The 54,861-nt window shown below is 70.9% G+C and carries 55 protein-coding genes and 4 pseudogenes (2 of these 59 cut by a window edge); 24 read left to right on the top strand and 35 right to left on the bottom strand.

Annotated elements, in window-relative coordinates; all coding sequences use genetic code 11:
* Positions 1-375 carry the 5' portion of an ANTAR domain-containing protein gene (locus AB0I51_RS31785; protein ID WP_362981081.1) on the bottom strand. Its footprint begins 99 nt before the window's first position, so only the first 375 of its 474 coding nucleotides appear in the window; the start codon lies at positions 373-375; the stop codon falls past the left edge of the window.
* A gap of 577 nt (positions 376-952) precedes the next feature.
* Here AB0I51_RS31785 and AB0I51_RS31780 point away from each other — a divergent pair.
* The 3 genes from AB0I51_RS31780 (at position 953) to AB0I51_RS31770 (ending at position 1,731) form a co-directional block, all read left to right on the top strand.
* Positions 953-1,162 carry a hypothetical protein gene (locus AB0I51_RS31780; RefSeq protein WP_362981079.1) on the top strand — a complete coding sequence of 70 codons (210 nt, stop codon included), beginning with the start codon at positions 953-955 and terminating at the stop codon, positions 1,160-1,162.
* Between the two features lie 114 nt (positions 1,163-1,276).
* A complete protein-coding gene (locus AB0I51_RS31775) occupies positions 1,277-1,465 on the top strand; it encodes a hydrophobic protein (RefSeq protein ID WP_362981077.1) in 189 nt (62 codons plus the stop codon).
* A gap of 92 nt (positions 1,466-1,557) precedes the next feature.
* Positions 1,558-1,731: a CsbD family protein gene (locus AB0I51_RS31770; RefSeq protein ID WP_362981075.1), complete on the top strand. Its 174-nt coding sequence runs from the start codon at positions 1,558-1,560 to the stop codon at positions 1,729-1,731.
* Between the two features lie 60 nt (positions 1,732-1,791).
* Here AB0I51_RS31770 and AB0I51_RS31765 read toward each other — a convergent pair whose 3' ends face one another.
* The 7 genes and pseudogenes from AB0I51_RS31765 to AB0I51_RS31735 form a co-directional block, all read right to left on the bottom strand.
* Complete coding sequence (locus AB0I51_RS31765; protein WP_362981073.1) at positions 1,792-2,931, bottom strand: HTTM domain-containing protein; 1,140 nt, start codon at positions 2,929-2,931, stop codon at positions 1,792-1,794.
* Positions 2,921-3,652, bottom strand: coding sequence for a DUF5819 family protein (locus AB0I51_RS31760; protein WP_362981071.1), 732 nt, complete (start codon positions 3,650-3,652; stop codon positions 2,921-2,923). Before AB0I51_RS31760 ends, AB0I51_RS31765 begins: the two co-directional genes overlap by 11 nt.
* Positions 3,653-3,753: 101 nt before the next feature.
* On the bottom strand, positions 3,754-4,977 hold the full coding sequence (locus AB0I51_RS31755) for an ice-binding family protein (RefSeq protein ID WP_362981069.1): 1,224 nt from the start codon (positions 4,975-4,977) through the stop codon (positions 3,754-3,756).
* Positions 4,978-5,631: 654 nt separating this feature from the next.
* The gene (locus AB0I51_RS31750) at positions 5,632-5,835 is read right to left on the bottom strand and encodes a hypothetical protein (protein ID WP_362981067.1); all 204 of its coding nucleotides are present in this window, start codon (positions 5,833-5,835) and stop codon (positions 5,632-5,634) included.
* Between the two features lie 197 nt (positions 5,836-6,032).
* Positions 6,033-6,485, bottom strand: a pseudogene (locus AB0I51_RS31745) (aldo/keto reductase); the annotation flags it as partial.
* 36 nt (positions 6,486-6,521) lie between these two features.
* On the bottom strand, positions 6,522-7,550 hold the full coding sequence (locus tag AB0I51_RS31740; RefSeq protein ID WP_362981065.1) for an alcohol dehydrogenase catalytic domain-containing protein: 1,029 nt from the start codon (positions 7,548-7,550) through the stop codon (positions 6,522-6,524).
* 26 nt (positions 7,551-7,576) lie between these two features.
* The gene (locus AB0I51_RS31735; protein ID WP_362981063.1) at positions 7,577-8,554 is read right to left on the bottom strand and encodes an aldo/keto reductase; all 978 of its coding nucleotides are present in this window, start codon (positions 8,552-8,554) and stop codon (positions 7,577-7,579) included.
* Positions 8,555-8,754: 200 nt separating this feature from the next.
* Here AB0I51_RS31735 and AB0I51_RS31730 point away from each other — a divergent pair, with 200 nt between their 5' ends.
* Positions 8,755-9,663, top strand: coding sequence for a helix-turn-helix transcriptional regulator (locus tag AB0I51_RS31730; protein ID WP_362981061.1), 909 nt, complete (start codon positions 8,755-8,757; stop codon positions 9,661-9,663).
* Between the two features lie 69 nt (positions 9,664-9,732).
* Here the strand turns inward: AB0I51_RS31730 and AB0I51_RS31725 are convergent, their stop codons facing one another.
* The gene (locus AB0I51_RS31725; protein ID WP_362981059.1) at positions 9,733-10,392 is read right to left on the bottom strand and encodes an MSMEG_1061 family FMN-dependent PPOX-type flavoprotein; all 660 of its coding nucleotides are present in this window, start codon (positions 10,390-10,392) and stop codon (positions 9,733-9,735) included.
* A gap of 168 nt (positions 10,393-10,560) precedes the next feature.
* On the opposite strand from AB0I51_RS31725, the pseudogene AB0I51_RS31720 reads away from it, so the two are divergent.
* Positions 10,561-10,845: pseudogene (locus AB0I51_RS31720) on the top strand (Rieske 2Fe-2S domain-containing protein); the annotation flags it as partial.
* A gap of 137 nt (positions 10,846-10,982) precedes the next feature.
* Positions 10,983-11,297, top strand: a complete 315-nt coding sequence (locus AB0I51_RS31715; protein ID WP_362981135.1) for a hypothetical protein — start codon at positions 10,983-10,985, stop codon at positions 11,295-11,297.
* On the opposite strand, the gene AB0I51_RS31710 is transcribed toward AB0I51_RS31715, so the two are convergent.
* Entirely contained in the window at positions 11,240-12,496 is a 1,257-nt protein-coding gene (locus AB0I51_RS31710) for a serine hydrolase domain-containing protein (RefSeq protein ID WP_362981057.1), read from the bottom strand. The two genes, AB0I51_RS31715 and AB0I51_RS31710, sit on opposite strands and share 58 nt — an antisense overlap.
* Positions 12,497-12,881: 385 nt before the next feature.
* Between AB0I51_RS31710 and AB0I51_RS31705 the strand changes: the two genes are divergently transcribed.
* Positions 12,882-13,859 carry a hypothetical protein gene (locus tag AB0I51_RS31705; protein ID WP_362981055.1) on the top strand — a complete coding sequence of 326 codons (978 nt, stop codon included), beginning with the start codon at positions 12,882-12,884 and terminating at the stop codon, positions 13,857-13,859.
* Here the strand turns inward: AB0I51_RS31705 and AB0I51_RS31700 are convergent.
* Together AB0I51_RS31700 and AB0I51_RS31695 are read right to left on the bottom strand one after the other, a co-directional pair.
* Positions 13,847-14,431: a hypothetical protein gene (locus AB0I51_RS31700; protein ID WP_362981053.1), complete on the bottom strand. Its 585-nt coding sequence runs from the start codon at positions 14,429-14,431 to the stop codon at positions 13,847-13,849. The two genes, AB0I51_RS31705 and AB0I51_RS31700, sit on opposite strands and share 13 nt — an antisense overlap.
* A 70-nt stretch (positions 14,432-14,501) precedes the next feature.
* Positions 14,502-15,107, bottom strand: a pseudogene (locus AB0I51_RS31695) (acyltransferase family protein); the annotation flags it as partial.
* 106 nt (positions 15,108-15,213) lie between these two features.
* Between AB0I51_RS31695 and AB0I51_RS31690 the strand changes: the two are divergent.
* Positions 15,214-15,927 carry an alpha/beta hydrolase gene (locus AB0I51_RS31690; RefSeq protein ID WP_362981051.1) on the top strand — a complete coding sequence of 238 codons (714 nt, stop codon included), beginning with the start codon at positions 15,214-15,216 and terminating at the stop codon, positions 15,925-15,927.
* 134 nt (positions 15,928-16,061) lie between these two features.
* Here AB0I51_RS31690 and AB0I51_RS31685 read toward each other — a convergent pair whose 3' ends face one another.
* Positions 16,062-16,796 (bottom strand): hypothetical protein, encoded by a 735-nt coding sequence (locus AB0I51_RS31685; RefSeq protein ID WP_362981049.1) that lies wholly within the window; start codon positions 16,794-16,796, stop codon positions 16,062-16,064.
* Entirely contained in the window at positions 16,786-17,316 is a 531-nt protein-coding gene (locus tag AB0I51_RS31680) for a SigE family RNA polymerase sigma factor (protein WP_362981047.1), read from the bottom strand. The genes AB0I51_RS31685 and AB0I51_RS31680 overlap by 11 nt, the downstream gene beginning before the upstream one ends.
* Before the next feature lie 121 nt (positions 17,317-17,437).
* Here AB0I51_RS31680 and AB0I51_RS31675 point away from each other — a divergent pair, with 121 nt between their 5' ends.
* Together AB0I51_RS31675 and AB0I51_RS31670 are read left to right on the top strand one after the other, a co-directional pair.
* Entirely contained in the window at positions 17,438-18,550 is a 1,113-nt protein-coding gene (locus tag AB0I51_RS31675; RefSeq protein ID WP_362981045.1) for a sigma factor-like helix-turn-helix DNA-binding protein, read from the top strand.
* A complete protein-coding gene (locus AB0I51_RS31670; RefSeq protein WP_362981043.1) occupies positions 18,544-20,196 on the top strand; it encodes a transglycosylase domain-containing protein in 1,653 nt (550 codons plus the stop codon). The genes AB0I51_RS31675 and AB0I51_RS31670 overlap by 7 nt, the downstream gene beginning before the upstream one ends.
* Positions 20,197-20,210: 14 nt before the next feature.
* Here the strand turns inward: AB0I51_RS31670 and AB0I51_RS31665 are convergent, their stop codons facing one another.
* The 4 genes from AB0I51_RS31665 to AB0I51_RS31650 form a co-directional block, all read right to left on the bottom strand.
* A complete protein-coding gene (locus tag AB0I51_RS31665) occupies positions 20,211-21,764 on the bottom strand; it encodes a carboxylesterase family protein (RefSeq protein ID WP_362981041.1) in 1,554 nt (517 codons plus the stop codon).
* 41 nt (positions 21,765-21,805) lie between these two features.
* Complete coding sequence (locus AB0I51_RS31660; RefSeq protein WP_362981039.1) at positions 21,806-22,369, bottom strand: GPP34 family phosphoprotein; 564 nt, start codon at positions 22,367-22,369, stop codon at positions 21,806-21,808.
* A gap of 113 nt (positions 22,370-22,482) precedes the next feature.
* The gene (locus AB0I51_RS31655; protein WP_362981037.1) at positions 22,483-23,142 is read right to left on the bottom strand and encodes a response regulator transcription factor; all 660 of its coding nucleotides are present in this window, start codon (positions 23,140-23,142) and stop codon (positions 22,483-22,485) included.
* Positions 23,139-24,248, bottom strand: coding sequence for a sensor histidine kinase (locus AB0I51_RS31650; RefSeq protein ID WP_362981035.1), 1,110 nt, complete (start codon positions 24,246-24,248; stop codon positions 23,139-23,141). Before AB0I51_RS31650 ends, AB0I51_RS31655 begins: the two co-directional genes overlap by 4 nt.
* Before the next feature lie 116 nt (positions 24,249-24,364).
* Here AB0I51_RS31650 and AB0I51_RS31645 point away from each other — a divergent pair, with 116 nt between their 5' ends.
* Both AB0I51_RS31645 and AB0I51_RS31640 read left to right on the top strand, forming a co-directional pair.
* Positions 24,365-25,573, top strand: coding sequence for an MFS transporter (locus tag AB0I51_RS31645; protein ID WP_362981033.1), 1,209 nt, complete (start codon positions 24,365-24,367; stop codon positions 25,571-25,573).
* Positions 25,574-25,717: 144 nt separating this feature from the next.
* Positions 25,718-28,366 carry a glycosyl hydrolase gene (locus tag AB0I51_RS31640; protein WP_362981031.1) on the top strand — a complete coding sequence of 883 codons (2,649 nt, stop codon included), beginning with the start codon at positions 25,718-25,720 and terminating at the stop codon, positions 28,364-28,366.
* Positions 28,367-28,406: 40 nt separating this feature from the next.
* On the opposite strand, the gene AB0I51_RS31635 is transcribed toward AB0I51_RS31640, so the two are convergent.
* From AB0I51_RS31635 to AB0I51_RS31620, 4 genes are all read right to left on the bottom strand, one after another.
* Positions 28,407-28,637, bottom strand: a complete 231-nt coding sequence (locus tag AB0I51_RS31635) for an acetyl-CoA synthetase (protein ID WP_362981029.1) — start codon at positions 28,635-28,637, stop codon at positions 28,407-28,409.
* Positions 28,638-29,024: 387 nt separating this feature from the next.
* Positions 29,025-29,240, bottom strand: a complete 216-nt coding sequence (locus tag AB0I51_RS31630) for a hypothetical protein (RefSeq protein ID WP_362981027.1) — start codon at positions 29,238-29,240, stop codon at positions 29,025-29,027.
* 98 nt (positions 29,241-29,338) lie between these two features.
* Complete coding sequence (locus tag AB0I51_RS31625; RefSeq protein WP_362981025.1) at positions 29,339-30,466, bottom strand: HAMP domain-containing sensor histidine kinase; 1,128 nt, start codon at positions 30,464-30,466, stop codon at positions 29,339-29,341.
* Positions 30,459-31,142, bottom strand: coding sequence for a response regulator transcription factor (locus tag AB0I51_RS31620; protein WP_362981023.1), 684 nt, complete (start codon positions 31,140-31,142; stop codon positions 30,459-30,461). The genes AB0I51_RS31625 and AB0I51_RS31620 overlap by 8 nt, the downstream gene beginning before the upstream one ends.
* Before the next feature lie 87 nt (positions 31,143-31,229).
* On the opposite strand from AB0I51_RS31620, the gene AB0I51_RS31615 reads away from it, so the two are divergent.
* Positions 31,230-32,276 carry an endonuclease/exonuclease/phosphatase family protein gene (locus AB0I51_RS31615; protein WP_362981020.1) on the top strand — a complete coding sequence of 349 codons (1,047 nt, stop codon included), beginning with the start codon at positions 31,230-31,232 and terminating at the stop codon, positions 32,274-32,276.
* Here AB0I51_RS31615 and AB0I51_RS31610 read toward each other — a convergent pair.
* Positions 32,266-32,676, bottom strand: coding sequence for a hypothetical protein (locus AB0I51_RS31610; protein WP_362981018.1), 411 nt, complete (start codon positions 32,674-32,676; stop codon positions 32,266-32,268). The genes AB0I51_RS31615 and AB0I51_RS31610 overlap by 11 nt on opposite strands.
* 42 nt (positions 32,677-32,718) lie before the next feature.
* Between AB0I51_RS31610 and AB0I51_RS31605 the strand changes: the two genes are divergently transcribed.
* Positions 32,719-33,348 (top strand): cupin domain-containing protein, encoded by a 630-nt coding sequence (locus tag AB0I51_RS31605; protein ID WP_362981016.1) that lies wholly within the window; start codon positions 32,719-32,721, stop codon positions 33,346-33,348.
* On the opposite strand, the gene AB0I51_RS31600 is transcribed toward AB0I51_RS31605, so the two are convergent.
* The 3 genes from AB0I51_RS31600 to AB0I51_RS31590 form a co-directional block, all read right to left on the bottom strand.
* Positions 33,345-34,580, bottom strand: a complete 1,236-nt coding sequence (locus tag AB0I51_RS31600) for a serine hydrolase domain-containing protein (protein ID WP_362981014.1) — start codon at positions 34,578-34,580, stop codon at positions 33,345-33,347. The two genes, AB0I51_RS31605 and AB0I51_RS31600, sit on opposite strands and share 4 nt — an antisense overlap.
* 255 nt (positions 34,581-34,835) lie before the next feature.
* On the bottom strand, positions 34,836-35,453 hold the full coding sequence (locus AB0I51_RS31595; RefSeq protein ID WP_362981012.1) for a hypothetical protein: 618 nt from the start codon (positions 35,451-35,453) through the stop codon (positions 34,836-34,838).
* Positions 35,450-36,019, bottom strand: coding sequence for a sigma-70 family RNA polymerase sigma factor (locus AB0I51_RS31590; protein ID WP_362981010.1), 570 nt, complete (start codon positions 36,017-36,019; stop codon positions 35,450-35,452). Before AB0I51_RS31590 ends, AB0I51_RS31595 begins: the two co-directional genes overlap by 4 nt.
* Positions 36,020-36,109: 90 nt before the next feature.
* Here AB0I51_RS31590 and AB0I51_RS31585 point away from each other — a divergent pair.
* A pseudogene (locus tag AB0I51_RS31585) lies at positions 36,110-36,433 on the top strand (ATP-binding cassette domain-containing protein); the annotation flags it as partial.
* A 10-nt stretch (positions 36,434-36,443) separates the two neighbouring features.
* Here AB0I51_RS31585 and AB0I51_RS31580 read toward each other — a convergent pair.
* From AB0I51_RS31580 to AB0I51_RS31570, 3 genes are read right to left on the bottom strand one after another with little or no spacing between them, the layout of a single operon-like run.
* Positions 36,444-38,972, bottom strand: coding sequence for an ABC transporter permease (locus tag AB0I51_RS31580; protein ID WP_362981008.1), 2,529 nt, complete (start codon positions 38,970-38,972; stop codon positions 36,444-36,446).
* Between the two features lie 3 nt (positions 38,973-38,975).
* Entirely contained in the window at positions 38,976-39,719 is a 744-nt protein-coding gene (locus tag AB0I51_RS31575; RefSeq protein WP_362981006.1) for an ABC transporter ATP-binding protein, read from the bottom strand.
* Positions 39,716-39,928, bottom strand: coding sequence for a hypothetical protein (locus AB0I51_RS31570; protein ID WP_362981004.1), 213 nt, complete (start codon positions 39,926-39,928; stop codon positions 39,716-39,718). The genes AB0I51_RS31575 and AB0I51_RS31570 overlap by 4 nt, the downstream gene beginning before the upstream one ends.
* 166 nt (positions 39,929-40,094) lie before the next feature.
* Here AB0I51_RS31570 and AB0I51_RS31565 point away from each other — a divergent pair, with 166 nt between their 5' ends.
* The 6 genes from AB0I51_RS31565 (at position 40,095) to AB0I51_RS31540 (ending at position 45,596) form a co-directional block, all read left to right on the top strand.
* Positions 40,095-41,393, top strand: a complete 1,299-nt coding sequence (locus AB0I51_RS31565; RefSeq protein ID WP_362981002.1) for a sensor domain-containing protein — start codon at positions 40,095-40,097, stop codon at positions 41,391-41,393.
* Between the two features lie 22 nt (positions 41,394-41,415).
* Positions 41,416-42,075 (top strand): response regulator transcription factor, encoded by a 660-nt coding sequence (locus tag AB0I51_RS31560; RefSeq protein ID WP_362981000.1) that lies wholly within the window; start codon positions 41,416-41,418, stop codon positions 42,073-42,075.
* A gap of 148 nt (positions 42,076-42,223) precedes the next feature.
* Positions 42,224-43,444, top strand: coding sequence for a serine hydrolase domain-containing protein (locus AB0I51_RS31555; RefSeq protein ID WP_362980999.1), 1,221 nt, complete (start codon positions 42,224-42,226; stop codon positions 43,442-43,444).
* 108 nt (positions 43,445-43,552) lie between these two features.
* Positions 43,553-43,708, top strand: a complete 156-nt coding sequence (locus tag AB0I51_RS31550; protein ID WP_362980998.1) for a hypothetical protein — start codon at positions 43,553-43,555, stop codon at positions 43,706-43,708.
* A gap of 121 nt (positions 43,709-43,829) precedes the next feature.
* Positions 43,830-44,474 carry a TOPRIM nucleotidyl transferase/hydrolase domain-containing protein gene (locus tag AB0I51_RS31545; RefSeq protein WP_362980996.1) on the top strand — a complete coding sequence of 215 codons (645 nt, stop codon included), beginning with the start codon at positions 43,830-43,832 and terminating at the stop codon, positions 44,472-44,474.
* Positions 44,475-44,768: 294 nt separating this feature from the next.
* A complete protein-coding gene (locus tag AB0I51_RS31540; RefSeq protein ID WP_362980995.1) occupies positions 44,769-45,596 on the top strand; it encodes an alpha/beta hydrolase in 828 nt (275 codons plus the stop codon).
* A 111-nt stretch (positions 45,597-45,707) separates the two neighbouring features.
* Here the strand turns inward: AB0I51_RS31540 and AB0I51_RS31535 are convergent, their stop codons facing one another.
* The 3 genes from AB0I51_RS31535 to AB0I51_RS31525 all read right to left on the bottom strand — a co-directional run bounded on the left by AB0I51_RS31535 (position 45,708) and on the right by AB0I51_RS31525 (position 47,122).
* A complete protein-coding gene (locus AB0I51_RS31535; protein ID WP_362980994.1) occupies positions 45,708-45,989 on the bottom strand; it encodes a DUF3027 domain-containing protein in 282 nt (93 codons plus the stop codon).
* A 116-nt stretch (positions 45,990-46,105) separates the two neighbouring features.
* Positions 46,106-46,627: an SMI1/KNR4 family protein gene (locus AB0I51_RS31530; RefSeq protein WP_362980992.1), complete on the bottom strand. Its 522-nt coding sequence runs from the start codon at positions 46,625-46,627 to the stop codon at positions 46,106-46,108.
* A 129-nt stretch (positions 46,628-46,756) separates the two neighbouring features.
* Positions 46,757-47,122 (bottom strand): VOC family protein, encoded by a 366-nt coding sequence (locus AB0I51_RS31525; protein WP_362980990.1) that lies wholly within the window; start codon positions 47,120-47,122, stop codon positions 46,757-46,759.
* Positions 47,123-47,215: 93 nt separating this feature from the next.
* Between AB0I51_RS31525 and AB0I51_RS31520 the strand changes: the two genes are divergently transcribed.
* Positions 47,216-48,181, top strand: coding sequence for a WYL domain-containing protein (locus AB0I51_RS31520; RefSeq protein ID WP_362980988.1), 966 nt, complete (start codon positions 47,216-47,218; stop codon positions 48,179-48,181).
* Here AB0I51_RS31520 and AB0I51_RS31515 read toward each other — a convergent pair.
* Entirely contained in the window at positions 48,157-48,870 is a 714-nt protein-coding gene (locus AB0I51_RS31515; protein ID WP_362980986.1) for a glycosyltransferase family 2 protein, read from the bottom strand. The two genes, AB0I51_RS31520 and AB0I51_RS31515, sit on opposite strands and share 25 nt — an antisense overlap.
* A gap of 598 nt (positions 48,871-49,468) precedes the next feature.
* Here AB0I51_RS31515 and AB0I51_RS31510 point away from each other — a divergent pair.
* Together AB0I51_RS31510 and AB0I51_RS31505 are read left to right on the top strand one after the other, a co-directional pair.
* On the top strand, positions 49,469-50,275 hold the full coding sequence (locus AB0I51_RS31510) for a hypothetical protein (protein ID WP_362980984.1): 807 nt from the start codon (positions 49,469-49,471) through the stop codon (positions 50,273-50,275).
* Between the two features lie 286 nt (positions 50,276-50,561).
* Positions 50,562-51,026: a hypothetical protein gene (locus tag AB0I51_RS31505; RefSeq protein WP_362980982.1), complete on the top strand. Its 465-nt coding sequence runs from the start codon at positions 50,562-50,564 to the stop codon at positions 51,024-51,026.
* 303 nt (positions 51,027-51,329) lie between these two features.
* Here AB0I51_RS31505 and AB0I51_RS31500 read toward each other — a convergent pair whose 3' ends face one another.
* Positions 51,330-53,834, bottom strand: coding sequence for a carbohydrate-binding protein (locus AB0I51_RS31500; protein ID WP_362980980.1), 2,505 nt, complete (start codon positions 53,832-53,834; stop codon positions 51,330-51,332).
* A gap of 214 nt (positions 53,835-54,048) precedes the next feature.
* On the bottom strand, positions 54,049-54,861 hold the 3' portion of the coding sequence (gene dgoD / locus AB0I51_RS31495) for a galactonate dehydratase (RefSeq protein WP_362980978.1). It continues 333 nt past the right edge of the window; 813 of the gene's 1,146 nt are visible here — the last part of the coding sequence; its start codon lies off the right edge, out of view; its stop codon occupies positions 54,049-54,051.

Below are 54,861 nucleotides of genomic sequence, written 5' to 3'. Positions count from 1 at the left end.
GCCTGTCGGTCGCGAGTCGCACCCCCGGTTCTCCGCGTAGAGGCGCCGCAGTGCGTGCCGCAGCGCACGCCGCATCAGCCGTGGGAGCGGCTCGCCCTCCCAGGCGGCGACCAGAGCCGATGCCACGTCCGGAACCTCGGTGTTGCACTGCCGTGAGACATCCACCAGCAGGTTCCTGGCCGGCCCGTGGAGGCAGGGGACCAGAACCATCACCATGCCGCAAACCTGGTCAACGACCGCACGGGCGGCCAGCGCCCGCCGTAGCTGATCGACCTCGGCGCGCAGGGCCACGGCGTCCTGTTCGGCCGGATTCCCCACCGGGGTCTCGACCCGCAGATCCCACCAGCTCCTGGAGGCCGTGGTTGTACGACGCATGGCATCTGCCTCCACGATTTCGGCGTGTCCGGCGTGGCCGAAGCCGATCCGGAACCGCCGGATGTCAGGCAACTTCATCGGTCACCCGCGTTGTCGCGGTCTTGGTGATCCCGACGGTCCCGGTATTGCCGGTGCTCCGGAGGGGGTTGAGGAACCCGCAACCGAAAAGGATCGAAGCGACGACGAGAAGCAGGATGAACACTGCGAGCCTCCACGGCGCGGCACAAGACAGCACTGCCGGGGGCTGGGGCCTGTTCCAACAGCGTAGCTCTGCCCGGAGGTTGCGGGTAGCGCCCGTGCAACGGCCGGCCACCCGGAACAGATGGCCACTTGACATCTGTCCCGGAAGTGCCGCAAGGGCTAGCGTGCGAGGTACGGCCCGAGCCCCCGGCAGCGTCGATCACCTCTCGCGCTCCCTCGGGAGCGCATCTCGCGCATCAGTGCCGGAACCCTCCCGCCCCCAACGGGCCTCCTGCACCCGCCGTCGCCACCGGATCCCGGCACGGCATCGATGCGCCCCGGGCGGGCACCCTTTCGCGCCCGCCGTCTCGCACGCACACCATCGCAGGCGGCACACATGTACGCCCTGATCCTTCCGGCCTCGACCCCCTTCGTCCTGCTCGCCACCGTGATGGGCCTGTCCTGGTGGGAGGACCGCATACTGCCGACGCCGGCCGCACCGGTCGACATTCCCGCCGAGGCTCCGTTTGTCCCAGCGGCCCCGGCCCAGCTCACAGAGCCCGTCGGTGTCGACACTCCGTTGACACGGGAGGTCGCCAGGCGTTGACTGAGAGCACGGCGTAGGGCTATGCCACTCCGGATTGTTCGGCAGCATTCCACCTCCCCCGCTTCGCCCGGACCCCGCGGAATCAGGCACTTCTCGCGATCCGGAGGCCCGGCAATGATCATGTGGATTCTTCTCTTTCTGCTGATTCTGGTGGTGTTCGGGTTCGGCTTCACCATGCAGACCCTTTGGTGGGTCGCCGCCGTACTCCTGGTCCTGTGGATCTTCGGTTTCGCGAGGCGGGGGCGCGGCGGTGGCGGGCGGAGCCGGGGCCGCCGGTCAGGCCGCAGCCGCAGCCGCAGGTAGTCCTTGCCGGACCGTTCCCCCGCCCGCCGGACGAGCGGCCCCTGTGGCGATCACGCGCGGGAGCCCATCAAGCGAACAAGCAGAGGACAGCCATGAGCGTCAAACAGACGATCAAGCACAAGACCCAGGCGTTCAAGGGACGAATCACCGAACGCATCGGCCGGACAACCCGCAACAGGCGACTGCAGCGGCACGGCAGGACCGACCAGATCTCCGGAAACCTGAAGCAGTCCGGCGACAAGGCCAAAGACGCCTTCAAGCACTGACCGGCACCAGCCCGGGTGGCAGCCGGATCGCCTGGACGCCACCCCACCCGGGCCGGGGCCTCAGCGGCTCGACGGTGCGGACTGCGACGGCACGAGTGCTGGTTCTCCGCTCGGCGGAGCCACCGTCTTCGGGACGTCCGGCCGCCTGCCCGTGCGCGGCCACAGGCGTCTCAGCGACCGGTAGAAGCGGTCCGGCAGGAACACGGCGTCCGCGATGATCATCGCGCCGGAGAAGAGTGGCAGCCCCATGAGGACGGCGATGCCCAGGTGCATGCCCAGCAGCATGGTCAGGACCGGGTATTTGAGCCGTCCGAACAGGACGAACGGGAAGGCGACCTGCAGCAGCACGGTCAGGTAGCAGGCGACGGCGATCAGCACGTCGTGCCCGTCCACCATCAGGGAGAGCTCGGGCCAGGGGCGGAACAGGTCGAGGTTCAGGACGTAGTGGAGGGCGGTCCCGTTGCCCCAGGAGCCGCCCTGCACCTTGTAGAGGCCCGCGGACCCGTAGAGGAAACAGACCTGGGCCGCGATGACGAACATGCCGCAGTTGTGCAGCACGACCGTCAAAGTCCGGCGGGACAAGCCGAGTTGGTGCCGGAGTCCATCGGCATCCGGGCCCGCCGAACTGCTCGCCGTCTTCTCCATGGAGCCCTGGAGACGGGTTCTGCGCGCATCCAGGGACCAGCGTCGGCCGCATGCCGTGAAGACGAGGTACAGGGCCATGAGGAGGATGAGGTTGTCTCCGCCGTCGGTCATGAAGATCGCCCTGGCGTGGAACGACGCGACCACGACCGCGAACAGCACGGACACCGCCCGGGTCCGCCAGCCCAGCGTGAACAGCGCGGACGTGACGAGGGCCAGCGCATAGCAGGTCTCGAAGTACGGCCGGCTGTCGGACAGCGTGAGGATGCTGGCCCACCCGGTCTGGTCGAACAGTTGCCTGGCCAGTTCGGGCGTCCACGGTGACCCGGGCCCCCAGATCTCGTCGCGGTGCGGAAACTCGCGCAGGAGAAAGACGAGGTAGAGGAGTCCGTAGCCGATGCGCAGCACGGCCGCGGCGTACAGGGAGACCGGCTGCTCGGTCAGGGCGGTGAGAGACGCGCCGATCCGCTCCGGTACGCGGCGCGGTGGGCCCACGTCCGCCCCGTCGGGGGTACGTGGGACACCTCGGTGCGGAGCGAGTGCCTGCTCAGTTTCCATGGGAGGTCACCTTCCACCAGGGCAGATACCGCGTTTCGACAGACTTCGGCGCGGCAGCGGACGAGCCGGGGCCGGACCCCTCGGCCGGCGCGGCGACGGGCACGGTGATCACCCGCAGCTGGACGGACTCGAAAGTGCCGCCGCGCCGGTCGGTGATGCGGTCCGCCGCGATGTTGGTGAGGTACCGCTGCATCATCAGCGCCCGCTGCGAACGGGGCCGGTCGTCGCCGCCATGGGTTTCGAGGTACGAACTCCAGGCCCGCCGCAGCATGTTCTGGGCGGTGTGGCTCGGGAAGGCGTCGTGCTTCACCGCCGAGTTGTCGACGCCGCTCAGATCGAACCAACCACTCACCCGCACCCCGCCGTCCGGAGTGGTGTGCAAGGTCCGTGCCGAGATCTGCCGGTTGACCGACTCCGGATCCGGGGCGAAGAGCCGCCAGTTCTGTTCGAACAGAGGAAAGACCCAGGCGTTGACCTGCCGGCTGTACTGCCGGGAGAGGGGGTTGGGGGGTGCCACGTGCAGAAACACGAGGAGAACGTGGACCAGGGCCGTCGCCAGACACAGGGCCGCAGCCGCGCTGGTCCCCGTCTTCAGGATGACGGCCGCCTTCGAAGGCCCTTGGCGCTGAGGGGTTGTCCCGCCCCGGTCCCCGCCCCGGTCCGGTTCGTCGACGTCCGCTGTTTCGATGCCGCCGAGTGCGGCCCCACCCGGACTTTCCATCCTGGCTTCTCTCACTGTGTCTCCTGAGATTGCGCCAACGGCGCGCGACGGAATCGACCACGATCCGTCGCGCGCCGCTCGTCCTGCTCGCTCAAGGGGAGCTAGGCAGCTTTCTTGTGGTGGCCTTCGTGATCGTTGCCGTAGCCCTCGGGCTTGTCGGGCTTGCCGTGGTCCTGGCCGTAGCCGCCGTGCTCCTCGGGCTTCCCGCCGTGATCGTGGCCGTTGGGCTTCCCACCGTGGTCATGGCCGCCGGGCTTGTGGCCGTGATCGTGATGGCCGTTTCCACCGGTCGAGCCGGCTGTCGCACCACCGTTCGTACCGGCCGTAGTAGCGCCCGTGGTACCGCTCGTGGTGGCGCCCGCGATGACACCGCCCAGCGCACCGCCGGTGGTTCCGCCCGACGTCAGGACACCGCCCAGAAGACCGCCGGTCCCGCCACCCGTCGGCACACCGCCGATGACGCCGACGGTGGTGCTGCCCGTCGTGCTGCCCGTCGTGCCCGCTGTGGCGCCACCCGACGTGGCACCGGCGACAACGCCACCCGAGACCAGACCACCGGTGGTTCCGCCGGGGGCACACGTACCGCGGTTGATCGTGTTGTTGTCCAGCGTCACGGCGCCGGTACGGGCCAGCGCCCGGCCGGCGATGGTCGTTCCCGTGGTGACGGTGATCGACTCCTGGGCCATGATCGTGCCCACGAAAGTGGAGTTGGTGCCGAGCGTGGCCGAACTGCCGATCTGCCAGTACACGTTGCACGGTGAGGCGCCGTTGACGAGTGACACGTTGCTGCCGGACGCCGTCGTCAGCGTCGAACCGATCTGGAAGACCCATACGGCATTGGGGTCGCCGTGTGCGTCGAGCGTGAGCGTGCCGGTGATTCCCGCGGAGATGGGTGCCTTGTAGACGCCCGGATCCAGGGTCCTGCCGCCGAGTTCCACGGGGTCGGGAGCGGTGGGGTAGGTGACGTCCGGTGCCTGTCCGGCGGCGTTGTTGTAGCCCGTGACCAGGTCGCTCTTGGCCTGGAGCGCCACCGCGTCCGCGGAGTGCTGGGCCCCGATCACGGTGCCGGGCGGGAATCCGGTGATGGCCGTTCCCGGAGACACTCCGAGATCACCGGTGATCGACGAGGGCCCGGTGTTGGTGACCTGGGAACCGGCCAGTACGGCAAAGCTGGTCGCCGTACCGAGAGGTACGGGTGTGGCAACGGCACTTGCGCGTGTCGGCGTCATCGCGAGCACGACAGCGGCGATCACCACGGCCGTCAGGGCCGCGATCCACACCGACAGGGTGCGCCGTTGCGGCGCTTCAGGGATATTCAGCGTCATCGAGGGGCCAACTCCTTTGAGCGGATGGTCTTGGCGGTTCCCGGTCGCACAGAATCGCCTGTTTCTGGCGTTGGCATATTACCTAGGAGTGTGCCGACCAATATTTTCCAGAAGGGGTCCCGCGAAATACATAGAAATGACCAATAGGCCGGGTGGCTGTAAACCCATATTTCTCGCCAGGTGCGACCACCTGGCATGACCGGCGGAACGCAGTACATCGCGAGAAGATCACGCACGCCCCCACAGAAGGCAGGCCATTTCCGTGGGTCCGGTCGAGGCGGATCCACGTCATGATCCTTGGGTCCTCGATGAGGATCCGGCCACCACCTGCACTTATGCGATGCGCGAAGACCTGATCGCAACAGACCGGCCGCGTGCGATCCACCCGGCACGGCCAAGTCGCCGTATCACGGTATTCCACGCCTGTCAGGCCGAAGGAAAATAGACGGTCGGTGCACCGCTCGGAATATCCCCGAGCAGCGCTGTCCGCAGTATTATTGACTGCGGCCTGGTTCACTCTCATGCACAACCGCCCGGAATGGCGGGCCCCGGCGTGTTTGTGTAGGAGCCGTTGCCGTCACCGCCCGCACTACAGCCCAGGACACATCGGCGTTCGGCAATGGAACAACCGGAAGCACCACGACCGCAGCACAATTAAGCCGCGAGCCTGCGCCGCCGGGTGACAACAACGACGATGCCCATCCCCACCGTTCCGTACAGGGTGAACAACGTTCCCTGCCGGTAGAGGCTCCGTCGTTTCAGCTCATGACCGAACGCCACCTGCTCGTAGGTGCTCGTGCCGACCGAGCGGCCGGTGCCGGTGTCGTAGGAGAGCTCACACTTGTCGCCACGCCTCATCGGATCGGGATGAGACTCTCCGTCCGCGCCCAAAAGGAGCCCGGGACAGTAGGCCCCGTACGCCGATCCGGCTCTCAGCAGTGACACCATCCCCCATAGCAGCGGAATCAGGAACAGGACGAGTAACACCGCTCTGAATCGCACGGCGTCACCCTAATGGGGCGGCCACCCGCGAGGAGGTCCTTCTCGTCGGCCGTCAGGTCGTTCCTGCCTTCGGCGAAGCCGCCCCAGGACTGGGTCTGTACGCCGTGTTCGCTCATCAGGGCCTGGTAGTGGGCGCGTTGGAAGAACGGGTGCGTCTCGATCTGGTTGACGGCGGGCACGGTCTCGTTGTTGACGATCAGGTCGAGATGGTCCAGGCCCAGTTTGTCGAGCGAGGTCTCGAAGGCGCGGCGGGTGTTGTCCTCGGCCGGGGCGTCCTGGATCCACAGTTTGGTGGTGACGAAGAGTTCCTCGCGCGGGATGCCGCCTGCCTTGATCGCTCTGCCTACGGCCTCTTCGTTGCCGTAGGCGGCGGCGGTGTCGAGGAGGCGGTAGCCGGCGGCGAGGGCGTCGGAGACCGCCCTTTCGGTGTCCTCGGCGGGGATCTGGTAGACGCCGAAGCCGAGGAGTGGCATCTCGACGCCGTTGTTCAGGGTCGCGTATTGCATGAGGGGGTTCCTCGGGCGGAGACGGAGTGGGGGCGTTCAGGGGGTGACGAGGGCCTTGAGGACCTCGCGGTCCGCCATCGCCCGGTAGGCGTCCGGTGTCCGGTCGAGGGGGAAGGCGCGGTCGAAGACGCGGCCGGGGGCGATGGTGCCGTCCAGGACGTCGGGCAGCAGCTGCCCGATGTAGGCGCGGGCGGGGCTGGCGCCGCCGGTCAGGGTGATGTTGCGCATGAAGACGGCCGGGCCGATGGGGCCCTCCTCGTACTGCGGGGCGCCGAGCCGGCTGATGGTGCCGCCGTCCCGGACCGCGCCGAGCGCGGTGTCCAGGCTCTGGCGGGTGCCGACGGCCTCGATCACCTTGCCCACGCCGCCGGTCAGCTCGCGGATGCGCGCGATGCCCTCCTCGCCGCGCTCGGCCACGACGTCGGTGGCCCCGAACTCGCGGCCCAGGCCGGTGCGCGCCTCGTGGCGGCCCGCGAGCACGATCCGCTCCGCGCCCAGTCGCCGGGCGGCGACCACCGCGCACAGCCCGACCGCGCCGTCGCCGACGACGAGCACCGTGTCGCCGCGGCCGACGCCGGCGGTGACCGCGCCGTGGTGGCCTGTCGTCATTACGTCCGAGAGGGCAAGCAGGGACGGCAGGAGCGCGGAGTCGGCGGCCACCGGCAGCTTGACCAGGGTGCCGTCGGCGTACGGGACCCGGACGGCCTCGCCCTGTCCGCCGTCGACGCCGTCGAAGCCGTAGCGGCCGCCGTTGCGGCAGGAGATGTGCAGGCCCCTGGCGCAGTAGTCGCAGGTGTTGTCGCTGTAGGTGAAGGGCGCCACGACCAGGTCGCCTGACTTCAGGCCCGTCACATCCGCGCCCGTCTCCTCGACGACTCCGAGGAACTCGTGTCCCATGGGGCGGCCGGTGTCGGTGGTGGGCATGGACCGGTAGGGCCACAGGTCGCTGCCGCACACGCACGCGGCCAGCGTGCGCACCACCGCGTCGGTGGGCTTGACGATCTCGGGGTCGGGCCGGTTCTCGACGCGGACGTCTCCGGCTCCGTACATCACTGTTGCACGCATGGTTACTCCAAACAGTGGGCGGACGATCAGCGTTCGAGCATCCGCGCCTGGGCCTCGGTGTGGGTGTCTCCGGCGGCGGGCGGCAGGCTGCTGAGCTTGTCGAGCTGCTCGCGGGTGAGGGTGACCGCGTCGGCGGCGGTGTTCTCCTCGACGCGGGTGACCCGCTTGGTGCCGGGGATCGGGGCGATGTCGTCGCCCTGGGCGAGCAGCCAGGCCAGCGCGACCTGGGCGGGTGTGGCGCCGACCTCGGCGGCCAGGGCCTTGACCTCGTCGGCGAGCGCGAGGTTGCGGCGGAAGTTCTCGCCGGTGAAGCGGGGGTTGTCGCGCCGGAAGTCGGAGGCGTCGAACTGGTCGGTGGAGCGGATGGCGCCCGTCAGGAAGCCGCGGCCCAGCGGGGAGAACGGCACCAGGCCGATGTTCAGCTCCCGCAGCACGGGCAGGACGCGGTCCTCGATCCCGCGGGTCCACAGGGAGTACTCCGACTGCACCGCGGTGACCGGCTGGACGGCGTGCGCGCGCCGGATGGTGTCGGGGCCGGCCTCCGAGAGGCCGAAGGCGCGTACCTTGCCCTCGGCGATCAGCTCGCCCACCGCGTCGGCGGTCTCCTCGATCGGCGTGTTCGGGTCGACGCGGTGCTGGTAGTACAGGTCGATGTGATCGGTGCCCAGCCGCTTGAGGGAGCCCTCGACGGCGGCACGGATGTTGGCGCGGCCGGAGTCCTGGTTCCAGGCGCCCGCACCGGCGTGCGAGACCAGACCGAACTTCGTCGCCAGCACCACCTTGTCCCTGCGGCCCTGCAGCGCCCGGCCGATCAGCTCCTCGTTGGTGTAGGGGCCGTAGATCTCGGCCGTGTCGATGAGCGTGACCCCCAGTTCCAGTGCCCGGTGCACTGTCCTGATCGACCCGGCGTCGTCGGTGCCGGAGCCGGTGTAGCCGTGGGACATGCCCATCGCGCCGAGGCCGATCCGGGAAACCTCCAGGTCACGCAGTTTGGTGTAGCGCATGTCGCCCTCTCCGGTTCGTCGCGTCGCCTGGGCCCACTCTCGCCGGGCACAGCGGATCGTGCCCGGGGGCGAGGTGTCGGCGTGTTTCCCCTTCACCTTCGCCCGGATCGCGACGGTGTGGCAGGGCGGGCTCTTCAGGGGTAACGACAGGGCCCCCCTCCCGCCTGCGCGACGGGCGGGGAGCGGGCGAGACTGGACGCATGGCTACCGAGAGCGCGCACAGCGAGGGCGCCGAGCTGGGCCGCTTTCTGCGCGCCCGCCGCACCCAGACCCGCCCCGACCACGTCGGCCTCACCGTCGGCGCCGGCATCCGGCGCACCCCCGGGCTGCGTCGCGAGGAGCTGGCCACCCTCGCCGGCATCAGCATCGACTACTACGTGCGCCTGGAACGCGGCAAGGAGACCCGCCCCAGCCCCGCCGTCCTCGACTCGCTCGCCCGCGCCCTGCACATGGACGACCAGCAGCACCAGCACCTGCGCGAACTCGCCGCCCGGGCCGCCCGCTACGCCCCCGAACCGCCGCCCGCGCCCAGCCGCACGGTGCGCCCCCACCTCAAACTGCTGCTGGAATCCCTCCGCCCGAACCCGGCGTACGTCATCAGCCGCAGCCTGGACCTGCTGGCCTGGAACCCCGGCGGACTCGCCCTCTACGCGGGCCTGGACGACTGGCCGGTCAAGCAGCGCAACCTGGCCCGATACTTCTTCCTGCACCCCGCGGCGCGCGACCTCTTCCACGACTGGGAATGGCAGATCACCAACTGCGTCGCCCGCCTGCGCGCCATCGCCGGCACCGCCCCCGACGCACCCGACCTCACCAACCTCGTCGGCGAACTCCTCCTCAAGAGCCCCGACTTCGCCGGACTCTGGGAGCGCTACGAAGTCACCGGCCGCAGACCGGCCCAGAAGACCTTCCACCACCCCCAGGTCGGCACGCTCACCCTCACCTCCCAGTCCCTGCACATCGAAGGCACCCCCGGCCAACGCATCGGCGTCTACACCGCCGAACCCGGCAGCCCCGACCACGACGCCCTGCTCCTGCTGGACATGACGGCACCGCGACCGGTGCAACGGCCTTCGCCCGCGGGCGAAGCCACTCGTCAGAGGCCGTAGGTCAGGAACATCCACACCTGCGCCCGGGGGTTCGGCGGGCCGGTGGTTCGGTGACCGCGGGGCGCCCCGTCACTCGTACCGGTACTTCAGCGAGTCCGCCTCGCTCTGCCTGATGTCGGCGATCGTCAGCTCCGGCATCCGCAGTTGGGCCAACGTCACCTCGGCCGACGTCGGCTGGGCGTCCGCCGGCAGCCACTCCTCCGGCTTCCACGCCCCGCTGCGCAGCAGGGACTTGGGGCAGTGCGGGTAGACCTCCTCGATCCCCACGACCAGCGCACTGGCCGGCGGTTTGCCCACGGCGGTCAGCTGTGAGAGCAGTTCCGGGCGGGTGGAGACGCAGGCCCGGCCGTTCACCCGCAGGGTGGTGGTGCGTCCGGGGATGACGAACAGCAGCCCGGCCCGGCCGGTGGCGATGACGTTCTGCAGGGTGTCCAGCCGCTTGTTGCCCGTCGCGTCCGGTATCGCCACCGTCCGTGCGTCCAGGACCGCGACGAATCCCGCGGGGCCGCCGCGCGGGGAGACGTCGCAGTTGCCCTCGGCGTCCGCGCTGGCGACCAGGACCAGCGACGAGCAGCCGATCAACCGCCGTGTCTGCTCGGTGAGTTCGGTCATCTGCTTCCGTACGGCGGCTGCGCCGGGGAGGTCGTAGACCCCGCGCAGCGCGGCCTGGTCGGACAGGGCGTCGAGACGGAGCGAGTCGAAGGCGGTACCGGCAAGAGGCGTCGTCATGTCTCCGACCCTAAAGGGCCGACCTTCGATCGGTCTTTGGCCGCCCCGCCCCGGGGCGGGGTCAGCTGCGTTCCGTGCCCCAACTCCCGCGCAGCCCAGGAGAGTTGGACGCCTGTGAGTGTGCAGACCCCCGCCCCGAGTCCACCGAGCCCTCGCCGGCATCCGGTCATGCCTCTGCGTCGGCGCCACGACAGACTCGCTGCCCTGCCACGCGACCCGCGAGCCGACGACTACCCGATGCCGACCGTGCCGTACGGGTGGTACGCCGTGCTCCGCGGCGACGAGCTCCGTCCGGGCGAGGTCGTCAGCCTCCACTGCTTCGGGCGGGCGCTCATCGCCTTCCGGGGAGCGGACGGTCGAGCGGCCGTACGGGACGCGCACTGTCCGCACCACGGCGCGCACCTCGGCGCGGGCGGCAAGGTCGTGGACGGCAGTGTGGAATGGGCGTTCCACGGCTGGCGGTTCGGCCCGGACGGGCGGTGTGTGGCGGCTCCGTTCGCGCGCCGGACTCCGAAGGTGTCCCTCGGCGGCCTTCCGGTCGGTGAGCACAGTGGGCTCGTCTTCGTCCACGTCGGGCCGGGCTTGAGGAGCTGGCCGCGACCGGGAACGTACGGGTCGTACCGGTCGACCTGGGCGAGGCGTCGGGACCCGCGCGGCTCGTCGAGGCCGCGGATGACCGGATCGACATCCTCGCCAACAACGTGGGATCGGCTCCGGCCCGCACCGGAGGATTCCTCACGGTCACCGACGAGGAGTGGCTCACCACCCTGAACCTCAACCGGAGGGCGACGATTCCCCGCCGGGCGGCACCGTCCGACTCGCCCAAGGTGTCGGCTCGTTGGCCGAGTCAGCCCGTGGCCGGGGCCACCGTGCCGAAGGACGCTGCGGCGATCTGCTGGACGTAGCGTATTTCGGTGCCGTTGAGGTTGGTCGGGTTGAGGGAGTAGACGATCTTGCGGGAGAGGTCGCGGGTGGCGAAGACACCGCTGGTGCAGCCGGGGCGGGAGCCGGTCTTGCCCCAGACCGTGACGCCGTTGGATGCCGTCACCCTCATGATGCCCATGCTCATGCAGGCTCGGCCGGCATCGGCCGCGGTGCGGCACTGGCTGCTGTGGAAGCTGGGGACGTCGGGGACGGTGAAGAGCTCGGCCTGCTGGGCAGGCGGGAGGAAACGGCCGCGGAAGAGCGCGGTCATGAAACGGTCGAGATCGGCAGGGGTGGAGATCATGCCGCCCTCGGCCCAGGGCCAGGGGCTCTGCTCGGTGACATCCACCTGGTGCGCGGTGCCGTCCGGGGACGTGACCGTCAGGTAGCCGTGGGAGTGCGGGCCGGGCAGGCGCGGGTCGTCGGCGTCGGGAACCTGGGTGTCGCGCAGTCCGAGGGGCCGGGTGATCCGCGAGCTCACCTCGTGGGCGAAGGTGCGCCCGGTGATCTTCTCTATCAGGAGGCCGGCGACGTAGTAGTTCATCCCGTTGTACTGCTGCGCGGTGCCCGGCGCGAACTGCATCGGCTGGCCCGTCATCAGGTCGATCACCTGCTGGGGTGTGAAGCTCTTGAAGCGGTTGGCGGCGAACCATTCGGGGCTGCCGTCGCCGAAGTCGGGGTTGTGGACGCCGTTCGGCAGGCCGCTGGTGTGGTTGAGCAACTGGCCGATCTCGATGGGCGGGAGGCCGGCGGGCAGGATCCCCGGCAGGTACTGCTGGACCGGTTCGTCCAGGTCGATGCGGTGCTCGGCAGCGAGCTGGAGAACGATCGTGGCGGTGAAGACCTTGGAAATACTGCCGATCCGGATGTGCGCGTCGGACGGAACACCCTGACCCGTCTCCAGGTCGCCCACACCTGAAGTGCCCGACCAGTGACCCGCGCGACCGGTGATCCGAAGCAGCGCGCCGGTGACATCCGCGGCCGGTAAGCCAGCGATGGCCGCCCGGAGTTCGGCCGGATCGAGCGCCGGCAGCGGCGCGGCGGAAGCGGCGGCGGGTGCTGGAGCCGAGACGACGGCGGAGGCGGAGGCGGCAGGGGCCGTAACCACCGCCAGAGCGGCCAGCATGGCGCCCGACGCGGCCACGGTGGACCAACGGGGGCGAACGGCGGAGCAGTTCACAGTGAAGCTCTCCCAACTGGTGGCGGTGGGACCGGCGGTCGAACGGCCCTGCCACGAGTCTCTTCCGTCCCAGCAGCCCTGATCATCAGGGAACGCCCCTGAGCGAACCCTGACCGCACCCCGACACCTGATGGGGGGTCAGACCTGGTCCACAGGGACCGCTGCCGATGCCGACGTCTCAGCACGCCCATGCCCCGGCATCCCACCCACCGCGCTATTGCACACCTGTGACAGCGGACGCACAGCCTCGTCACCCGCTGCCGGAATACTCCGTCTTGTCGCGAAGGGCAGCAAGCCGAGCGGACCGGTTCAGGTCCAGGGGACGGCCGGCGGTTCCCGCGAATCTCTCGTCGCAGCGTCATTCACATCAGCAGGGGGAACCTCGATGTCCGCTCGTAACCGTCGGCGCGCCGGCGCAACCGTCATCACCGCGGGTGCCGCCGCCCTGCTCGCCCTGTGCGGCACGGCCTGTGCCGCGCCGGCCGCCCCGTCCTCCGGCGGAGCCAGGGGCAGCGCCGCGATGGTCGCCGCAGCCGCGTCCGCCCGCACGCTCACCGTGCCCAGGGGACTCACCATCAGCAACGGCACCCGCCACGTGATCGTCAACGGCAGGTCGATCGACTTCGGCACCACGGTCCGTGACCTGGCCTGGAACCCGGGCGGCAGCAGGGCCGCGTTCATCGACGGGCACGGCAACCTCGTCGTCTCCAACCCCGACGGCACCCACCGCGTCACCGTCGCCGCCAACCCGGGCGGCCAGACGTGGTCCCACCCCACCTGGCAGGTGACCGCCGCCGACCGGACGAACCAGATCCCCGCGAAGAACAACCTCATCTTCTCGGCGAAGATCCACGGCAGCACCGTCCTGGAGGGCGTCAAGGCCACCAGCAACCACGGCAGGCCGGCCAGGATCAGCCTGAATGGCGAACCGGGGGACGGTGCCCTCCCGCAGACCGACAACACCTGGCCGAACGTCGGCGGCAAGTACGGCTCGGCCGTCTACGAGAACACCCACACCGGCGAGGTCTACATCCGCGACGACTACCTGCGGCAGCAGGGCGGCGCGCTGGCCAAGGGTTCGGAGCCCGCACTCTCCCCCGACAACGAGGAGGTCGTCTTCGTCCGTTCCGTCCACGGCCACGACCACCTCTTCGTGGAGGACCTCGGCAGCTCCACGAACACCGTCAAGGACGTCACCCCCACCGCCACCACCGACTACACCGAGCCCACCTGGTCCCCCAACGGCAAGACCGTCGCCTTCCGCGCCCCGAACGGTACGTACACCATCACCAAGGGCGCCCACGGCTTCGGCAGGCCCGTGAAGGTCTCCACCCACACCGGCCTGCCCGCCTACCGAGGCTGACCGCCCAACCGCCCGCCGGAGCGGGCGAGTTCCGCCCGGAGCTCGGGCAGGTGCTGGTCGGCCGTGTCGTGCGGCAGGTACTCGACCACATCGAGAAATCGGAACAGAACCTGGCTCCTGGTGACGGCGAACTCGTAGTCGCCGAACCCCACCACGGCACCCATGTCCCCACGGACAGCGCCCCGGACGACATGCGCGGTCATGTCGTCTGGGCTCTGTGCCGTCAGCCCCCGCCGCGCGTTGGGACGCGCCAGATACGGGCAGACCATCGAGGCGTAGAGCATGCACGCACGGTGACCCGGCCCCTCCGGCGTCGCCGCCATGTTCCGGTACGGCCGCCCGGCGTCGAGCGCCTCCCGGATCGCCGAACTCTCCGCGGCGCCGACCACCCGCCACACCGCCCCCCTGGGCATCAGAGTGCCGCACACGGAACACAGCCGCTGCCGCGCACACTCCGCGCTGCGCCCGTAGTCGGTGAGCGCGAACTGAGGCTCGTCGCCCTCCCAGGGCGTGATGGCGGGCACGGGATAGCCCCGGCTGTCACGAGGCCTGCCCTCGACGGTCACCGGCATGGGAACTGAATCGAATCGCACACCTCATGGTCGTCCACATGGGAGCCTGCCGCGACGGCCGGCCGGACATTCACCGGACCGGTGCTCTGAACGACCGCCCCTGCTCCGGTCCGGCCGGCGCGAACGCGCGTCGCGGCGGCTCCACGCGGCGGGCCAGCCTTCGGCCCCACCGCCGGCTCGGTACTTCGACGTACCTGTACGTCAGGGCGCAGAACGGCAACAGCACGGCGACGAAGGCCAGTTCGGCCACGGGACTGTCCTGCCGCAACCGGCCGACCGTGCCGTCGGTCACCGCCAGCAGCACCGGATGCACCAGATAGACCGAGTAACTGACCGTTCCCAGCCAGCTCAGCCAACGCGGAACCCGTCGGCGGCGCAACGCCAGACCGGTGCCGAAGGTGAGGACAGCCAGGAGGAAGGCCACAACCCAGCCGCGCCGGGTGAACTGGGCCACGCCCGGCCCGCCCCCGTTCCACAACGCACTCCCCACGGCACAGGTGACCACCACAGCGACCGTGCCCGCGACGCACCGCCGGCTGCTCCGACCGTTCTCGGCCCGGTGGACGGCGCTCCCGAGGAACATGACGGCGAGGATCACCAGCCCCTCCCACATGGGGACCGTGCCGTCGAAAGCGACCAGGACGAGCGCCAGCACCCCGCCCAGCAGGCCCCCGAACGCCGCCGGAGCGGCTGTGGCCGGAGCGGCCGCGCTGGTCGGCGGTGTCGCAGGAACGGCCGACGCGGCGAGCGCCCCGGCCGGTACAGGTGAGGAGAAGGCCAAGGTGAAGCCCACGATCGTCCTCGTGCACGGCGGTTACGCCGATTCCTCCTGCTGGAACGCCACCATCAAGGAGCTGCAGCACAAGGGCTGCACCACGATCTCCGGGTCGAACCCGCTGCGGGGCATTCCGACCGACGCCCCGTACATCGCGAGCCTGCTGGACTCCATCAGCGGACCGGTCGTGCTGGTCGCGCACTCCATGGGCGGGACGGTCATCACGAACGCCGCCGCCAGGAAGAGCAACGTCAAGGCGCTGGTCTACGTCGCCGCGTTCGTGCCCGAGGTCGGCGAGACGCAGGGCGAGCTCATCACCAAGTTCCCGGGCAGCGAGGTCGAACCGGTGAGCGTCCCGGTCCCGTACACGAAGGCCGACGGTACGACCGGGATCGACCTGTACCTGGGCAAGGACGGGCAGGCCGCCTTCGCCGCCGACATCTCCACCTCCGACTTCAAGGTCCTCCAGGCCACGCAACGGCCGTTCGACGCCGATTCCTTCACCTTCCCGACGACGGCCGCGGCCTGGAAGACGATCCCGGTGTGGGGTCTGGTCGCCGGTCAGGACAAGGCGATCCCGCCGGCCTGCGAGCGCTGGATGTACAGCCGGGCGAACGCCCGCAAGGTCGTCGAGGTGCCCGGCTCCTCCCACGTCGTGATGCTCAGTCACCCCAGGATCGTCGCCGGTCTCATCGAGGACGCCGCCAAGGCGACCGGCTGACGTACACGGCGAACGCCCCGGTCCGTCTCCACGGACCGGGGCGTTCCGGCTGCCTGCCGGCAGCCCCTCGACCGTCGCCACCGGCGCCGACGATCTGCCCGAGTCGGCCCGCTTCATGGGCTACGACGGGGACTTCAAGCTGAACCGCCGGTGATCGAGAGGACGCCGCCGATCTTCACGTCCTTGTAGAACCACTTGGCGTCGGCGCCTTCCAGGCCGATCCAGGCGCCGGTGACGTCGGTGCCTTGCCTGCCGGGGCTCCTCCCCTTGTAGGAGCGGGTGACGCCGACGTAGACCGGCTTGTTGTCGGCGTCACGCAGTTCGACCGCGAGCGTGACCTCCGTGTACAAGCCGACTCCGGCGGTGGAGTCGGTGACGGTCAGGACCTTGGTGTCGTGCTTCCCGTACACGGTCAACGGCCCGACGAACGTAGGGCTGTTGGCGGAGTCCGAGGTCAGCGGCATGACCCGGCCCCCGACGAGCAGGGCACGCTTGGCGAGGTCGAGCGTGCCGGTGGCGGGCACCGCGGAGGCGGGCGTCGACACTGCGGCCGAAGGCGACGGGCGCGCCGACCGCGACTGCGCCGGGGCGGCGGGCGCGGCGGTACCCGGCAGCTGACGGCCGTTCTCCTTCCCCGTGAGGTCCTGGGTCAGCGCGAAGCCCACCAGGGCGAGGGCGACCGCACCCGCGGCCAGCATGCCGGCCGTCCGACGGCGCGCCCGGCGCACCGCACGGCCGCGGACCTGGGCGCCGGTGAGGACCGAACGGGCTTCCTGTTCCACCTCCGCGGCGAACTCGCGCAGCGCGACCGAGAGTTCGTCGGTGTCGTCCATGAACCCGTTGACTCCGTTGGAGAGTTCATCCGACACGGCCGCTCTCCTTCCGACTCCGAACCGGCACATCGGCCCCGTCCGCCTCGTCAAGGGTCAGCTGCTTCGCCAGTGCCGCCCTTCCCCGGTACAGCCTGGCCTTGACCGTCCCCACGGGCGCACCCGTCTCGGAGGCTATCTGCTCGACGCTCACGTCACACAGATGGTGCAGGACGATCACCATCCGCTGTGCCGTGGGCAGTTGGCGCAGTGCGGCGACAAGTGCCGGGTGATCGGGACTGGGTCCGGGCGTGGACACGGGCGGTGGGGTGCGGCGCACCAGCTCCAGCCAGCGTCTGGCCCGGCGCCAGCGGCTGACCGCCAGCCGCATGGCGACCGTGCGTATCCAGGCCTCGGGTGCCTCGTCCGCGAGGAAGTCCCCGCGCCGGTCCCAGGCCCGTACGAACGCCTCCTGGACCACGTCCTGCGCCTCCTCGCGATCCCCCGTGAACGCCGCGAGCTGGCCGGTCAGACGGGGGAACGCGGCGGCGTAGAAGGCGTCGAACTCGTCCTCGGTCATGACCTCACCGGAGTCTTGGAATTCCCGTGCAACCCGACCGCCGCACCGTGCGTACAGGAAAGACGACGAACACGCGTCTCAGGATCCACTCCCCCCACAGTTGTATCGGAGGACCACCGAAGTGCCCGACCTCCACGACGACTTCACCGCGTACGCGCACGCACATCTGCCCCGGCTGGTCACCACCGCGCACCTGCTCTCGGGCGACCCCCGCGCGGCGGCCGAGCTGGTGCGGAGAGCGCTGGTGAGAGTGTGCGCGCGGTGGCGCCGGATACCTCGGGACGACGTGGACTTCTATGTACGACGGTCCCTGGTGAAGGAGTTCCTGCGCGGGGCGCGCCGCCGACGGTCCCTGCCCGACGGTGTGTTGAAGGACACGTCCGCGCGGCAGCGGGCCGTGCTCGTGCTGCTGCACCGGGAGGGTCTGCGGGAGGCGGAGGTCGCCCAGCTGCTCGGCTGGTCGACCGGTGCGGTGGGCAGCCGGGCCCGGCGGGGGCTGGCGGTATGCGGGGGTGACGCGGGGCGGCTGCGGGGGCTCTTCGCGGAGGTCGCGGAGACCGCCGAGGCGGCCCGAGTCGGCACCGGGGCGGTCCCGTTCGGTGTTCCGCTCGATGCCGTGGAGCAGCGGGGCCGGGCGCTGCGCCGCCGCCGTAGGGCCGTGGTCGCCGTGCTCTGCGCGCTGCTGCTCGTCCCGGCGGGTGTCTTCGCCGCCGACCGGATCAGGGGCGGCGGCACCGCGGACGGATCGGCCGCCGGGGCGGCCGACGGGGCGCGGAGCCCGATACGGGTCGTGGCGCCCGGCGAGCGGGTGGATGCCCTGCCGGGGGTGCAGGTCTGGCTGACGAGCGACGGCAAGCACTGGTCGACGCCGCAACGGCCCAACCAGTTCCTCGGGTTGACCGGCGACAGCTACGCGAGCCGCTCGAAAGCCGGTGCCGAGAGCGAGAGGCCGACCGCCTCCGTGCAGCCCGACCGGCTGAACAACTCGTACTTCCTGTCCGGCCTGTACCGCGGCCTGTCCGCCGACCCCGCGCGCGTCGAGGTCACCGTCGACGGCAGCAGAATGACCGGCACGGTTCTCACGCTGGCGGGCAGCCCGGGCTGGGGCGTCTGGTACACGCGCGCACCGCTGTCCCTGGCGGAACTGAAGTCGAGTTACGGCGACGGCGGTCCGACCGTCACGGTGTACGACGCGGCCGGCAAGGTCGTCGCACGGGGCGGGGCCCAGTGGTGAAGCGCGCCGCCAGGTCCTCCGGGCCGCGCATCCCGCTCCGCCTCCGGCTCCGCCGTACCCGGGGCCGGCTGCTGCGGCGGCTGATCATCGCCCTTCTCCTGCTGATCGTGGCGCTGTGCACGGCCGCGGTCGTCGCGTACCGGCTGACGGGCATCCCCGACCCGCACCCGGAGACCGTCACCCAGAGCACGGTCTTCGTCGACGACAAGGGCTCCTATCTGGGCCGGCGTGGCCCCGTCGACCGCCAGGAGGTGCCGCTGTCGCAGGTCCCGAGGTATGTCCAGGACGCCGTGATCGCGGCCGAGAACCGCTCCTTCCGCACGGACGACGGGGTGTCGCCGCGCGCGATCGCCCGCGCGGTGCTGGCCTCGCTGACCGGCGGCGAACGGCAGGGCGGCTCCACCATCACCCAGCAGTACGTCAAGAACGCGCTGCTGAGCCCGGAGCAGTCGCTGTCCCGCAAGGCACGCGAGGCACTGATCGCGATCAAACTCGACCGCACCCGCTCCAAGGACGAGATCCTGGCGGGCTATCTCAACACCGTTTACTTCGGCCGGGGTTCGGCCGGCATCGAGGCCGCCGCGCGCAACTACTTCGGCGTGGACACCCGGAACCTGACCGTCTCCCAGGGCGCCGCGCTGGCGGCGATCGTCAACATCCCCTCGTACTACGAGAAGGCGGGCTCCGACCCCGAGGTGACCTCGACGCTCAGGGCCCGCTGGGAGTGGGTGCTCGACGCGATGACGGCGAGCGGCAGCATCACGGCGAAGCAGCGCGCCCAGGCCGCGTTCCCCGCGTTCCGGTTCTATCCGCCGGGCGCGACCGAGGGGCAGCGGCAGTACATGATCGACGTGGCGGCGCAGGAGGCCGCCGACCGGCTGGGCATCACCGAGGACCAGTTGGCGCGCGGCGGCTACACCGTGCACACCACCTTCGACCTGGCGCTCCAGGACGCCACCACAGAGGCGGTCAAGGACATCAAGAGCGACAAGGGCATCACCCTGCACACCGCCGTCGTGGCGATCGTGCCCGGCGACGGGGCGGTACGGCTGCTGTACGGAGGGTCGGACTACGCCCGGCAGCCGTTCAACGACGCGGTGGGCGGCGCCGTGGAGGCGGGGACGGCGCTGGATCCCTTCGGCATGGTCCGGCTCGGCGCCCCGCTGACCGCGCTGCCGAAGACCGCGGCACCCACCCCGCTCAAGCTGGCCTCGGCATACGCGACCGTGGCGGCGAACGGGATGTACGCGGCCCCGTACACGGTCACGAAGATCACCCGGGACGGCCGGGCGGTGTACACCGCACGCCCCGACACCCGGCGCGCGCTGGACGAGAAGGAGGCGTACATGGTGAGCGCGCAGATGTCCAAGTCGTACGGCGACGCCCTCCCCGCAGTCCCCACGGCCCGGCGCGCCCCGCAGACCGTCTTCACGGCCGGCGCGGGCGGCGGAATCACCCGCCGCACCGTGTGGTCCACCCGCCTCGACCCCCAACTCGCGCTGACCTGCGCCCTGTTCGCCGACCGCCCCGGCAAGAAGAAGAACACGACCACCCCGGCCCAACTGCCGAACGACCCACCACCGACGGAGAGCGCGACGGAAACGACGGCGCAGATCTGGCGCTTGGCCACGACGGGAACGGGCTGACCGGACCGCCGCAGTCACCCGTGGGTGTTCCAGAACGCGCAGTGGTGGCGGAGTTCCGTAGTGCGCGTGGGAGCGATGCCGTCCGGTGCCAGGGAAAGCACCGTGTGCCGGGGCCAGTTGGGGGACGCGGGGCCGTTCGGGTCGGCCATGCCGGCGAAGCGGGCCCAGTAGTCGATCATGGTGTCGGCCAGCCGGTGCTGTGCGGCGGTGAGGTCGCGGGGGCGGCCACCGAGGTCGAACAGGTAGGGCAGCTCGCTCGCGTGCGGTGCGCCGAGCGGGAACGGCGGTGTGCCGGAGGTGAGCGGCGGAGCGTGCTCGTCGGCGAACTCGTAGCGCCAGGTGGTTACTTGGGCGGTGCGCAGGGCCGCGTCGGTGCGTGCCGTCGGGCAGGCGAAGTTCGCGTCACCGATGACGGCGCCGAACACCGGGCCGCCATCCCCCTGTTGCACCGGGTACTCGTGGACGATCGCCTCCGCCTGCCCCGGGGAGGGGAAGAAGGCGGACACGACGTCGGGCCAGGTGCCGGGGGTGACGGGGTTGCCGGCCCGGATGATGCCGGCGGCCCAGCCGTTGCCCTCGTCGTGGTTGTTCCCGATCAGGACGGGGACGTGGTGGAAACGGCCGGCCGTGATCGCCGCCCCGGGGTCGGCGGGCAGCAACGGGGTCGCGTAGGCGGGCTGTTGATCGGTGGCCTGGGCCGCGAGCAGGCGCGGGACGGACACGCGCCGCAGGCAGGACAGCGGGTCGCGCGCCGAGCCGCAGCCGACCTCGGCCGCGAGGTCCGCGCCCGTGGCGCGTGCCGTGGACAGGGGGACGGAGGACGGTGCGAACGGGCGGTCGGGGCTGCCTGCGCACGGGCCGCTCTCGATGATCGCCCGGTCGAAGAGGCCCTCGGCGGCGGGTGAGGCGAGCTGGGCGCAGACGCTGTAGCCGCCCGCCGACTCACCGGCCAGCGTCATGTTGTGCGCGTCGCCGCCGAACGCCCCGATCTCGGCACGCACCCAGCGCAACGCGGCCTGCTGGTCGGCCAGTCCGAAGGTGCCGGAGCCGGGCAGCCCCGCGTGGGCGAGGAAACCCAGGGCACCGAGGCGGTAGTTGACGGTGACGACCACGACATCGCCCCGGGTCGCCATGCGGTGGGCGTCGTAGGAGCCGCCCGCTCCGGTGGTGAAGCCGCCGCCGTGCAGCCATACGATCACCGGCCGGGGGCGGGCCGGTCCCGCGTCGTCCGGTGTCGTGACGTTCAGGTGGAGGCAGTCCTCGTCCGTACTGCCGCCGGGCACCTCACCGGCCGGCTGCGGGCAGGCGCTCGCGGGCCGGGTCGCGTCGCGCACCCCGGACCAGGGGGCGGCGGGGCGGGGCGGTACCCAGCGCAGGCGGCCGACCGGGGCCGCCGCGTAGGGGATGCCCTCGAAGGTGCGGTAGCCGTCGTGGGCCGCGCCCCGCACCACGCCGTCGTGGACGCGTACCTCGGTGGCGGTGGCGGTGGGCGGAGGCCCGGACCAGGCCGTCGCGAGTACGGCGGTCAGGGCACAGCCCAATGCGGTCAGGAGGCGGTGTGTGCGCATGGTCGTCTTCTCCCCGTCGGCAGGTTGTCGGTTGTCGGCTGTCAGCCGCCGCCCATGCCGCCCTGCCCGGCGATCATGGTCGTCGGCAGCGTGCGTACGGCTTTCTCCAGGCCCGGCGCGAGGGCGGCGAGCGAGTCCGTGCAGGCGTCGATACGGGCCCGGTACGTCCTGCGGTCCCGGCGTGACACGACCGAGGGGATGCCGCCCGCGGCGGCCAGCGCGAGCAGCGCGGCATCGGCCACGGGAATCCCGCTCACCGGGCCGTCCCCGTGCAGCGCCTCGGACACCCGGGCGCGGACCGCGGTGAGCGTCGCGCGGTCCGTGACGGTCGCCCGCCGGGTGCCGAACGGGGTGCGGGGTGCCCGCACGGTGAGCACGCCCGCCGCGACGAGCCGGTCCTCCACCTCCGTCAGGGTCCGCCTGCGCCGGCGACGCACGAGCCGCTTCCAGCTGTGCCCGCCGTCCTCCCCCGGCCGGCCGCGCGACGCGAGGTCGACCAGGGTGGCGGCCCGCACCAGCAGCCGGGTGCGGGAACGGTCGTAGGGGCCCTCGACCGAGTCGTCGTAGGCGAGCAGATACATGAGGCAGGCCAGGTCGTCGTCCACCCTTCGACGCTAGGGCCGCGCGCCCCGCCCCCGGATCGGCCGCGGGAACGGACCGGCACTGGGAGCGCGGGAGGACCGCGGCCCGGTGTCCTCCCTGAGGAGGAGGCAGGCGGTCAGGGGCGGCGCGGCCGGACGAGGCCGTGGTCGTAGGCGGCGACGACGGCGTGGACGCGGTCGCGCAGGCCAAGTTTGCGCAGCACCGCGGTGACATGGTTCTTGACGGTGGCCTCCGACAGGCGCAGCCGCTCGGCGATCTCCGCGTTCGACAGGGCCTGCCCGATCAGGGTGAGCACCTCCCGCTCGCGGCCGGAGAGATCCCGCAGCGAGGGAGGCGGTGCCTGGTCGGGCGCGGTGCTCAGGAACCGGTCGAGCACCCGGCCCAGCACGGCCGGCGCCAGCAGCGCATCGCCGCGCGCGGTGACACGGATCGCGTCGACGAGTTCGCCGGGGCGCATGTCCTTCAGCAGGAACCCGCTCGCCCCGGCCCGCAGGGCGGCGACCACATGCGCGTCCACGTCCCAGGTGGTCAGCACCAGCACCCGGGCGCGGCTGCCGTCCGCCACGATCCGCCGGGTGGCCTCGATGCCGTCCAGCACAGGCATGCGTACGTCCATCAGCACCACGTCGGGTACCAGTTCCCGGGTCAGCCGCACCGCCTCCCGGCCGTCCGGGGCCTCGCCGACCACCTCCAGGTCCTCCCGGGCGTCGATGATCATCCGGAATCCGGTGCGGACCAGGGCCTGGTCGTCGGCCACCACCACACGCAAGGTCATGACCCGCCCTCCACCGGCAGTCGCGCCGCCACCTCGAACCCTCCGCCGGCCTGCGGACCGGCACGCAGACCGCCGCCCACCAGCCGTACCCGCTCCCGCATCCCCACGAGCCCGCGCCCCGCGCCCGCAGAGGACGAACTCCCCTGTGGTGTACGGCCGTTGTCGACCACGGTGACCTCCACGCACTCCCCGTCGGCCGTCACCCGCACGTTCACCTCGTCGGCGTCGACCGCGTGGCGCAGCGTGTTGGTGAGGGCCTCCTGGACGATCCGGTACGCCGCCAGGTCCACGGTGGCCGGCAGGCCGTCGAGGACGCCCTCGCGGTGGACGCGCACTGTCATGCCGGTCGCGCGCACGGTGTCGGCGAGTTCGTCGAGGCGCGCGAGCGAGGGTCCCGGCCTCCGCTGCTCCCCGGCCGAGTCGTTCCCCCTGTCCTCGGGCCCGAACGCCCTCAGCAGCAGCCGCAGTTCACCGAGCGCCGAGCGGGCGCCGGTCTCGATGGCCCGCAGCGCCTGCCGGGCCTGGTCGGGCCGCCGGGCGAACACGTCGTCGGCGGCGCCCGCCTGAATGACCATGACGGACAGGGTGTGTGCGACCAGATCGTGCACCTCGCGCGCGATCCGCGCCCGTTCCTCGACCACGGCCCGGCGCAGCTCCGCCTCCGTCCGGGCCCGCTGCGCCCGCCGCCACTGTCCGGCGGTCCACGCGAGGACCACCGCCAGCAGATAGACCGTCACCCCCGTGGGGCCACCGCCCGCCCCGAAGGCCAGTGGAGCCGGCAGACACATCGCGGCGAGCGCCCACAGCGAGGTCCGGCGCGGTGCGGTGGCCGCCAGCACGCACAGCGTGACCTGCGCCGCGAGCAGCGCCCCCGTCAGGGACACCGCGGGCAGCAGCGCCCACACCGCGAGCCCGGCCGCCGCGTTCACGGCCAGTACGGCGACCGGGGCGCGCACCTGCCACCTCAGGGCGAGGACCTGCACGAGGACGAGGGCCACGGTCACGACCAGTCGCGGGCCGTCCCCGGCACCCGCGACCAGCACCGAGGTACCGGGCACGGCGAGCACCAGCCCGGCCGACCCCCACCACAACGCCCGCAGCTCCACGTCCCGAGCCTATCCAGCGACCGGGCCGTCCCCCGGGTCGCCGGGCCCGCGGTCCTCGAGTCGGCCGAGATCACCGCGGCTCTCGACCATTTACCGTGGACGTGGATACTGCACGGGTGACCGAGCCAGGCACCGAACTCCTCTCCGGTACCGAGCGCCCCACGTGGCTGACCCGCAACGTGAAGGTGCTGTGCGGGGTGTCCTTCCTCCAGGACGCGGCCAGCGAACTCCTCTACCCGATCCTGCCGATCTTCCTGACCGTGGTGCTGGGTGCCCCGCCCGCCGTGGTCGGCGCGATCGAGGGTGCGGCCGAGGGGGCCGCCTCGCTCACCAAGGTGGCCGCCGGGCGTCTGGCCGACCGGTTCGCCCGGCGTCCGCTGATCGGTGCGGGGTACGGCCTGGCCGCGGTCGGCAAGCTGCTCATCGCGCTGGCGACCGCCTGGCCGCTGGTCCTCGTCGCCAGGGTCACCGACCGGCTCGGCAAGGGCATGCGCGGGGCACCGCGCGACGCCCTGCTCGTGGAGGGCGTGCCGCACGGACAGCGCGGCAAGGTGTTCGGGCTGCACCGGGCCGCCGACACCGCCGGCGCGGTGGTCGGCCCGCTCGTCGGGCTGGTCCTGTACGAGGCGCTCGACCACCGGCTGCGCCCGCTGTTCTGGATCGCCGTGATCCCGGCGGTCGCCTCGGTCGCGCTGGTCGCCGCCGTCCGCGACCCCCGCACCGCACAGGCGGGCAGTTCCGCCGCGCGCACCGCCCGTACCCCCTGGCGGTCCCTGCCGCGCCCGTACTGGCGGGTCCTCGGTGTGCTGCTCGTCTTCAACCTCGTCAACTTCCCCGACGCGCTGCTGCTGTTGCGCGCCCACGACCTGGGCCTGTCGACGGCCGGGGTGGTGGGCGCCTACGCGGTCTACAACCTCGTCTACGCCGCCCTGTCCTACCCCGCGGGAGCGCTGTCCGACCGGCTCCCCCGCCCGCTGGTCTTCGCCACCGGCCTGTTCTTCTTCGCGGTCGGCTACCTCGGCCTCGGCCTGATCCACAGCCCCTGGGCGGTGTTCGTCGTACTGCCGCTCTACGGAGGTTTCGCGGCCTGCACCGACGGCGTCGGCAAGGCCTGGATCTCCACGCTCGTCGCCGACCACCAGCAGGGCAGCGCGCAGGGCCTCTACCAGGGCGCCACCGGCGCCGCCGTCCTGGTCGCGGGCGTGTGGGCGGGGCTCGCCTGGGGCGCGGACGGCCACCTACCGCTGCTGGTCTCCGGCGCCGTCGGACTGGTCCTCGCGGGTGTGCTGCCGACCGTCGCCCGCGCGCGGACCGCCGCCCGCTGACCCGGAGCTCCGACGAACCGGTCGCCTTCCAGCCATCGTTAGTGACAGGTTCTGGTCAAGAGCGGCCCAAATGCCGGACTCCTCCGACTCCCGGTGGTCGGGTCGTCCCCGACGGCTGTATCCGTGCCCGCTCGGGAGGACCTGGTGTCACAACCGACCCGCAAGAGACGTTGGTTCACAATCTGTGCCATCACAGCATCCGCCGCACTCGTGGCGATACCCGCCGGCGCCGCGCCCGGCTCGGGCGGCACCCCCTTCGGGGTCCGCGCACTGGCTCGACTGGCCGCCGAACGCGGGCAGTCGGTGGGGGCGGTCAGCCCCAAGGCCAAGGCCGACGACGGCGGTGACGACGGCAACGAGGCCGACGAGATAGCCGAGGGCGCGGACCAGTACGCCGAGGCCCGCACCTCACCCGGCATCGTCGCACCGGGCGCCTACGGCGCCGCCTGGACGAGTCTGACCAACCTGCCCAGTACCGGCGGCAGTTGGCGCAACATCACGAACCTGCCGTACAACTCCGACGACCCGCGCTACCGCGACTACGACTCCAACTCCAGCGGCGGCTCGGGCAATGTGACCGGCCGGATGGCCGCCATGGCCGCCGACAACGACGGATACGTGTACGCGGGCAGCGCGGGCGGCGGAGTGTGGCGGTCCCGGTCCGGGGGCGGCCACTGGCAGCCCATCAGCGACAGGCTGCCCGCCCAGTCCACCGGCGCGCTCGCGCTGGACGGCGCCGGACGGCTGTGGCTGGGCACCGGCGAGGCGAACACCAACGCCGACGCCTACCTCGGCAGCGGTGTCTACGTCCTGTCCAACCCCCACCACGGCACCTTCTCCACGCGCAGCCGGGTCGGCGGCGACGAGCTGGAGTCCACCACCATCCGCCAGTTGCGCTTCGGCGGCGGCAAGGTGTGGGCGGCGACCAGCGAGGGCGTGTGGAGCCACTCCACCAAGACCCTCAAGGGCGCCTGGAAGCTGGAGTTCGCGCCCAACCCCGACTATCTGCCGGGCGGTTCGCTCGCGAACGACGCCTCGGCCGCGTACAAGAACATCGCCAACGACATCGCGATCGACCCGAAGAACCCCTCCAAGGTGGTCCTCGCGGTCGGCTGGCGCAGCGGTGACGACCACAACGGCTTCTACACCAAGGTGAACGGCACCTGGACGCGGATCAGCACCGGCTTCGGTGATCTGCCGACCGACGCCGCCGATGTCGGCACGGTCACCTTCGCCCGTTCCGCCGACGGCTCGCGCTACTACGCCATCGACGAGTCGCCCGCGCAGATGGCCGCCAACCCCGACAGCGGCCTTGAGGGCATCTACAGTGCCGGTTCGCCGTTCGGTCCCTGGACGAAGGTCGCCGACTATACGCAGCTGGCCGCCGACGGCTCGGCGCTGACCTCCAGCGGCTATATGCCGGGCGTGCAGTCCTGGTACAACCAGTTCCTGACCGTCGACCCGAACGACCCGAAGCACGTGTACGCGGGCCTGGAGGAGGTCCACGAGTCCAAGGACGGCGGCGCCACCTGGTCTGCCGTCGGCCCGTACTGGAACTTCGGCTTCTCCTGCTGGAGCATCGACCCCACCAAGCAGACCGGCGACTGCAACCAGACCACCCACCCCGACCAGCACGGTGTGGCGATCGGCAGCTACCACGGCAAGAGCTTCGTCTACGTCGGCAACGACGGCGGCGTCTACAAGCGCCCGCTGAACGGCTCCCAGGACGCCTCCGGGCACGCCACCGACTGGACCTCGCTCAACGACGGCACCATCGACACCCTCCAGTACTACTCGGTGGGCGTCGGCAAGGACCTGGCCTACGGCGGCGTCTCCGTCACCGGCGGCCTCCAGGACAACGGCCAGTCGATCCTGCGCAGCAACGACAAGGTCATGGGCTCCAACTTCGGCGGCGACGGCGGCGACACGCTCACCGACCCGGCCAACGGCTGCAACCTCGCCGAGGAATACGTCTACCTCGCCATCCAGGTGACCCAGAACTGCGCTGTCAACGACGGCAGTTGGGTCACCGACCCGGGCAAGATCACGTCGTACAACGTGGCCCCCGCCGACAACGCCACCGGTGAGGCCCGCTTCATCGCCCCGATCACGGCCGACATGAAGAACAGCTCGACCTGGATCGCCGGCGGCCGTCACATCTGGGTCCAGACCAACGGCTACGCCATCCGCAGCGGTTCGGAGTGGAAGAGCGTCTACGACCTCGGCGCCGGGCGCACCGCGACCGCCGTCGCGGCCTCGGGCGGCAAGGTGTACGCGGCCTGGTGCGGCCCCTGCAACAACCAGGGCTTCGCCCGCGGCATCTCCGTCGGCAACGCGGACGGCACCGGCTGGCACGACATCACCCTGCCGAGCACGGGCGCGGACGGCACCGTACCCAACCGCTACCTCGCGGGCTTCGCCGTCGACCCGAAGAACGCCGACCACGTCTACCTCGCCGTCAACGGCTTCTCCCGGCACTGGACCGAGGGCCCCGGCGCCGGCGTCGGCCACGTCTTCGAGTCCACCGACGGCGGCACCATCTGGAAGGACATCTCGAAGAACCTCCCCGACGTGCCGACCAACTCGGCGGTCGTCACAGCCAACGGCGGCCTCGCCGTCGCCACCGACCTCGGCGTCGTCTACCGCGCTCCGGGCCGTACGACCTGGAAGCGCGTCGGGAACCTCCCGGCGGTCGCCGTACTCCAGCTGAAGCTGGGCCCGGACGGCCGGACGCTGTACGCGGCCACGCACGGCCGCGGCATCTACACGATCGGCGTGCACGACCTCCACTGACCCGGAGACGGCCGACAGGGGTGACCCCGGACCACCGGGGTCACCCCTGCGTCGTGTACGGCACCACACTCACGTGCAGCGTGAAGGCGGTCCGCGCCGCGCCCGCCACGTCCGGCGCCTTCGCCGACGCGGTGACCTCGGCCGCGCCGGACCGGGTCCCCGCACAGCGCAGCGAGGCACGGGCCGTACCGTCCGGGTCCACCCGCCAGCCGGACACCAGGACGAACACCGGCGCGGAACTCCGCACGGCCGTCCACCGCCTGTCGTCCACGCGCGGCCTCAGCACGAGCGACACCACGGTCCCGGGCCGCACACAGAGCCGCCGCGCAACCGCGTCACCGGGACCTACGACGACCTCCGCGTGCCCGGCGGCACAGCTGCCCGGCGCACCGGGGGACCCGGTGGCCGACGCCGACGGGCTGCCCCCGCCCGAACTCGCGGAAGGCGTCGCCGACGACGACCCCGGTGGGTGCGTCGGCGCACTGGCCGACGCCCCCGCCGAACCGCCGCTCCCCGAACCGTGGCACCCCGCCAGGGCAACCACCATGGCGACCACGCATCCCCCGGCCCACCACCTCATCCCGGCACCTCCCGGCCCGCGCGTACAGGACCACCAGCATGCCCCGGCGCGGACCGTTCCGGGCGGGTCAGAGAGTGGTCAGTGCGGCGTCCAGGGTGACGGTGGGGCGGGTGGAGGTGTTGCCGGCGAGGACTCGCAGCGCACCTTGTGGGACTTGACCGTGGTGCCGAGGGTGCAGGTGAACACCACTTGGCGGTGGGCGGTCTTCGCGGCGTAGGTGTCGACCGTGCCGACCGTCTTGCCGTCCACCACGACCGCGAAGCGGCCTCCGGCGGACTTCTTCGTCGCCACCATGCGCAGCTGGGTGCCGTTCGCGGTGAAGGAGACGTACGCGCCCTTGGTGGCGGAGGTGCGGACGGTGCCCGCCCAACTGGCCGTCGCGGACGCCGACTTCAGATCCGGCCGACGGCGGGATGCCGTTCGTACGACCGGGGGTCCGGCGTGGGGAGTTCCACCGTGATGCGGAGCCCGCCGGTGGGGCGGGGGGTGAGGGTGAGGGTGCCGTCGTGCGCGTCGGTGATGGTCTTGACAATGGCCAGGCCGAGGCCGACGCCCGCCTGGTCGGTGTGGACGCGCTCGGTGCCGCGCTGGAACGGTTCGGTGAGCGTCGGGACCAGTTGCGGGGCGAGTCTCTCGCCGGTGTTCTCGACGGTGAGCGCCACCGTCCTCGGGCGGACCTCGGTGGTCACCCGCACGGTGCCCTGCGCGGGCAGGTTGTGGACGATCGCGTTGTGCAGGAGGTTCGTGGTCAGCTGCAGCAGCAGCGCCGACGAACCGGTGGCCGGGGCGATGTCGCCGCCGGTCTCGACGGTGACGCCGTGCTTCTCCGCGAGCGGCAGCAGCGTCTCGGTGGCCTCCTCCGCCAGGAGCGACAGGTCGACCTGCTCTGGGGTGAAGGACCGCTGGTCGGCCCGGCTGAGCAGCAGCAGGGCCTCGATGAGGTCGATCGCCCGGGTGTTGACGGCGTGGAGGCGGTCGATGACCTCGCCGGTGTCGCAGGCCGGGTCGGTGCGGGCCACGTCGAGGAGTGTCTTCGAGATGGCCAGCGGGGTGCGCAGCTCGTGCGAGGCGTTGGCCGCGAACCTCCGCTGACCGGCGACATGCGCTTCGAGCCGCGCGAGCATCGTGTCGAAGGAGTCCGCCAGTTCGCGGAACTCGTCCTTGCGGCCCGGCAGTTGGATCCGGTGCGAGAGTGATCCGGTCGCGGCCAGCCGGGTGGCGCCGGTGATGCGGGTCAGCGGGGCGAGCATCCGGCCGGCGAGGAACCAGCCCCCGACGAGCCCGAACACCAGCAGGCACACCATCGAGACGGCCGCGATCGGGGCGAAGGCGCGCGCGACGGCGTACTGGTAGCCGGGCATGAGGAGGAGCCCGACATGCGGCACCCGGTTCAGGAACACCCACACGGCGGCGAGCAGCAGCACACCGGCGACCATGAGGAACCCGGCGTAGCTGAGGGTGAGTTTGACGCGGACGCTCGGACCGGGCGGCCTGTCCGGCGGAACGGGGGGCCTATCCATGGGGGCCTCCGTCGGTTGCTGTGTCGATGCGGTAGCCGACGCCCGGGACCGTGGCGATCAGCCAGGGTTCGCCGAGCCGTTTGCGCAGTGCCGAGACGGTGATGCGGACGGCGTTGGTGAAGGGGTTGGCGTTCTCGTCCCAGGCCCGTTCCAGCAGGTCCTCGGCGCTGACGACTCCGCCCTGGGCGGCGACGAGGACCTCCAGCACGGCGAACTGCTTGCGGGTGAGCGCGACATGGCGTCCCTCGCGGAAGACCTCCCGGCGGAAGGGGTCCAGGCGCAGACCCGCGAGCTCCCACACGGGCGGCCTGTTGTGGCCGCGTCTGCGGTCGAGGGCTCTGAGCCTGAGCACGAGTTCGCGGAGCTCGAAGGGTTTCGTGAGGTAGTCGTCGGCGCCGAGTTCGAAGCCGGACGCCTTGTCGTCGATGCGGTCGGCGGCGGTGAGCATGAGGATCGGGACGCCGCTGCCCGAGGCGACGATACGGCGGGCGACCTCGTCACCGGAGGGGCCGGGGATGTCACGGTCGAGGACGGCGATGTCGTAGGCGTTGATGTCCAGCAGCTCCAGGGCGGTGTCGCCGTCGCCCGCGATGTCGGCCGCGATCGCCTCCAGGCGCAGGCCGTCACGGACGGCTTCGGCCAGATAGGGCTCGTCCTCGACGATCAGCACACGCATGCCGTCGAGGCTACGAGCCGGCACGTATCGGTGACGTATCGAAAAGCTCATACGCGGCGGCAACACGGGGTGGCTTTGAGTGGCCGTATGAATCGAGCCACCGTCACCGACACCGGTACGACTGCGGACGCCGACACCGGCTCTGCTACGGGGGCCGCCACCCGGCCGGGGCCCTGGAAGCGAGCCCCGGTGTCGACCGTGCTCGCGCTGTCCCTCGGGCTGCTCCTGCTGCTGCACTCGTGGATCCCGGACCGGGTCGGGGGGCTCGGCAGCCTGGTGGAGACCTTCCTGCCGTGGTTCGGTCTGTTCGTGCCGGTGCTGCTGGCCCGCGCGCTCTGGCGCCGCTCCGCCGCCGCGACGGTCGCGCTGGTGCTGCCCGTCGCGGTGTGGCTGAACCTCTTCGGCGGACTGCTCGGCGACAAGTCCGACGGGGCCGGCGACCTCACCGTGGTCAGCCACAACGTGAGCGCCGACAACCCCGATCCGGCCGGCACCGCCCGCGACCTGGCCGCCTCCGGCGCGGACGTCCTGGCGCTGGAGGAACTGACCGCGCGGGCGAGTGGCACGTACGAGAAGGAGTTGGCGACGGCGTACCCGTACCACGCGGTGCTGGGCACGGTCGGGGTGTGGAGCAGGCTGCCGTTGTCGGACACCCGGGCGGTCGACACCGCGATGGACGTCGGGCCGCTGGCGGACCGCCTGCCGGCCGGTGCCAGGGCGGCCGAGAACCGGGCGCTGCGCACCACGGTGACCACGGACCGGGGGCCGATCGCGGTGTACGTGGCCCATCTGGGATCCGTACGCGTGCTGCCCAGCAGCGGCTTCAGCACGGACGACCGGGACCGTGGCGCGAAGGCGCTCGCCAAGGCCCTCGCCGTCGAGCCGGACCGGCGGGTGGTGCTGCTCGGCGACCTCAACGGCACCATGGACGACCGCGAGTTCACCGGCCTGACCTCACAACTGCGCTCGGCCCAGGACGCGGCCGGGGACGGCTTCGGCTTCAGCTGGCCGGCGAGTTTCCCGGTGGCACGGATCGACCAGATCCTGGTGCGGGGCGTACGGCCCACGAGGTCGTGGGTGCTGCCGGCCACGGGCAGCGATCATCTGCCGGTGGCGGCCGGGATCAGCTGGTGAATCCTCCCCTCCCCGATGGGCGGGGAACCAGCGTCGCGGTGAGCGTGTCCGTCAGCCATCGCTCGTAGGTGGCGGTGGACCAGCCGCGTCCCGCTGTCAGTTGGGTGAACAGCTGGGGGCCGGCCAGGGCCCAGACGATGTCCACGAGGTGGGCCGGATCCGCGTCCGGGGCCAGGCAGCCGGTTTCGTCGAGGTGGGTGACGAACATGGTGACGCCGGTGAGGCGTTCCTGCTCGGCGGTGTCCAGGACCTCGCCGACGTCCGGGCCGGCCTGGGTCAGCAGGGCGAACAGGGCGGCGACCCGTTCGTGGATTCCGCGTACGTACGCCGCGTAGAGCCGGAGCTTGGTGTCCAGCTCCCGTGTCCCCAGGAACTCCTGGACCTGGGGACGGTCGGCCATGGGCACCGGTTCGTCGTCTCCGGCGCCCTGCGAGGACACGACATGACAACCGCACTGCCGAACGACGGCGCGGAGACGGCGGACCACTACCGTCCACGCGTCCTGCACGTCCCCGCCGACAAGGGGGTGGTCAAGTGGATGTCCGGCGATGTCTACGAGACCCTGGCGCCGGCCGACTCCACCGGCGGCGCACTCGGATTCACGGTCTGCTGGGCGCCCCCGGGCGGCGGACCGATAGCCCACGTGCACAAGAGCGCCGACGAATCCTTCTACCTCATCTCGGATTCGCTGGAGTTCCTGAACGGCGACCAGACCTTCGTCGCCCATCCCGGTGACTTCGTCTTCGTCCCGAGGGGCACCCGGCACCGGTTCCGCAACCGCACCGGCGAGCAGGCCCACATGGTGTCCTTCTTCACCCCCGGCGGGGGCGAGGGACTGTGGCTGGAGGGCGGCGACGACCCCGTACCCGGTACGAAGCCCGAGTTCTGGCCGCCGGAGCGCGGCCTCGCGCTGGGCCCGCTGCCCGGCCGCCCGGACATCGGCATGGAGATCCTGCCCGAGGAAGCGGACCTCGGCGGGCCGGCCGAACAGGCCGGTGCGGTGAAGACGGCACAGGGACGGGAAAGGGGGCTTCCTCGTCCCTGTGCCGCCTCCGTCCAGGGGGACCGCTAGCGGAGGGACTGCTCGTTCGACGGGACCGGGCGGTCGTAGACGTTGTCCGGAGTGACGATCTCGGTGACCGCGCGGGCGACGAGCGAGGACGGTTCCTGGCCGCCGTAGGTGATGTCGGTGTTGAGGATCACGACCAGGGTGGCCTTCTGCGACGGGAGGTAGACGGTCACGGTCTCGTAGCCCGGGATGGAGCCGTTGTGGCCGATCCAGCCGCCGCTCTCGAAGATGCCCAGGCCGTAGCTGAGGCCGGGGAAGCCGGTCGGCAGCATCCTGAGCCGCTGCCGCTGGGTCTCCGGGCTGAGGAGGGTGCCGGTGGCGACGGTCCTGGCCCAGCTGCGCAGATCACGCAGGTCGGAGATCATCGCCCCGGCCGTCCAGGCCCAGCTGGGGTTCCAGTCCGTGGCGTCCGCGACCGCGCCGCTCAGCGTCTGGTCGGTGTAGCCGCGCGCGTGCGGGTCGGGGACCTCGGGGCCGTCGGGGAACAGCGTGTGGCCGAGGCGGGCCGGGCGCAGCACCCGCCGGTCGATGAAGTCGGCGGTGCGCTGACCGCTGACCTTCTCGATCACCAGGCCGAGCAGCACCAGATTGGTGTTGGAGTACTCGAACTGCTTGCCCGGCGCGAACGTGTTGTCGTGCTTGAAGCCGTACGCGAGCACCTCGCGCGGGGTGAACGAGCGGCTGGTGTCGCTCAGCAGGTCGTGCACGAAGCCGGGGTCGGCGGTGTAGGGGAACAGTCCGCTGCGCATCTCGGCGAGCTGGCGCAGCGTGATGTGCCGGCCGTCGGGTACCCCGCGGACGTAGCGCGAGATCGGGTCGTCCAGCCGGATCCGCCCCTCGTCGACGAGCCTGAGCAGCGCGGTGACCGTGAAGGTCTTGGTCTCGCTGCCGATGCGCGCGTACAGGTCGGTGGTCATCGGACGGTGGGTGACGGTGTCGGCGACGCCGGTCGCGCGGACATAGCAGCCCTTGCCCGGCATCCACAGCCCGACGACGACACCGGGGATGCCGGCCTGGCGGCGGACGTCGGCGACGGCCTTGTCCAGCCGGGCGGTCGTCGTACGGCCGAGGCCACCGGCCGGGCCCGCCGGACAGTCGTCCCGGTCGGCGCCCATGAGGTGGACCGCCGGGGTGTGGGTTGCCGTGGTCACGGCGGATGCCGCCGCCGTCGGGATCAGTGCGGACGCCGCCAGCAGCGCGGCTGCCAGCAGGCGTCGGGAGGGAGTACGTCGCATGCCGGGGCGCTTCTTCCGGTCGGGGGTTGAGGTGACCACGCCACCATCCGGACTCCGGCGGAGGGTCCGCCTGCGGTGCGCGTCCCCCGCGAGTCCACTCGATCGGACGGACGTTCATCACACCGAAGGCACCCGCCCCGCCGACGGCGGGCCCGCACCCCGCCCCTCCCCGGCCCCGCCCTCAAGGCGCAGCAGATGCCCGGTGCAACGACTGCGCGACGACCCGCTCGCCGCGATCCTGACCGGGGCCGCGGGTCACTTCCCGTACGCCTGGCGGAACTCGGCGATCTCGTCCGCCGTGACGCCGTTCGCGCCGCACACGGGGACGACGCCGTCCTTGGCGGCCACGACGTAGCGGTCGCCGTTGATGAAGGTGAGCGCCTCCGGGCGGCTGGTGTCGCTGTCGAGGACGACCGTGCGGGCGGTGCCGCCCTTCAGCCAGTGGTCGACGCGGAAGGTGACCACGGTGCCCTTGATGGACGTGACCGTTCCGATGAAGAGCGTCGGGTACTTGCGCAGGGTGTCGGGCGTGGGCGCCACGCACTTCGCGGAGCCGCCCGCGGCGGTGAGCCTCAGGGCCCCGGCGGCCGAACTGCCGCTGCCGGGCGCGTTTTTGGCCGTGCTGCCGCCGCCGTCGTTCGCCATGACCCCGACCCCGATGCCGCCGCCGAGCACGAGGAGGCCGACGGCCGCCGCGAGTCCGAGGAGGTGCCGGCGGGACCGTCCCGCGGGCACGCCCGAGTTGACAGGAGCTGTGGCTGTGACGGTGTTCAACGTGGCCTCCACAAGGCGATCGGTGTCGGGCGGCGGAGCACTACGGGTCAGTGCCGGGTCCGCGGCCTTCAGCCGGGCCAGCAACTCGTCGTCGTTCACTGACCGCTCCTTCCTTCGTCGCTCTTGTGTCCGGGCCGTCGGCCATTCTTTCGCCCCAGCTGGGCGGCGAGTCTCGCCTTCGCCCGGTGCAGCCGGATGCTCACCGCGTTGGGCGTCGACCCGGTCGCCTCCGCGATCTGCCGCGGCGCCAGCCCCTCCCACGCCCACAGCCGCACCACCTCACGGTCCGCCGCCCCGAGGGAGTCGAGCGCGGCGTGCAGCTCGCTGTGCTCGGCGGCCTCCTCCGGGGCCCGCTGCTGGGTCCTGACCAGCCGCTCCACCAGACGGAGCCTGCGACCGTCGGCCCGGCGGGCGTTCGCGAGGCAACCCCGAGCCACCCCGTAGCACCAGGGCAGTACGTCATCGGGGTCCGGCGTGCGGTCGTCGCCCAGGCCGGGGACGTCGTCGAGGCGGCGCCACAGCACCAGCAGCGTCTCCGAGAGGACGTCCTCGGCCGTCTCGACGCCCGTCCGCCGCAGCAGATACCGGTGCAGCGGTTCCACCACCACCCGGGCCAGCCCATCGAAACGCGCCCGCCGCATCCGGCGCGTCTCCTGTTCCGTCATGGATTCCACGACCTGTCCTGTCCGGCTCCGGCCGGTTCCTTTCAGCGCCGGACGGGATCATTCCCCCGCACGGAACTCGGGCCGCCGCACCAGTTGTCCGGCGGCCAGCAGCAACGCGTCGCCATCGCCCGCGCGTTGGCGATGGACCCCAGCGTGCTGCTCTTCGACGAACCGACCTCGTCCCTGGACCCCGAACTCGTCGGCGAGGTCCTGTCGGTGATGGGCGGACTCGCCGCCGACGGAACGACGATGGTCGTCGTCACCCACGAGATGCGCTTCGCCCGCGAGGTCGCGGACTGGGTGGTCTTCATGGACCAGGGCCGCGTCCTCGTCCAGGGGCCGCCCGAGACCGTCTTCGACAACTCCGGGGAACCACGCCTGGAACGCTTCTTCGCGGCGATCGGTCCCACATGAGAGGAGTGCCTCACTGAGCGCGGATCGCATCGGCCGGCGGGGTCCGCAGGGCTTGGCGGGTGGGGAGTTCGATGGTGAGGAAGGCCGTCGCCGTGACCGTGAGGGCGAGCGCGGGCAGCAGCCAGACCGGGCCGGCCGGCCAGGGGCGGCCCAGGAAGCCCTGGCCGAGGAGGGCCAGGGGGACCGCGGAGAGCAGCAGGGCGGTGGTGAGCGCGGTGGCGGCGGTGACCGCGGCCTCGCGGCGCATCATCGCGCGGATCTGCCGTGGGGTGGTGCCGTTGAGGCGGAGGGCACCGAGCTCGACCCGGCGCTGCGCGGTGGCGGCGACCAGCTTGTTGGCGATGCTCAGCAGGAGGTACACGAGCAGGACCACGATGGTGGCGAGGTTGATCCACACCTCGGGCGGGGCGTCCTTGAGGCCGCCGGTGGAAGGGGACTTGGCGGGCGCGAGGACCAGGCCCGGGCGGTCGGCCGCGAGGGCGGTCAGGTGCTGCCGGGCCGCGGCCGTGCCGTCGGTGCGGATCAGGAGGGACTGGTCGAGTGCCGTCGTGGTGTGTCCGGCGGCGAGGTCGTGGGAGAGCACCACCGTGCCGAAGCCCAGGCCCCGCCCGTACACGGCGACGACCTTCGCCTCGGCGCGGGTGCCATCGCCGAGGACCAGGCTCACCGTACGGCCCACCGTCGCGGAGCGGGTGCGGGCGACATCGCTGCTCACCGCGACGGTCGCGCCGGTGAGCCGGTCGAGGCCGCCGTCGCGTACGTCGAGGTCGAGGACGCCCGCCGCGTCAGGGGTGAGGATCGTCGCTGAGCCGGACTCGCTCACCTTGTCGCCGAACTGCTCGTACTCCCACACCACGGTCGTCGTGGAGACCGGCGCGGCGGCCCGCACCCCGGCCGTCCTCCGTACTGCGGCGGGCGTGTCGTCGGGCAGGCCTCCCAACGCCGGTGCCCCGAGCCGTAGTTGGGCCAGTGTTCCGGCGCCGGTGTCGTGCGCGGTGGCGGCCAGCACGGTGGTCTGGGTGAAGGTGTACGTCAGCACGAACACGACCGCCATGGCCAGCGTGGAGACGATGCCCGCGTTGCGCAGGGCGTAGGCGCGCAGGTTGGCCATCGCCAGCCAGGTCGGCGCCGAGCCGCGGTGCCGCGTCGCACGGGCCGCCGCACCGCCGATGCCCCGCACCAGCGCCGGGCCCGCCATGGCCAGGCCGATGGCCCCCACGATCCCGGAGATCGAGGTGGCCGTGGCACCGATGACCGTCCGGGAGAGCAGCGGCAGCGCCGACATGACGAGCGCCACGGCGATGACGGTCAGACCGATCCGCGTCCGGGTCCGCGAAGGCTCGCGCGGCTCACTGCGGGACTCGGCGACCGCCTCGGTGGCCGGCATCCGCGAGGTGCGCCAGGCCGAGCAGCGGGCGGACACCTGCACCGCCAGGAGCAGCAGGACGATCGCCGTGAGAGCGGGCAACGGGCTGTAAGTGAGCGGAAGTTCGGGCGGCACGACCCCCCGGTCGGCGAGCAGTCGGCGGAACTGTCCGGCGAGCAGATAGCCAAGTCCCACACCAGGTGCCACGGCACCAGCCGCGACGACGGTGGACTGCGCGGCGGCCAGCCGCCGGATCTGCTTCGGGCTCGCCCCCACGGCCCGCATCAGCGCCAGGTCACGACGCTGCCCGCCGATCGACACGGCCAGCGCGCTCGCCATCACGAACCCGGTGATCAGCACCACGATCCCGGACAGCGAACCGGCCAGCAGCACCAGCAGCGAGCGGGACGCCCCGGCCCCGGGCTCCGCCGTGTCGCCCCGCCCGGCCCCGGTGACGGTCAGCAGTCCGGTGCCCTTCAGCTTCGTACGTACCTCGGCCGCGACCCGCTCCTCGGCACCGGGTGCGGTGCGCAGTCCCACCAGGTCGGCCCGGCCGGAGCAACCGCACAGTCCTACGGCCGACTTGTCGGCGAAGTAGAGGCCCGCGCCCGGCGCGTCCACCACCGCCGAGACCCGATAGCCCCTGGCCGGGCGGGCGTTGACGACGACCTGGACCGTGTCGCCCGGCCCGATGCCCGCCGCCGCGGCGGTGGCGCTGTCCACGGCGATCCGGTCGGAGGCGGTCGGCGCGCTGCCGGTGATGTGCGGCGCACCGGTCAGCAGCCCGGTCGAGGACCAGCCGTGCCCCGCCGCCTGCGGGTCCTTCGCCGCTACGACCCGCCCGTGGGCGTCGAGGAGGGCGGCGGGGAAGCTCAGGTCACCGACCGCCGTCGTGACGCCCGGCAACTCGCCCAGTTCGGAGGCCAGTCCGGCGGGCACCCGGCGCCGTTCCGGGAGTGCGAGCGGAAGGTCTCCGGGCGGATGAAACTCCTGGTCGGCGGCGACCACGACGGACGCTCCTGCGAGCCTGCCCGCGGGCAGGTGGGAGCGGAGGCCGGACTCGGCCAGGACACCGGTGGCGGTGAGCAGCGCCGCACCACCCAGGACCGCGCAGGCCACGGCGATCAGCGCGGTGACCCGGTGGCCGACCATCTGCAGCGCGAGACGGAACATGGTTCAGGCCCTTCCCAACTCGACGAGGCGGCTTGCCAGTTCGGGGGCGGTCGGCGCCTTGAGGGCCTCGACGACCCGGCCGTCCGCCATCACCAGCACGTGGTGCGCGCGGGCGGCGGCGGCCGGGTCGTGGGTGACCATCACGACCGTCTGGCGCAGGTCGTTCACGAGGTCGCGCAGCAGGTCGAGGACCTCGTGGGCGCTGCGCAGGTCGAGCGCGCCGGTCGGTTCGTCGGCGAACACGACGGCGGGTCGTGCCACCAACGCCCGTACCACGGCCGCCCGTTGCTGCTGTCCGCCGGAGAGTTCGGCCGGGCGGTGGCGCAGCCGGTCGGCCAGCCCGACCCGCTCCACCAGCGTGCGCAGCCAGTCCCGGTCGGCGGTGCGTCCCGCCAGCCGCAGCGGCAGCGTGATGTTGTCCTCGATCGAGAGGGAGGGGATCAGGTTGTAGGCCTGGAACACGAACCCGACGCGCTCCCGCCGGAGTCGGGTGCGCCGGGTCTCGTTCAGCCCGGCGATCTCGTGGCCGTCGATACGGACACTGCCCGACGTCGGCGAGTCGAGCCCGGCGGCACAGTGCATCAGCGTGCTCTTGCCGGAGCCCGAGGGTCCCATCACGGCGAGGAAGGTGCCACGCTCCACGGTCAACGACACGTCGTCCAGGGCCCGTACGCCCCCGGGGTAGGACTTGCTGACGCCCTCCAGCGCGATGGCGGGGGCGTCCACAGCGGTGCGGGTGGTGTTCATCGACGGCCCCGCAGGTTCCGTACGACGAGGGCGCCCGCGCACAGCACGGTCACCGCGCCGCACACCAGGTGCACCCAGGTGTCCGCGCCGCCGAAGGAGGCCGCCATGTTGGCGAGCGCGCTGGCCACCACCACGATCCAGAGCAGGGCACGGGCGATGTCGCCGGGGCCGATCCGGTCGGCGGGATCGGGGGTCGTCGTGTTCTGCATCGGGGCTGCTCCCGGCGTCTCGTACGGCTTCTGCTGTCGTCGTCGACGCTATGGACCGGCACCCCTCCCGGCCGATCCCGCAGCCCACCCGATGCGGGGTACAGCAGGCTGTACTCCTGCGGATTCGCGCCCGTGCGGAACTGCCGTACGACATAGGGTCGTTCGTATGACAGCGAGCACGAGCGAGGGCGACGGTGGGGCAGTCGGTGTCGGGGCAGCCACCCCACGCGAGAGCGTCCGGCACCTCGCGCTACGGGTCCTGAGCACCGCGGGGCAGGCACTCGCACAGCTCGCCACCGGCCTCAACACGGCAGTGCTCGCCGGGCTGTTGCTGCTGTGGCTGGCCGTCACCGCCGCGACGAGTGTCGTAGGCGTCGGCCTGCTCATGGCACCCTCTCTCCTGCGCGCCCTGCACGCCCTGGCCGGCCGGGAGCGCGAGCGGCTCGCCCGTCGGGGCCCCGAGGTCGTCGCCCCCGAGCCGCCGCCCACCCGGCTGCGGCTCGCCCTCGCCGACGCCACCACCCGCCGCGAACTGCGCTGGCTGGTACGGCACTCCACCCTGGGTCTGCCGCTCGGGCTGCTCGGCGTCCTGCTGCCGGTCCTCGCCGTGCGGGACACCGCGTTCCCGCTGTACTGGACGTTCCTGCCCGCGAACACGACAGCCACCTCCCTGGGCGTCGGCAGCGCGCACACCTGGGCGGACGCCCTCGCCGTGGCGCTGCTGGGCGTGGGCTGGATCGCCATCGTCCTGGGGCTGACGCCCGGCATGGCCCGGCTCCAGTCGGACCCCGGACGACGGCTCCTGGCTGCCGGTCCCGACGTCGATCTCTCCCTGCGCGTCGCGGAGTTGACCGCCACCCGCGCCGCCGCCCTCGACGCGCACGCCACCGAACTGCGGCGCATCGAGCGCTCGTTGCACGACGGCGCGCAGAACCGGCTGGTCTCCGTGGCCGTGTTGATCGGGGCGTCCCGCCGCATGGTCGCCCGCGACCCGGCCGGCGCCGACGAACTCCTCGAACGCGCCCAGTCCGCCGCCGAACAGGCGCTGGCCGAACTGCGGACGGTCGCGCGCGGCATCCTCCCGCCGGTACTGGCCGACCGGGGGCTCGCGGGCGCGCTCTCCGGTCTCGCCGCGGACTGCGCGGTGCCGTGCCGGATCGACGTGGACGTGCCCGCGCGCTGTGCCGCCTCCGTCGAGGCGACTGCCTACTTCGTCGTCGCCGAGGCCCTGACCAACATCGCCAAGCACAGCGGCGCACGGCACGCGGTCGTCAGGGCACGCGGGAGCGGCGGCCGGCTGCGGCTGTCTGTCGAGGACGACGGACGGGGCGGAGCCGACGAGGACGGCGGCTCCGGCCTGACCGGCATCCGCCGCCGCGTCGCCGCGCATGACGGCGCCCTCACCCTGACCAGCCCGCCCGGGGGCCCGACCGTCCTGACCGTGGATCTCCCCAGTGGGTCCTGACGTACATGAGAGGGAACGTGTCATGCGGATCGTGATCGCCGAGGACGACCCCTTGCTGCGCGAGGGGCTCGCCCTGCTGCTGCGCGCCGAGGGACTGGACGTGGTGGCCACCGCCGGCACCCCCGACGCGGCCCTGGACGCCATCGACGTACACCGGCCGGACGTCGCCATCCTCGACGTACGGATGCCGCCGACGCACACCGACGAGGGGATCGTCGCCGCGGTCGAGGCCCGGCGCCGCCGCCCCGACCTGGCGGTGCTCGTCCTGTCGGCCTACGTCGAGCAGAGCTTCGCCACCGAGCTGCTCGGCGGCGGGGTGAACGGTCTCGGCTATCTGCTCAAGGAACGGGTGGGCCGGGTCGAGGAGTTCCTCGACGCACTGCACCGGGTGGCCGCCGGGGGCACCGCCATCGACCCCGAGGTCGTCGCCCAGCTCTTCACCCGCTCCCGCCAGGACACCCGCCTGGAACGCCTCAGCCCCCGCGAACGCGACGTACTCGCCCTGATGGCCGAGGGATTGGGCAACTCCGCCATCGCCGGGAAACTCGTCGTCACCGACGGCGCCGTCCACAAACACATCCGCAGCATCTTCGCCAAGCTCGACCTGTCCCCGACGGACCAGGTGGACCGGCGGGTCGCGGCCGTCCTTCGGTACCTGGAGGATCTGCGGCGACTGGTCTGAGGCCCTGCCGGGGGAACGGCCTCGGTACAGCAGGCTGTACGGCGAACCGGCCCGCGCGCTGGATCGATCACCGAGCGGCTTCTTCCTAGGTTGGCGAACACACCGGGTAACCGGTGGCCGACACCAACTCTCCGGGAGAAAACCAATTATGACGATCCGTCACTTCGCCGTCGCAGCGGCACTGACCGCCCTCGGCATCGGCCTCGTCGCGCCCGCCGCGAGTGCCACGGAGAACACCACGGCTTCCCGGCAGCGCACGCTCCAGGCGAGCGTGGACGCCGTCCAGAAGACGGGAACCGTGGCCGTCGTAGCGCAGTCGACGGGCCCGGACGGCCGGCGATACACCGCCACCACCGGGGTGTCCGACACCACCACAGGACGGGCGGCCCGCGTCACCGACCGCTTCCGGATCGCCAGCAGCACCAAGGCCTTCGTCTCGACGGTGCTGCTCCAACTGGTCGGCGAGGGGCGGGTGTCGCTGGACGACACCGTCGAACACTGGCTTCCCGGGGTGGTGTCGGGGAACGGCAACGACGGAAACGCCATCACGGTAAGGCAGTTGCTGAACCACACCAGCGGACTCTTCAACTACACCGCGGACTTCCCCGCGATCAGCACGGTGGCGGACTTCGAGGCCGACCGGTACACCACATGGACGCCGCGGCAGCTCGTGGGCATCGCGATGCGGCACGCCCCGGACTTCGCACCCGGCACCGACTGGGAGTACTCCAACACGAATTACATTCTGGCCGGAATGATCGTCCAGAAGGCGACCGGTCACACCTGGCAGCAGGAGGTGACCCGGCGCATCGTCCGCCCGCTGGACCTGCGCGACACCTCCGCCCCCGACACCTCCTCCCGTATCCCCGGCCAACACCTGCACGGTTACTCGGACTTCGGTGGCACCGGCCCGGTCATCGACGTCACCGACTTCAACCCGACGGCCGCCGGTTCGGCCGGCGCCATGATCAGCACGACCGGTGACCTGTCCCGCTTCTTCTCGGCACTGCTCGGCGGCAAGCTGCTGCGCCCGGCCCAGCTCGCCGAGATGAAGACGACGGTACGTGCCGCCTCCCTCGACCCCGTGTGGCCCGGCGCCCGCTACGGCCTGGGCCTGATGGAGATCCCCCTGACCTGCGGCGGCGTCTACTACAGCCACGCCGGGGACCTCTTCGGCTACACCACCCGCGACGGGGTCAGCGCGGACGGCCGCCGGACCGTCGTCCTGGAGGCAACGGGAGACGGAGCGTCCGATCTCTCCACGGAGGTGGCCCAGAACGCCTTGATCGACACGGAACTCTGCGCCACCGGAGGAAAGTCGGGAGGGAACTCCGGCGGGAGGTCCGGCGGGGACTCCGGCGGGAAGTAGTCAGCCACCGAGGTCGGATGTCAGTGGCTAGGGCAGGGTGACGGAGAACGACATCGGCCCGGGGCGAGCGGGGGACATCCGGAGCGGGGGACATCCGGAGCGAGTGACATGCCGAACATTCCGAAGGGGCGGCGCGTGGCCCAGGCCACCGTGAACGCGGTGCGCAGCCTGCTGGAGGAGCACGATCACATCGTTCAGGAGACATCCGGGCAGAACGGCTTCGGTGAGGTGTTCCCAGGCCGCGAGGACGTGCACCCGACCTGAGAACGCCTCACGGAGTCACTGCCGGACGCGTAACGCCGGCTCCTGTGCGGCTGGTTGCCCGCGCCTCCGCCCGGTGAAAAATCCCTACCGGACCGGCCGGCGCAGGACGGAGACTCGTCTCATGGTCGGCATGGTGAGCACGGGGGAAACGGAGCGGTTCCGGGAGGCGGTCGCGGAGTGGGCGGCGACCGGTGAACCCGGTGACCCGGCACGCGAGTTGGCAGCGGAACTCGGCATCCGGGTCGCCGTACTGCTCGAAGGCCCCAGTGACGTCGCAGCCGTAGCCGCACTCGCGACCGCCCGCGGCCGGGACCTGCCCGCCGAGGGAGTCTGCGTCCTGTCGATGGGCGGCGCGATGAACGTCGGCCGCTACGCCCGCCTCCTCGGCCCGTCCCCGTCCGGCCCGGGCCTGCGCCTCACGGGCCTGTGCGACGAACGCGAACACCCCTACTACGCGCGGGCCTTCGACAGCGTGGGCGCACCACAACAGGCTTTCTTCGTCTGCACGGCCGACCTGGAGGACGAACTGATCCGCGCACTGGGCCCGACCCGCGTCACCGAACTCATCGACGCGGAGGGCGACTTGCGCCCCCTCCGCACCTTCCTGAACCAACCCGCCCAACAAGGCCGCCCCATCCAGCAACAGTTGAGACGCTTCTTCGGCACGACATCGGGCCGCAAGATCCACTACGGCCGAGTCCTGGTCGAGGCCCTCACCCCGGACCGCACCCCCACCCCCCTCGACGACCTGCTCAACACCCTGTAACCACCACCCTCTTCGGCCCCCGCACCACGGACACCGGGCCGGATGGTGGCGGCCCGCCGGTGGAGGGAGCGTTGGCGTTCCCCAGGCGGCCCGCCGCCGGAACCGTCCCCACGCAGAGCACCGAACACCACGCACCGCGCACACCCATATCGCCGCCTGGCGCCCCGAATCGGGCACACTCAACTCTCATCATGAGAGTGAACTTGCATAAAGAGAGCCAACCCCCTACCTTCATGAGAGCCAGCTCTCAGCAAGCGGCGAAGCCCGAGCGAACCAAGCGAAAAGGACCCCACCATGCCCACCTCCGCCACCTCCCCCGCCCCCCGCACCGTCGCCCTCCCCGGTGGACTCACCGTCACCATCCAGGAGTTCGGCGAGAACACCGAGGGCACCGGCGTCCTGGTACTGCACGGCGGCGCAGGCCCGCGCACGGTGGCCGGCATCTCCGCCGCCCTCTCCGAACACGTCTACGTCGTCACCCCGACCCACCCCGGTTTCGACGGCACCCCCCGCCCGGACCGCTTCGACACCGTCGCCGACCTGGCCATCGCCTACCTGGACCTGCTCGACACGCTGGACCTCAAGGACGTCATGGTGATCGGCAACTCCGTCGGCGGCTGGATCGCCGCGGAGATGGCCCTGCGCGACAACCAGGGCCGCATCGGCGCCCTGACCCTGCTCAACGCGGTCGGCATCCACGCCCACATGGTCGAGAACCGCGTCGTCGACCCGCGCGGCATGGCTCCGGCCGACATCAGCCAACTGTCCTTTTCCAAGCCCGAGTTCCGCCCCGACTTCGCCTCGTTCACCGACGAACAGCGTGCCGTGGGCGCCGCCAACCAGCAGACCCTCGCCGTCTACGGCGGCGAACACTTCACCTACGACCCGAAGCTCCGCGGCCGCCTCCACCGCGTGACCGTCCCGGTCCTGGTCGTCTGGGGCGAGCAGGACGGCATAGCCCCCCTCAAGTACGGTCACGGCTACGCCGACTCCTTCCCCACCAGCCGCTTCGTCCCGATCGCGGACGCGGCCCACTTCCCGCAGATCGAACAGTTGGGCGCGACGCTGGGCGCGATCGGCGACTTCGTGGACACGGTGGTCAAGCCGGGGGCGACGGACTGAGGATGCTTCAGCTGCACGGACCAGGCCCAGGTCGGCGACCTGGGCCTTTCTGCTCCACGCAACGATCAGCCGAACTCGGCGCATTCAGCGAAGTCTGCGCATTCAGCGAACTCAGCCGAACGAACCATCCTCCCGAACGGTGAACAACTCGCAACCGTCATGCTCAAAACGAACCTGCCCGTCGAACGCCGAGCCGGGGTGTGTACAGACCCCCCAGTCCCGCCCCAACTCCCCACTCAACGCGACCCAGAACCGACAGCCCCCGCATTGCGCGTCGTACCAGTCGTCGCGATATCCGGGCTGGTGCGTGGCCCTGTTCCGCACTTGCAACCAGCGCTTATGACAAGCGTCGTTGTGTCCACGGTCATCGCCTGTCCACGCCCCACCGTCCATGACGCGAACCGTACTCAGCTGGCGGGGAGTTGGCGGGAGAGGGCGCGGGCCCGGCTTGCGCACACGGCTTCACCTCTCACCCAGGGGGTGATTCCAGTGGCAGTGTGCAACCCGAGTCAGCGGCAGAGCGCCATGACGATGTCGTCGAAGTCCGGGAACTCCCGGGTCGCCTGCTCGATGACGGCCGCCGCCGACCGCTCCCGGCCTGCTGCGAATCGTTCCGCGACGGCCGCCAATTCGCGATTGGGGGACGGCGTCCAGTCGGGCTCGTAGGAGGTGGCTGCCTCCCAAGGACCGAAGCCGCCCGCCAACAACCACAAGAAGGCACCCAGATCACACGCCACGACACCCGTCTCGCCCTCCGAACCAAGGAAGACCACAGGCTGATCGACGAGTGGGCTGTGCTGACGTATCAGCCAGAACGCCGCGTATCCACCCGAGCCGTCCTGTCCGAACACGCGGAAATCGTCACCGCTCAACTCCGCGTTGCCGGTCCAGGCCCGGAACCAGTCGGTGGTCTCCTCCGCGGACAGGAAGGCCGGGAAGGGTTCGAAGTCGACCCCATCTCCGCCGTCGTACTCGAACGGAAGCGCCAGCGCAGCGGCCAACGGCTCAGGAAACTGACGCTCATCGGTCATCACTCGGACAGGCTAGCGACCACCAGTGTCACTGGAGACGGCTCAGCCCCAGCAGACCTCCCTCCGCTGCGAGAAGGCCGCCGCGCAGATCGTCGCCGATCTCAGCGGCGACGTGGGCGACGGGACCTTTCAGCCCCGCGGTGCGACGCGAATACGGTTCCCGTCAGGATCGGCTGCGAGGAAGGTCAGCCCGAACCCAACATCATGAGGCTCGCGCAGGATCGTGACCCCCTTGGACTTCCACTGCTCAAAGATCGCGTTGAGCTCGTCGGGTCCACCGCCGATGGCCAGGCACACCTCGCTGGTGCGCGGGACGTCCGGTGACAGGTCCTCGAACTGGCCGGACCACACACCGAGGTCAGCGCCCGGCCCGAGGTCGAAGGTGATGTATCCCGAAGTCTCGAACGAGGGGCTCATGCCGAGGAGGCCGCCGTAGAAGCGAGCTGCGGCGGGAGCGTCGTTCACGTAGACGATGGACACGACGGATCTGGTCATGGTTGTTCCTTCTCGCAGGTCGGAGGTACGTGTCCATCAGCCTGACCGGGATATGCGCCGCATCGTGTCGCAATTCCTGGAGAAAATCGGTGTGTGACCCCAGATCGCTTCTTCACCCTGATGCTGCTCCTCGAATCGAGGGATGCCGTGACCACGCAGGAACTTGCCTCGGCGCTCGGGGTGTCCCTTCGAACCATCACCCGAGACCTGAACTGGCTCCGCGACGCCGGTCTGCCGGTGACCGCGCACCGGGGCCGCCTCGGCGGCGTGACCATGCTGCCCGGGTCCGGGCTCGACCTCACGCGGCTCACACCGGACGAGCGTGATCATCTGTCGCTCACCGGGCTGGACGAGAAGCAACGTGCGGAGCTCGACGCATCGGCCGAAAGCCGGCGCGCGCTCTCCAAGATCGCCGCCGCCCAGCCGCGTCGGGTTCATGAGCTCCTGCCGCTCACCGACGCAGTGCACGTGGACAGCCGCCCCTGGCGTCAGGCACGGGCTTCCGGCACGACTCCGGCTTCGCTGATCGGCGCGGTGCGGCGGGGTCGCCGGCTACGGATCGAGTACGACAGCCCACGCGAGTCATGCCCACGCGACCTGGTCGTGGATCCCTACGGGCTGTTCGCCAAGGCCGGCATCTGGTACCTCGTCGCCGACCGTGCCCGAGTGCCGCAGATGTACCGACTCGAACGGATCACGACGTGGAAAGAAGTCGACCAGCCACGACGGATCCGCGAGAGCCAGACCCTGGCCACCGTCGCCGCAGCGCTCGTTGATCAGTGGGAGCACGACCACGCGGTAGAGGTCAGCGCCACCATCGACCAGACCCAGCTCGGGCGAGCTCAACGGATCTTCGGCCAACAACTCGTCCCGGACGACCACGAAGAATCCGCCACCGGCCACAGGGTGACGATCCGCTTCCTCCAACTGGAGGACGTACGAGCACTACTGCCGTTCGGGAGCGCCATCACGGTGCACGGCCCCACCGAAGCCAGGGCCCACCTCCGTGACCTCACCACCAACCTGGCCCACCACTATGCGCCGTCACCGACGTCCTGACCCGCAACCGCGACCACCAGTAGCACCGGATGGCCACGCAGTGGCGTCGACCGCGCTGGAGGCCGCTCAGACCCAGCAGACCTACGCCACACGCCGCGGATCAGTCCGGCGACCAGCGCCAGAGAGACCGGGCTTCCCAAGCTCAGGGTGCGCGCCTGTGTGCGAGACAGCCGTCGACAAGTCGGGTCGCATGGCTGAGGATCTGCTGCGTGACCGATGACGAACTCGTCATGGCCGTCCGTGCCCACGTGGCCGGCCGGGGGCTGCCCGGCCCGGCATCTGTGAAGGATGTCGCCACGTTCGAGCGGATGGTGGGCGCTGAGTCCGCCCAGTCGCCGGTCGGAGGCCATGACGTTGCGCGCCCGTTCCAGGAACTTCGGGTGCAGGCTGGTGTCCGCGTCCATGACCAGCAGGTACTTTGCGGCGGATGCGAGTCCGCCGGATGCACGGTTCAGCCAGTTGATGGCGTGGTTGAGGGCGCCGGCCTTCTTGTGCGGGTTGTCCGGCAGATTGAAGACGACCGTGCGCGGCACACCGGGGCGGTCGGCGAATCGACGTGCGAACTCCTCGGTCCGGTCGGAGGAGTTGTTGACCACGACGACGATCAGGGCGGGTGGTGCGCTCTGAGCGGCCAGTGATTCCAGGGCCAGCAACACGCCGGCCTCCTCGTCGCGTGCGGGCAGGATCACGGCGGTCTCCAGCAACGGGGCCGCGCCCTGGATGACCAGCCGTCGGCGGTGCGCGCCGTGTCCTCGTCGACCTCTGCTGTGGTCGGGGCGGCCCCTACGGTGGCCTTCGCCAGTGGGCGGAAGGCCTGACGGGACCCTGACGGCTGCGCCTGGGCGTCCAGCGGTGGTCATGTGGTCGGACATGGTGTGGTTGTTGCCCCCCGCGGCACGGCTGCCGCTTCTTTCCCCGACGGCCGTTGGGCCGCCCTGTTGCCTATTGCTGCCCGGTGCCGATCTCCCGGCACCGAGCAAGCGCCGCACTGCGACGAGCGACGGCACGAGAGGCCTTTGTTGAAGCACTGGTTACGGCCCCGGAAGAGTGATGGAGGGGCGTGCAGGAGCCTTGGTGAGGGCAGTGGAGCGAAACAGGCATCGCATAGTGAGGTGAGGGCGCGCATTTTCTCTCCGCGCCCCATGCTCGCGCCCTGCAGCCTCACGACAGCCGCACCGGATCAAACGCGGACCAGCGGCGAACAGCGGAGAACCACGGTGAATGCGACGGAGCCCGACGAGACGGCACCCCGGCGTCAACCCAGGTCAACGCCACAACCAGCCGCAAATGTCAGTGGCTTCCCGAGCTCAGGTCCCAGCACGACGCCGCCAGAAATCGTGTGAGGGGATCACGCCGGTCCGGCAGAATTTGGCCGTGCCCCTTGATGCCATAGACGCCGTGAACTGGGCGGCGATACCCAACCCGACGTGGCATCGCTGCGACGATCCCGAGCGCGTCGCTCACGCGCTGCGGCTACTGGCGGTTTCCACCACGGCCAACGAGACGGGCGACGCGACCTCCATTCTCGCCGACGGCGGCTTCGTGTGCGGTCACGCCGCCATGGTGTTCCCGGCGGCCTATGCCGCCACCCCGATCCTGCTGGACCTCGTCGAGCACGGCCGACGTCCGCGCATCAAGGACGCGGCCCTCGGACTCCTGGCGAACGCGCTCGACTGCTTCCCGACTGCCGGTCACAACCGGGTGGACACTCCTTTCGGCACCGACGTCCCGCTCTGCTGCGCCGTGGCACGTCATATTCGTGGCCGTCGGAGTGCTCTTCTCGTCCACGGGATCCCCGGCAGACAACTCCTGTCGCAGGCAGAGGTCCACTGGCGGCTGACCATCGAGGAGACGGAGGTCCAGCCCGACGGCAGCCTGGCCGCCCTCGCCGTCTTCGAAGGCACGATGTCCCAGGCGCCCGTCGAAGCCGAATTGCACACCTCATCGGTCGCGTCATCTGCTCCGACTGTCTGGATCGACACGCTGACGGCCGATGCCTCAGACAGTGCGTGCATCCAGTTCAGGCAAACATCGTTCGAGGTCGCTCCGGGATCCGTCCTGTACCCGGCCGAATGCGGACGCCGCGAGCACTGACCTTGATGCCGTCGCTCAACGGCCGCATCACAACCGCACCAGATCGAAGAAGGTCTGCTGCTCCCGCGCTTCTCCCCCGTTCAGTAGCGCGTTACTGATCTACCGAAGGCGGCCTTCGGGTGAAGCGAGGCCATTGCCGGGGTTTCGGCCGGCACGGATGATCGCCGTGGTTGGAGCCGCCGAGGCGCAAGTCGGCGGTCCACCAACACATTTGGGCAGCGTGGTGAGGTTCTGAAGGTTGGGCATACGGCGTGCCGGGGCCGACCTCGCGTGATCAGCTAGGTGCGTGGAGACCATCATCGCCAGTGGCATAGCCGTGCTGGGGACTCTGCTCGGTTCGGGGATCACCCTGGCGTTCCAGCAGCGCACCACCGACAGGAGTCACCAGTTCGCGCGCCGCGAGAAGCTTAGGCAGGAGCGGCTTGACGCCTACTCCATGTACGCCGGGGCACTGATCAACTATCGGCGCTGTCTGGTCCACCTCTGGTTCTGTGAGCGCGAGCAGCCACCACCGGAAGACCCGGACGCGGTACGCATCCGCGCCTACGACCTGCGCTCCAACGCCCAAGAGGCCCTGTTCCGAGTGCAGATGCTCACGGACGACGAGGCGTTGAGCCGGGCCGCGGAGGACGTGCTCGCTGACATCACGCTGATACCCAAGGCCGGCGGCAGGGACGAGTTCGACGCTCGGAGGGCGCGAACTCGCGCTGGCATCGGCCGACTTGTCACCCGGGGCAAGCAACACCTGTGAGCAACCTTCCCCGGGAGGCAGATCGTGCGCGGCCGGCGCTGGCAGGTCACTGCTTGGTCATCAGCTGAGCCCGGCCGTCGGTTGGGTCCCGGACGTGTTCTCCGGGCCGCCCCGGACAGGTCGGGGATGCAACCATTCCCTACGGAGCTGGAACCCCCGGAAGCCGGCCGCGCGTTTACGACCGTAGTCGTAGGCACTGACAACGGGCCGCCAGTGTTGGGCCGTTGGCGAGGGCCGACGACCCCCTCAATGCGCATCCCCCGGGCCATGGACCCGGGGGATGCGCATTGCCCAGCCGTCCTCCTACGGCAGCTTCACCACCGTGTAGTCATCGCAATACCCCGCCGCCGAACCGGAGTTCTTGTAGCAGTACACCGACGCCGCAGTGTTGGAGACGCCCGTCGTGAAGAAGATCGGTTCCTGGGCGTACGACGTCGTCGACGCCCGCAGGTACGTCTCCGTGCCGCCGAAGCTCTTCACGCCGACCGCGACCTCCTCGCCGGCGGTGGCCACCTTCCCCCAGGCCGCCAGCAGGTAACTGCCGCCGGACGTCAGGCCACTCACCGTCTGGATCGCGCCGCTCGCGCTCGCCCCGGTCTGGAGTGAGTACGTGCCCGTACGGGCGTTGGAGGCGACCACGCTCGACGCCGTGCCCGTGCTCTGGGTCCACGGGGTCAGTGCGCCTGTCTCGAAGCCCGGGTTCGTGACCGTGTTCGTCGACGACGACAGCGGTTCCACCGCCAGGTCGTCGCAGTAACCCGCCCCCGTTCCACCGGCGTTCTTCCAGCAGTAGACCGTGGCCGTTGTCGACGACGCACCTGTGGTGAAGAGGATCGCCGCCTGCGAGTACGACGTCGACGCGACGTTCGTGAAGGTCTCCGTGCCGCCGAAGTTCTTCACGCCGATCGCCAGGGTTTCGCCTGCCGTCGCCACCTTGCCCCAGCCCGTCAGCAAGTACGTCGTCGACGGGGTCAGACCCGTGAGGGACTGGTTCGCGCCGCTGCCGCTTGCCGCTGTCGTCAACGCGTCAGCTCCCGTGCGGGAGTTGGACGCCGTCACCGAGGAGGCCGTACCGCTTGCCTGCGTCCAGGGGGACAGACTGCCCGTCTCGAAGCCCGCGTTGGACAGGAGGTTGCCGCCGGTGCCGTTGTACGCGCCGATGTTGGGGGCCGCCGAAGCCGACACCGCGTTGCCGTATGCGTCGTAGCCGCCGTTCGATGCGATTACCGCGCCTGCCCTGATCACCGGGGACGACGGGTGGACCTGGTAGGCGTTCTTGCCTGTGTAGGAGGAGGACGTGTTCGTGTTGCCCGCGTTGCGGAACTCCGGGTCCGACGTCACCTTGGCCGCGTCCGCGGGTTCGCGGGACGGGTGGTTGCCGTAGAAGAGGTTGTTGGAGTAGGTCGAAGTGCCGGTGGTGGTGAAGTAGTTGCCGGAGCCGTAGTTGAAGACCGCGTTGTTCCGGAAGGACAGGGCTCCGCTGATCGATGTGCCTGCGCGGGAGTAGAGGATCGGGGTGCTCAGGCCGTCCCTGACCGAGAACGTGTTGTTGTAGAAGAGGGGGATGGCGGACGAACTGCCGCTCTGGTTCGGGACTCCGCCCACGAAGTGCAGGACTCCGCCGCCGTGGGTCTGGGTGCCCGATGTCGGGCAGCCGGAGTTGCTGCCGTCGTTCTCGCTGATGTTGTAGCGGACCACCGTGCCATCGCTGGGGACGGTCGACGTGGGCTCGTTGGCGATGGTGAACGGGGGCATCACCAGCAGGAAGCCGCCGAGGTTCTGGTGGCTGTAGTTGTACTGGAACGTGGTGTTGTGGTTGCCCCAGTCCACGTCGAAACCGGTACCGTCGGCGCCGTTGACGTGGCAGTAGACCTCGTTGTTCTGGACGACGGTGTTGCTGCTGCCGGACATCCAGATGCCGGCCGAGGCGCCGTTGCAGTAGTTGCCCGACGGCGGACAGGTCGACTTCGCGCCGCCGTAGCCCGCCTTGTTGCCGTCGATCAGGGCGCCGTCGTTCTTGACGACCAGGATGTCGTCCGCGCCGTCGTACGTCATCGTGTTGTTGCGGATGACCGTGCCGGTCGTCAGGCCTGTGCCCTGGCCGTCCGCGTCCGGCGTCACCGCCACCGCTATGCGGTCCACGTGGTCGAAGGTGTTGTTCTCGACCACCACGTCGTTCCAGGTGGAGACCGGTGTCGTGTGGTCGGTCTGGACTCCCACGCCCGCGTTCGTCGAGTACCAACCTCCGCCGTAGCCGGCGATGTTGTGGATGTACATGTCGTGCACGCGGATGTGGTTCAGGACGCCGCCGGAGCTGTTCTCGGCCAGGACGCCCGAACGGTAGGCGGGGGACGAGGCGTTGTCGATCAGCTCCAGGCCGCCGATGTCCCAGTACTGCTGGTTCAGGAGGTGGATGACCGCGCCCGTCGCACCCGCCGCGTCGACGATCGGCTTCGCGCCCGAACCGTACGACGACATCGAGATGTTGCTGCCGGAGGCGCCCGAACCGCCGGGCGCGAGCTGGCCGGTGCAGGTCGTGCCGGCCTTGAAGAGGATGCTGTCGCCCGCGGCGAATGTCGTGCTGTTGACGGCTGTTACCGAGTTCCAGGGGCTGGTACTGGTGCCGGTGCCGTTGGAGGAGGCCGAGCAGTCCACGTAGTAACTCGTGCCCGCCGCCGCCGCGTTGGTCGCCGTGACGGGGACGAGCAGGGCGCCCGCCATCGCGGCGAGCAGGGCCAGGACCCCTGGCCTTCGTCGGGTTGTGGCGGAAACTGGTCTGTCGGGAGAACCGAATCTGCGACGCTTCATTGCGCGCTCCTTGGATGGGTGGATGTGTCCCTTGCCGCTGTGTGCGGCGAGATTCCCCTCTTCACCAGGCGCGATGACCGGTTGCCGCCGGTGCGCCTGGAGCGTGTGATGCTGTCCCGACGCCGGATTCGACGGCGTCGGGGCAGCGCGAAGCCAACAGCCCCGCCAGTTGTGGAACTCGGAGCCAACGGCCCCGCCAGTTACGGAACCTGGGCTACCAGGAGGCCAGCGAACCGTCCGCGTTGCGCCACACCGGGTTGCGCCAGCGGTGGCCGCGTTCGGCGGCGGCGCGGACCTTGTCCTCGTCGACCGTGATGCCGAGACCGGGGGCCGTCAGGCGGTGGATGTAGCCGTCCTGGACCTCGAAGGGCGAGGCGTCCGCGAGGTAGCCGAGCAGGCCGCTGCTGTCGCCGTAGCCGATGCCCAGGGACTGTTCCTGGATGAGGAAGTTCGGTACGGCGAAGTCGAGTTGGAGGCTCGCCGCGAGTGCGATGGGGCCCAGTGGGCAGTGCGGGGCGACGAGCACGTCGTAGGCCTCGGCCATCGCGGCGATACGGCGGGTCTCCGAGATGCCGCCCGCGTGGCTGATGTCGGGCTGGGCCACCGCGATGCCGGCGCCGAGGACCTCCCTGAAGTCCCAGCGGGAGAAGAGGCGTTCGCCGGTCGCGATGGGGATGGAGGTGGCGCGGACCACGTCGCCGAGGTCGCGGGTGAATTCCGGGAGGACCGGTTCCTCGACGAACATCGGCAACAGCGGTTCCAGGTACGGCAGTACACGCCTCGACATCGCTCCGCTGAAGCGGCCGTGGAAGTCCAGCGCCAGGTCGCGGTCCGGGCCGATCGCTTCCCGTACGGCGGCCACGCGGGCCACGATCGCGTCGATCGCGGCGGGGGTGGCGAGCGGTTCGAGTTGCGCGCAGGGGTTCATCTTCACGGCCGTCAGGCCCTTGGCCACTTGGCCCGCCGCCGACTCGGCGAGTTCCTCGGGACTCTCGCCGTAGAGCCAGCCGTAGATGCGGACGCGGTC

Source organism: Streptomyces sp. NPDC050549 (assembly GCF_040655035.1).
In the GTDB taxonomy this organism is placed as follows: Bacteria; Actinomycetota; Actinomycetes; order Streptomycetales; family Streptomycetaceae; genus Streptomyces.
Note: the sequence above shows the minus strand (reverse complement) of the source record. Positions and strands in the feature narration are given on the sequence as shown.

Bases quoted from the DNA above. Each gene is read 5' to 3' on its own strand.
- AB0I51_RS31625 (WP_362981025.1), bottom strand. From the start codon at position 30,466: ATGGATAGGCCCCCCGTTCCGCCGGACAGGCCGCCCGGTCCGAGCGTC.
- AB0I51_RS31760 (WP_362981071.1), bottom strand. From the start codon at position 3,652: ATGGAAAGTCCGGGTGGGGCCGCACTCGGCGGCATCGAAACAGCGGAC.
- AB0I51_RS31705 (WP_362981055.1), top strand. From the start codon at position 12,882: ATGTCCGCTCGTAACCGTCGGCGCGCCGGCGCAACCGTCATCACCGCG.
- AB0I51_RS31500 (WP_362980980.1), bottom strand. From the start codon at position 53,834: ATGAAGCGTCGCAGATTCGGTTCTCCCGACAGACCAGTTTCCGCCACA.
- AB0I51_RS31630 (WP_362981027.1), bottom strand. From the start codon at position 29,240: ATGGTGGCGACGAAGAAGTCCGCCGGAGGCCGCTTCGCGGTCGTGGTG.
- AB0I51_RS31535 (WP_362980994.1), bottom strand. From the start codon at position 45,989: ATGGACGGTGGGGCGTGGACAGGCGATGACCGTGGACACAACGACGCT.
- AB0I51_RS31565 (WP_362981002.1), top strand. From the start codon at position 40,095: ATGACAGCGAGCACGAGCGAGGGCGACGGTGGGGCAGTCGGTGTCGGG.
- AB0I51_RS31555 (WP_362980999.1), top strand. From the start codon at position 42,224: ATGACGATCCGTCACTTCGCCGTCGCAGCGGCACTGACCGCCCTCGGC.
- AB0I51_RS31540 (WP_362980995.1), top strand. From the start codon at position 44,769: ATGCCCACCTCCGCCACCTCCCCCGCCCCCCGCACCGTCGCCCTCCCC.
- AB0I51_RS31570 (WP_362981004.1), bottom strand. From the start codon at position 39,928: ATGCAGAACACGACGACCCCCGATCCCGCCGACCGGATCGGCCCCGGC.
- AB0I51_RS31725 (WP_362981059.1), bottom strand. From the start codon at position 10,392: ATGACGACGCCTCTTGCCGGTACCGCCTTCGACTCGCTCCGTCTCGAC.
- AB0I51_RS31560 (WP_362981000.1), top strand. From the start codon at position 41,416: ATGCGGATCGTGATCGCCGAGGACGACCCCTTGCTGCGCGAGGGGCTC.
- AB0I51_RS31525 (WP_362980990.1), bottom strand. From the start codon at position 47,122: ATGACCAGATCCGTCGTGTCCATCGTCTACGTGAACGACGCTCCCGCC.
- AB0I51_RS31780 (WP_362981079.1), top strand. From the start codon at position 953: ATGTACGCCCTGATCCTTCCGGCCTCGACCCCCTTCGTCCTGCTCGCC.
- AB0I51_RS31620 (WP_362981023.1), bottom strand. From the start codon at position 31,142: ATGCGTGTGCTGATCGTCGAGGACGAGCCCTATCTGGCCGAAGCCGTC.
- AB0I51_RS31665 (WP_362981041.1), bottom strand. From the start codon at position 21,764: ATGCGCACACACCGCCTCCTGACCGCATTGGGCTGTGCCCTGACCGCC.
- AB0I51_RS31680 (WP_362981047.1), bottom strand. From the start codon at position 17,316: ATGACCGAGGACGAGTTCGACGCCTTCTACGCCGCCGCGTTCCCCCGT.
- AB0I51_RS31545 (WP_362980996.1), top strand. From the start codon at position 43,830: ATGGTCGGCATGGTGAGCACGGGGGAAACGGAGCGGTTCCGGGAGGCG.
- AB0I51_RS31735 (WP_362981063.1), bottom strand. From the start codon at position 8,554: ATGCGCTACACCAAACTGCGTGACCTGGAGGTTTCCCGGATCGGCCTC.
- AB0I51_RS31740 (WP_362981065.1), bottom strand. From the start codon at position 7,550: ATGCGTGCAACAGTGATGTACGGAGCCGGAGACGTCCGCGTCGAGAAC.
- AB0I51_RS31655 (WP_362981037.1), bottom strand. From the start codon at position 23,142: ATGACCTTGCGTGTGGTGGTGGCCGACGACCAGGCCCTGGTCCGCACC.
- AB0I51_RS31730 (WP_362981061.1), top strand. From the start codon at position 8,755: ATGGCTACCGAGAGCGCGCACAGCGAGGGCGCCGAGCTGGGCCGCTTT.
- AB0I51_RS31590 (WP_362981010.1), bottom strand. From the start codon at position 36,019: ATGACGGAACAGGAGACGCGCCGGATGCGGCGGGCGCGTTTCGATGGG.
- AB0I51_RS31575 (WP_362981006.1), bottom strand. From the start codon at position 39,719: ATGAACACCACCCGCACCGCTGTGGACGCCCCCGCCATCGCGCTGGAG.
- AB0I51_RS31605 (WP_362981016.1), top strand. From the start codon at position 32,719: ATGACAACCGCACTGCCGAACGACGGCGCGGAGACGGCGGACCACTAC.
- AB0I51_RS31700 (WP_362981053.1), bottom strand. From the start codon at position 14,431: ATGCCGGTGACCGTCGAGGGCAGGCCTCGTGACAGCCGGGGCTATCCC.
- AB0I51_RS31750 (WP_362981067.1), bottom strand. From the start codon at position 5,835: ATGAGGCGTGGCGACAAGTGTGAGCTCTCCTACGACACCGGCACCGGC.
- AB0I51_RS31550 (WP_362980998.1), top strand. From the start codon at position 43,553: ATGCCGAACATTCCGAAGGGGCGGCGCGTGGCCCAGGCCACCGTGAAC.
- AB0I51_RS31765 (WP_362981073.1), bottom strand. From the start codon at position 2,931: ATGGAAACTGAGCAGGCACTCGCTCCGCACCGAGGTGTCCCACGTACC.
- AB0I51_RS31580 (WP_362981008.1), bottom strand. From the start codon at position 38,972: ATGTTCCGTCTCGCGCTGCAGATGGTCGGCCACCGGGTCACCGCGCTG.
- AB0I51_RS31770 (WP_362981075.1), top strand. From the start codon at position 1,558: ATGAGCGTCAAACAGACGATCAAGCACAAGACCCAGGCGTTCAAGGGA.
- AB0I51_RS31600 (WP_362981014.1), bottom strand. From the start codon at position 34,580: ATGCGACGTACTCCCTCCCGACGCCTGCTGGCAGCCGCGCTGCTGGCG.
- AB0I51_RS31755 (WP_362981069.1), bottom strand. From the start codon at position 4,977: ATGACGCTGAATATCCCTGAAGCGCCGCAACGGCGCACCCTGTCGGTG.
- AB0I51_RS31775 (WP_362981077.1), top strand. From the start codon at position 1,277: ATGATCATGTGGATTCTTCTCTTTCTGCTGATTCTGGTGGTGTTCGGG.
- AB0I51_RS31610 (WP_362981018.1), bottom strand. From the start codon at position 32,676: ATGGCCGACCGTCCCCAGGTCCAGGAGTTCCTGGGGACACGGGAGCTG.
- AB0I51_RS31615 (WP_362981020.1), top strand. From the start codon at position 31,230: ATGAATCGAGCCACCGTCACCGACACCGGTACGACTGCGGACGCCGAC.
- AB0I51_RS31530 (WP_362980992.1), bottom strand. From the start codon at position 46,627: ATGACCGATGAGCGTCAGTTTCCTGAGCCGTTGGCCGCTGCGCTGGCG.
- AB0I51_RS31510 (WP_362980984.1), top strand. From the start codon at position 49,469: ATGTCAGTGGCTTCCCGAGCTCAGGTCCCAGCACGACGCCGCCAGAAA.